Raw genomic sequence first — 57,108 nt, 5'->3', positions numbered from 1 at the left:
ATTGAAATGACCAGGCATCGGTGCCAACCCGCTGAATGGCGCAGGCACGAACGTGTCACCGACAATGATGGTGCCTGCCCCCGTGATGATTTGCCCGCCATGGTCCGTTGCGCTGCCCAGAAATGCGATTGGCTTTCCGTTGACGAATACGGTGGACATCCCCTCGGTAATGGATGCTCCGCAACTGCAGGTGTCGCCAACAGTGGCCACAGGCATGCCCTCGAAAATCACATTGGGTGAACCGCTTGAGATGGGGTTTGGCGCATGACTGGAAATGGGGCAAGAGTGCGTATCAGAAATGCGAGCCGCTGGTTTTGCGGACATGGGGAAGCTCCTTTTCGAAGATCGTCCTACCTTGGACGCTGGCGCAGCATTTTACAGTGAGTGCAGTCATTGATAAACCGGGCCACGCGCGGCCTGTTCATTGCCAAGCAGCCGTTGAGATGCAGCGCTGCTCGGTGGGTGCTGCACTGGCGTGGGCGGCGGGCGATCTGGGGAAGATGGCACAGGCGATCGTGCATGATTTGACGATACCAGTGGCACGCAACGGCGCAGTTTGATGGCTTTATATCGACGGAGTGTGGCTGGCCGATGCGGATTCGGGTATCGGCGCGCCGATCCCCGCAGAGTTAGCAGACGCACTAAGAGGGCAAAGCTTTAATGGGTTCGATACATTCAGATCGGCGTTCTGGAAAGCCGTATCGACTTCCAGGTTTGCGGACCAATTTGCCCCACAGAACACCGGGCGCATGCAAACAGGCAGGGCGCCTCGGGCACGCAAAGCAGACCGGGTGGGCGGAAGGCTATCGTACGAACTTCATCATGTCCGTAAGGTATCCGAAGACGGCGGTGTGTATGACATCGATAACCTACGAGTGAACACTCCTAAAAACCATATTGACCTTCACCGGAACCAGTAGGCCCGTCATGACTGACCCACTTCTGAAAGACAGCTTGTCTGATTACACCGAAGCTGAATTCACCCGACTCCTGGAAGCACTTGCCGCCGAAGATCTCAACGGAACCACTGATGACAAAGCAGACCGGTTGCTGCTGCACTTTGAGAAAGTCAGCCAACATCCTTCAGGTTCGGACCTTATCTATTATCCAGAGCCAGGCGCTGACAGCTCTCCTTTGGGTGTAGTACGCATCGTCAAACAATGGCGCGCGGCGAATGGATTACCCGGTTTCAAAGAAGATTGATATTCCCGGAAATTGCCAACAGCGCTACCTTCTTTTGGAAGGATCATAGGGTCTGATCCGCAGTCAAAAATGATTGTCCATCCGCCCCCTACACGCTACCCTTCCGCCGTCGCCAACCAGCGACACGGACTTGGCGGTCCGTTCAGAACGCGCAATACCCCCAATCCTCACCCAGGCGGCTTATCCCTGCCCGGATGCAGATCTATGGCGGGTTGCGCAGGGACTTGTTCGCAAGTGCCGGTTCGTTCTGTCCGGTCCGCCAACCTTGTGCAATCCGTCACCCAAACCTGCTTGGCGGCAGGCGGTGCCGGTCTAAACCTACAGAACGGATACTACTCAATGACCAATCCAACCCCGCACCAAACCCAAGGCCAAACCACTTTTGCCCCTTGCGGCCCCACCGCCACCCCACTGTTCACCGTCAACCCCGACATCCCGCTCGTGGATGCCCTGGCCCACAGCTCCAACCTGCAACTCGTCGCCAACCAACTGATGACAGACGCCGCCATGGGCGACGACGGTCCTCATCTGGCGTGGGCAGCGGCTTACCTGGGGGAGATGGCACAGGCGATCGTGCATGATTTGACGATACCGTTGGCACACAACAACGTAGCTTGATCGCGTTGTGACGCTGGGCTGGATTAGCGGCTGGTTCGGCGTTTTGAGCGTATGGCATGCACCTACCACAACGCCGCCATGCCGCTGACTGGAGACCACTCGCCGAACAATGCTTCCTTTCCCGGTATCAACACTCGATGAACCATGATGCCAACGAAGCGCCACCCAGCAACGCCCACACACAATGGCAAGGCGACCTATGGCTTGGGCCCGACTACTGCCTGATCGCCGGCACTGCGGGCACTACCCACACGCACGCCCACTACGCCCATCAAGTGCTCATCGCCCTTGAAGGTGACGTCCAGGCATTGATCGACGGCCAGCTGCACTGCGGTCAGGTGCTCGTCATCGAATCAGGCCAGGAACACGCCATTGCAAACGTCAAACCATCGGCAATCACGCTGTTCGCCGAGCCGCTGGCGTTCGACCTGCAGGCTTTGCGTGATTGCTGCGCGAGTGCGGGTGCGGACCTGAACCGCCTGGCTGAAGGCATGCAAAATCTGCCCCGCCGTGCCTTGGACCCTCGCCTGGCAAAAGCACTGGAACGGATTCGCGCTGTGGGGGATGACGCGTTGCCGGCTGAACGGTTGGCGTATGCCGCGTCGCTGTCGGTCAGCCAGTTGGAGAGGTTGTTTACCGGCACGCTGGGGATTTCGGTAAGGCGCCTGGTGCTGTGGCAGCGATTGCGGCAGGCGACAAAGCTGGCGTTGTTGGGCAGTAACCTTACAGCAGCGGCCATGGCGGCTGGTTTTGCGGATTCGGCGCATTTGTCGCGCAGTATGCGGCGGCAGTTTGGGGTTCGGGCGGATCAGACGTTGCGGCATCTTCGACTGAGGGTGCTGGACTGATGGCTGGAGCGCTTGGTAACCGTTAAGTATTCGAACGCCTGAATCTGGCTGTCGAGCAACGTACAAGCCGGAGCTCGGTTTTTATCCTGCATCGGTATGCACTGAAGGTCTGTGCGTATCCACTGGCCAGCCCAGCCTGGCGGCGGATGGCCGCCGCGCAGCTGCACATCCACCCTCCACAAGGCAGTTGCTGCTTCAGAGCGCAACGATTACTTGATCGCTTTGAACCAAGTCTCATCGCCATACCGCAGCAACTCCGCCACGTTGTCCGCACCCACCTGCCCCTGCGCCGCGCCGTCCTGCAACAGCGTCGACAGGGTCGCGAGCATCAGGTCATGGCTCATGATCCCCGTGGCCAACGCTGCAAACACCGTTTTGCCCACCGCCCCCTTGATCACTACTTTCTCGGACCATGCATTCAGGTCAACACCACGCAGGCTGACCATCGACACGGTGTGCCCTTCCACTTCCAACTGGTCACGCGTAACCGAAATGGGCTGGGTGGCAATGTCCAGGAAGTTGCCACCCATGCGCTTGCCCCATACCTGACCGGTGCTGATGTAGTTGAAAGTCACCGCCCCGCCCGCCTCCAGCGTGCGCAGGACCACGGGCAGCCGTTCGCGCAGGTAGAGTTCGCGCACCCATTGGACGAACGCCAGGAAGCCCTTCAGCTGCAAGGTGACGCGCTTGAACGGTTCGCTGGCGTCGCGGCGGTAGGCCAGGTTGGTGATCAGGCCCGTGAGGGCGGTTTGCCCGGAACTGAACAGGTACAGGTCCTGGATCTCGGTGAAGGGCGTGTAGTCACGCTGGCTGCCGATGACCTGGGTGATGCCGTGTTCGTGCACGTCGTAGCTGGCGCGGCGCAACGTGTACTGCCACAGGGTCAGGCCGAGCATGACTGCGGCCAAGGCCGCGAGCAGCGCGGCGGTGGCGTAGAGCAAGGTGGTCTGGCTGGCGAAGGTGATGGTCATGCCACCGCTGGTCTGGAGGCTGACGGGCCCGGTGTTGGTGATGATGTGGGCGGTTGGCAAGTACAGGACGAAGATAGCGAAGGCCAGTAGTACCGCGCCGAAGAGCCCGGTGAACAGGGGCAGCGCTTTGCCGTGTTTGAAGGTTTTGATGTGTTTGCCGGTGGGTGCAGGGGTTTGCATGAGCCTGTGTCCTTGGCTGTTGTGTCTGATGGGATGGCGCTGGGCAGTCCTTTCAGGTTAGCTCCACTGGGACTGGAAAGCCTGTAAGAGAAGATTTGCGGTGCCTGCTTCTCGAACTGGCGCCTGCCCGACAAGGGTTGGCAAACGATCAAAATCGGTTACTGCATCGCCAGGAAATGCTCACGTACCGTTGCACAAAGCGTGAAAATACAAAAACTCGAGACTGGGGTACAGCATCAGTGTACGGAGCAATGGTACTTTTCCATGACCCGGGCAGCCACTACCAGCGCCGCCAGGGAAGTCCTCGACGTTAAAAGATTGTGCGCTCCGGTTAGGCTTCGACTACCCAACACTCGCCTTCGAGTGCAGTCCTGCGACACCGGCTCCAAGCCCCCAAATAGATCGCGATACACGTCGCCACATATTGCTAATTCCTCTGACACTGACGAAAATGAGATTCATTTCCATATGAATCCCCGTCTCAGGTACAGGCAATGTCCTCCGTTGACCGCACGCAGCATCAGGCCATCCACACCCTTTACACCGATCACCACGGCTGGCTGTGCGGCTGGTTGCGGGCGCGCCTGGGATGTTTCGAGCATGCGGCGGACCTGGCCCAGGACACCTTCATCCGCGTGTTGCTGCTGCGCAAGGCGCCGGAGCTGCGCGAGCCGCGTGCGTATTTGAGCAGTATCGCTCGTAGCCTGATGATCGATATGTTTCGGCGCCGTGCGCTTGAACAGGCTTACCTGGAGACGTTGGCGGCGCTGCCCGAGGCGCTGGATATTTCCCCTGAAACGCGTTTGCAGGTCATTGAAACGCTGCTGGAAATCGACCAGTTGCTCGATGGACTGGGGGGCCGTACGCGGGAAATTTTCCTGCTGGCCCAGCTCGATGGGTTGAGCTATGTGCAGATCGGTCGCCAGCTGAACCTGTCGGTTAACACCGTGAAGAAGCACGCGGCGCGGGCGTTGATGCATTGCCTGCTGGCCACCGAGGAGTAGGCCATGGCACAGGATCACACCATTCTTGAGGCGGCCGCCCGCTGGTACGTTGAACTGCGCTGCGAGGACGCCAACGAAGTGACCCGCGAGGCCCATGGGCGCTGGCTGAATGCCGACCCTGGTCATCGAATGGCGTGGGACCGGCTTGCCCGGCTGCAGGAACGCTTTGAGCGAGTGGCGCCTGGCATTGCCCGGCCAACGTTGAGCGGTGCCCGTGCGAAACGGCGGGAATTCTTGAAGGTGCTTTCGCTGTTACTGGCGGCCAGTGGCACCGCGGCCCTGTCCTGGCGCGTGACGCCGCTGCCGTCGTTGATGGCTGACGAGCGAACCACCACCGGTGGCTACCGAAGCGTGAAACTGGCAGACGGCAGCCTGCTGCAGCTGAATACGGACACTGCGGTAAATATTCGCTATAGCCCTCAACTGCGGGAACTGCACCTGCTACGCGGGGAGATCCTGGTGCAGACCGCACGAGATACCCAGGGCCGGCCCTTCGTGGTACACACCCCAGAAGGTAGCATCCGCGCCCTGGGCACGCGTTTTGTGGTGCGCAGCGAGGACGATCAAACCCGGGTAGGCGTGCTGCAACATGCGGTGCAAGTGCGCACAGCGACAATGCTGCCGGCCGTGCGGGTGGACGCCGGTCAGCAACTGCTGTTTCGGCAAAACGCGACCGACGCCGTGCAACCGGCTACGCCCCAGGCCGACGCCTGGACCCACGGCATGCTGGTCGTCGACGACTGGCGCCTGGAACAGGTTGTCACTGAATTGCAGCGTTACCGCCCTGGGTATCTGGGCTGTGCGGCGGCCGTGGCCAAGCTGCGGATTTCCGGCGCCTTTCACCTGGGCGATATCAACGCGGTGCTGGAAAACCTGTCGTCCACGCTGCCCGTGCGCATCAGGCATTTCACCCCGTACTGGGCACGGGTGGAACCCGCTTGAGGCGTGCTCGCAAAAATATATTGCCGTGGGGTGTTGTCGATTCGAATTCTCGTTCGACTTGGATGTAGAGGCGCACATAACGCCATCACTACTGCCACGGGACGAAGGGAATACGCATGTCTGCACGCAAGTCAACCACCAATGGGCCGGACCTGTTCAAGCGCGCGGTGCGCCAGGGGGTCATGGGCATTACCTTGAGCGCGCCACTGGCGGCGTTGATCATTGCCCCTTCGGCATGGGCGCAGGCTGCGGCTGAAACCCGCTTCGACATTCCCGCAGGCTCGGTGAGCGCGGCGCTGGAGCAATTTTCAGCCACCACCGGCGTCAACATTTCCTACGACCCCCAGGCCGCCCAAGGGCAACGCTCGCCTGGCCTGCATGGCGCCTACGCGGTGGATGCCGGCCTGCGCCAGCTGCTGGCCGAGAGCAGGCTGCAAGCGGTGTTGCTGGCCAACGGCAGCTACTCGCTGATCCCGATGGTTGATGCCACCGTGCAACTGGCGCCCACCAGCATCTCGGGCAAAAGTAGCGATGATGGCGTAGACCCGGGGCAAGGCTATGTGGCCACCCGCAGCAGCGCGGGCACCAAGACCGACACCCCCATCATAGAGATACCGCAGTCGATTTCGGTCATCACGCGCCAGCAGATGCGGGCCCAGGGCGCACAGACGGTGACCGATGCGTTGCGCTATGTACCCGGGGTGAAAGTGGAAGCCTACGGCCTGGACCCAAAGGGTTTCGACTGGCTGTACATTCGCGGCTTCAATGGCCAGGCCACCAGCGACTACCTCAACGGCTTGCGCCAGCAGAACAACAGCTATGCGTTCTTCCGCAGCGAGCCGTACGCCTTTGACCGCGTGGAAGTGGTTCGGGGGCCAGCGTCCAGCCTGTTCGGGCAAGGGGATGCGGGAGGCATCGTCAACCGGGTCAGCAAGAAACCGGAAGCCGACCACGTGAACGAAGTGCAATTGACCGGCGGCAACCATGATCGCGCCCAGGGTCAGTTCGACATCGGTGGCGCGCTGAACGACGATCAAAGCCTGTTGTATCGCGTGGTTGGCCTGGCTCGCGACGCGGATACCCAGGTGGACTACGCCGATGGCCACCCAGTGCAGGACAACCGCCTGTATATCGCGCCCTCCTTCACTTGGGCGCCGGACGCCGATACTAGCCTGACGGTGCTCACCGACTTCACCCGCGACCATAACGGCGGCTCCCTGTTCGCCTACAGCACGCCCAGTGGTCATACCACCAACGTGCTGATGGGTGACCACAGCTTCAACCACTTCGACCAGGACCAGTACACCCTCGGCTACGAGTTCCGCCACCGCCTGAATGACACCTGGGAGTTTCGTCAGAACGCGCGCTACGGCCAGGTTGACCTGATTTTCCAGAACCTGCTGCCTACCGCCGTCAACCTCAGCAGCGGAACCACCACGCGCATTGCCGACCGTTTCGACCAGCACATGGACACCTTCAACCTGGACAACCAGTTGCAGGCCGACTTCACCACCGGGCCGCTCACCCACAAGCTGCTGATGGGCGTGGACTACGCCTGGCAGGACGCCGACATCACCCGCTGGCGCACCCTGGCGCCGACGCTGAACATCTATAACCCGCAGTACGGCATGAGCATCGCCCGCCCCACCGCGGCCAACAGCCTGAGCTCAATCGACTACGACCAGACCATCCAGCAGGTCGGCGGCTACCTGCAGGACCAGATAAAGTTCGACGACCACTGGATTCTGACGATGGGCGGTCGCTACGACTACGTGCGCAATGACCTGGACAATCACGTGGGCGCCTCCACCTACCAGAAGGACAACGCCTTTACTGGCCGGGCGGGGCTGACCTATGTCACCGACTTCGGCCTCGCGCCTTACGTCAGCTACGCCGAGTCGTTCAACCCCAACACCGGCACAGACCGCAATGGCAACGCGTTCGACCCGAGCATGGCGCATCAATGGGAAGTGGGCGTGAAATACCAGCCTACCGACGCGCTGTTGATGACCCTGGCCGCCTACGACCTGACCAAGACCAACGTGTTGACCAACGAGGTTGCAGGTGGTGTGACAACCGGTTATTCGGTGTCTTCAGGCGAGCAGCAGTCACGTGGTATCGAAGCGGAAATCAAGGCGCGGCTTAACCAGAACTGGGACCTGCTGGCGTCGTACACCTACACCCACGCCGAAATCACCAAGAGCAACAACGGCGACCAGGGCAACCGCCCTGCCAACGTACCGAAGCACATGGCCTCTGCGTGGCTGAACTACACCTTCCACGACACCGTGCTCGACGGCCTCAGCCTGGGCGCTGGCGCCCGCTACACCGGCGTGTTGTACGGCGACAATGCCAATACCTACCACATCGATAACTACACCCTGTTCGACGCCGGCGCCAGCTACCCGATCAACCAGCACGTGACCGTTTCGGTGAATGCCCAGAACCTTTTGGACACCCAGTATGTGGCAACCTGTGATGACAGCTACGAGTGCTATCCGGGCCTGCGCCGCACCTTGCTGACCAGCGTGAAATACACCTGGTAACGGGTGCGGATCTACGTAGCCTTGCGCAACTACACGGTGTCCTGTAGCCGCTACCCAAGGCAGCGGTGACAGGCGTTAGCGCTATAGAGGCCCTGGCAACTGGACTCAGCGCTGCCGCCCCGGACACGCTGTACGTGCTGGAACAATGGCAAGACGCTGAGAGGGTCAGCAAATCCCACACAACAAAAAACCCGCCGAAGCGGGTTTTTTGTGTGGCCCATTCAACTCCCTGTCGAAGTGAATCCTTTCGTGGCCTGTCATCCCTGACGCTGGGCAAATCCTTTGCCTCAGCTGTTGGGGGTAGATTACGACGGTGGACGGGTTTCCCATAGAGGAGATCGGGAGCAGTGCGTGTAAGACATTGGCTATAGTACGCTGCAACAAAATGCCAAGGACCGCCGAGCAGGATGCCCGCAGCGTGCTGGGGCTGGAGGTGTCGCAGCGCATGCTGGAGCGCGCCCGCACCACCACCCGCGACCCGCGCATCACCGACACTCAGGCCGACCTGGAACACCTGGCGCTGCCCGAGTGCAGCACCGACCTTGTCTACAGTTCGCTGACCTTGCACTACCTCAAGAACCTGCCTGGCTTGCTGACCGCGGCCTACAAGGCACTGGTCCCCGGCGGGCACCTGGTGTTTTCCATCGAGCATCCGATTTTCATGGCATCGAAACAAGCTGACTGGCTGACCGCCCCGGATGGCCGCAAGGTGTGGCCGATGAGGTGGAACGGCCGATGCTGTTATTGGTGGCGGCGCATCGGTAATTTCGGCATTAACATTTGCTCACCCTTTTTCAGGACGAGCCAGGCCCTGACGGGTTAATGTGCCGCCCCACTTTTCATGGAGGCCTTATGGCTGCTCGCCTGTTGTTGCTGACCACTCTGTTCATTGCCACCGGGGCCCTCGCCGCAGCCCACGCCAAACCCGACTGCGCCAACGCCTCCACCACCGTGCAAATGACCCAATGCGCCGCCCTGGACGCCGATGCAGCCGAGGCCAAGCTTAACTCGGCCTACCAGGCGCTGGTGAAACAACTCACCCAGCCAGACACCGCCACCGACAAGTACAGCGTGATGCGCCAGAAACTGCAGGTCGCCCAGCGCGCCTGGATCACCTTCCGGGACGCCGACTGCGCGACGGTGTACCAAGTGAACGCCTCGGGCAGCCTGCGCGGGCTGGCGGCACTGGGGTGCAAGCGCGCCCATGCCGAGCAGCGCACCAAGGAGTTGCAGGCCTACCTGGGCCCATGACGCCACGCGCGGGGCAAACCCGTTAAGATGGACGCTCTATTTTCCTTGCCGCAGGCTGCCCCGTGCCATTGACCCCCCCACCGCCAGGCGCTGCGCTTATCGTCGGCCTTGGCGCTTCCGCTGGCGGCCTGGAACCGCTGGAGCGGTTCCTGCGCTCAATGCCCGCCGACAGCGGCGCCAGCTTCGTGGTGGTTCAGCATCTGGACCCGGCCCACCCTAGCCTGCTGAGCGAAATTCTCGGCCGCGCCACCAGCATGCCGGTGATCGAAGCCAGCAACGGTGCACGCATGGCAGCCGACCGGGTGTACGTGATCCCTCCGAACCACGACCTGCGCCTGTCGGGCCACACACTGGTACTCAGCCCTCGCCAACACTCGGCCAGCCAGCATCTGCCCATCGACGCCTGTTTCATTTCCCTTGCCGAACAGCATGGGCGATACGCCGTGGGCATCGTGCTGTCGGGCACCGGCAGTGATGGTACCCGCGGTTGCCGTGCCATTCTCGACCACGGCGGCCGCACGCTGGTGCAATTCCCCGAGGAAGCGGCTTACTCCGGTATGCCTGACAGCGTGATAAAGGCGGGCAACGCCACCCAGGTACTGACGGTGCAGCACATGCCCGAAGCGCTGCTGGGCACCGAGCCCGCCAGCGCCAGCTATACGCTGCAACAGATTCTGCTGCACTTGCGCGAAGCCACCGGGCACGACTTCACCCAGTACAAGACCAGCACCATTGCGCGGCGCATCGAGCGGCGCATGCAGGTTCAACAGATAGCCAGCGAGGCGCAATACGTAAGCTTGCTGCAAGGCAGCCCCGCCGAAAGCCTGTTGCTGTTCAATGAACTGCTGATCAACGTGACCCAGTTCTTCCGCGACCCCGAGGCCTTTGAGGTGATGGAGGAACAGATCCTCCAACCCCTGCTGGCGGCCAAGGCGCGCGACGATGTATTACGCGTGTGGGTGGCGGGTTGTGCCAGCGGCGAAGAAGCCTATTCGGTAGCCATTGTGCTGCATGAGCTGTTGCAGGCCCATGCCCTGGCGTTGACGGTCCAATTTTTCGCCACCGACCTGGACGCCGACGCCATTGGCACCGCCCGGGCCGGCCTGTACCCGTTGAGCATTGCCAATGACATGACCGGCCAACGCTTGCAGCGTTATTTCATCGCTGAAGAAGGCGGTTACCGAGTGCGCAAGGAAATACGCGAGATGATCGTGTTCGCGGTGCAGAACGTCATCAAGGACCCACCCTTCACCCGTCTAGACCTGCTGTGCTGCCGCAACCTGATGATTTACCTGGGCCAGGCCCTGCAGAATCGCCTGGTGCCGACCTTTCACTACGCGCTCAAGCCTGGTGGTGTGCTGTTTCTGTCGCCATCGGAAAGCATCGGCGGGCATGCCACGCTGTTTTCGCCCATCCACCGCAAGTGGAAATTCTACCGGGCCATCAAGTCGCCCATGCCCCAATCCATACCGTTGGACAGCAGCCTGTCATGGGTGCCCGAACGGATCAGCAAACTACCGGACCACCCAGCCAAAATGACCAGGGAAACCAACATTGCCGAACTGACCCGCCGCGCACTGCTGCAAGACTTCGGCCCGGCGTCAGTGGTCACCGACCTGACGGGCAATATCCTTTATATCCATGGTGACACCGGCAACTACCTGCGCCCGGCGCCCGGCCAGGCCAGCCTGAATGTCATCGACATGGCCCGCGACGGCTTACAGTTGGAGCTGCGCAACGCCGTTCATCGCGCGGCGGTCAGCACCGAAGCCATGCAGGCCGGCCCGCTGAGCGTCGCAGGGGCAGATGCCACCCGCCAAGTCAACCTGAGCGTCAGGCGCATGGCCGATTCGGCCCAAGGCGAACGGCTACTGCTGATCACCTTTCAGGACCTGCTGGCGCCGGTAGCTGCTGCGCCTGCCAAGGCGGGCAAGCGCGGCACCGCCCCCCCAACCTCCGAGCACGTCACGCGCCTGGAGCGCGATTTGGCCTACACCCGCGAGAACCTGCAGGCCACTATCGACGAGTTGCAGGACGCCAACGAGGAACTCAGCTCGGCCAACGAGGAGATGCAGTCGACCAACGAAGAACTGCAATCCTCCAACGAAGAGCTGGAAACGTCGCGCGAAGAGCTGCAATCGGTCAATGAAGAGCTGGTAACCGTCAACGCCGAGCTACAGGCCAAGATCGAACAGCTGGGCGACATGCAGAACGACATGAAGAACCTGCTCGACAGCATCAATATCGGAACTATATTTCTCGATACCCATTTGACTATCCGGCGCTTCACCCGGGATGCGGCGAACATCTACCGCTTGATTCCCAAGGACGTCGGGCGGCCGTTGGCTGATATCACCTCATACCTGGACTCGCAGGACCTGCTGGCGGTGGCACAGGAAGTACTGGAAACACTGATACCCCGTGAAATCGAACTGCGCACCACGGCGGATAACTGGTTTCTGGCCAGGCTGCTGCCGTACCGCACGCTGGACAACGTGATTGATGGTGTGGTGATGACATTTCACGACATCAACACCCGTATTGCCAACGACCAGGCGGTACAGGCCGCACGAGAACTGGCCGAGGCCATTGTCGATACGGTCATCGAGCCGCTGCTGGTGCTCGACCACCAACTGTGCGTGGTGTCGGCCAGCCGCTCGTACTATCGGGATTTCCGCACGTCGGCGGGGCAAACCACCGGTCGGCCGCTCTATGAACTGGGCGACGGGCAGTGGGACATTGAAGCGCTACGTGAACAATTGGGGAGTATTCTGGGCAATAACTCCAGTTTTGACGGCTTCGTGGTGGAGCAAAACTTGCCCGGCACAGGCCCGCAGACCATTACCCTGAACGCCAGGCGAGTCACGGGCAACGGTGCGCGACCGCACCTCATATTACTGGCCATGCAGCACCATCCGTCGACAACCTAGAGGCCCCTACATGAAAATGCCGACGCCTGCCCCCGCCATTTGCCACGAGGTGCAGCCCGTCGGAAGTCCGCTTGCCAGCGCGCAACTGCTCTATGAACTACAAACCCACCAAGCCGAACTGCAAATGCAGAACGAGGAGCTGCGCAACGCCCACATCGCTCTGGAAATGTCGCGCGACCGGTACATGGACCTGTATGAAAACGCCCCCGTGGGTTACCTCACACTCAACACCCAGGGCCTGATCGAGGCCGTGAACCAGACTGGCGAGACCTTGCTGGGCTGTTCGCGCGACCACCTGCTCAACCGGCGATTTGCCAGCCGGGTGGCCAGCCAGGAGCGCGATCACTGGCAACAAGTGTTCGTGCGGGTATGCCGTGCCAGTACACCCGAAGAATGCGAACTGACCCTGCGGCGTGCCGACGGCAGCCTCTGGCAGGCGCGCCTGAACTGCGTGCGCCACGACAACAACCCGCCCATGGTGCGCGTGAGCCTGACCGACCTGACGGCGCGACGCAACCTGGAAAGCCGCCTGAACTTGGCCGCCAGCGTATTCACCCACGCCCGGGAAGGCATCATGATCACCGATGCCAGCGGCATCATCGTCGAGGTAAATGATGCCTTCAGCACCATCACCGGCTACTCCCGGCACGAGGCGGTGGGCCTGAACCCGCGGTTCCTGGCCTCGGGCATGACAGAACCGGCCTACTATGCAGAGCTATGGCGCTGCCTGCTGCTGGATCATCACTGGCAGGGCGACCTGTGGAACCGTCGCCACGACGGTGAAACCTTTGCCACGCGCCAAACCATCACCGCCATCCTCGACCCCCACGGGCGCGTGCAGAACTACGTCTCGTTGTTTACCGACGTCACCGAGCTGCACGAACACCAGCGCCAACTGGAATACATCGCCCATTACGATCCCCTGACTCACCTGCCCAACCGCGTGCTGCTGGCCTCGCGCATGCAGCAGGCCATGACCCGCGCGCTCGGCCTGGGCAGCAAACTGGCCTTGGCGTACCTGGACCTGGACGGTTTCAAGGCCATCAACGACCTGCACGGCCATGACGCCGGTGACCGCGTGCTGACCACCGTGGCCCGACGCATGAAGCACACCTTGCGCGACGCCTGCACCCTGGCGCGCCTGGGCGGCGATGAATTCGTCGCCTTGATCGTCGACCTTGATCAGGTATACGACAGCGCCCCCATGCTGGAGCGCCTGCTGGCCGCCGCCAGCGATGAGGTGCAGATCGGCGAATTGGCCATCAACCTATCAGCCAGCATCGGCGTCAGTTATTACCCCCAGGAAGGCGAGATCAGCGCCGATCAGTTGCTGCGCCAGGCCGACCAGGCGATGTACCAGGCCAAGCTGGCCGGCAAGAACCGCTTTCACGTATTCGATGCCCAGCACGACCTCGACCTGCGTGGCCACAACGCCCGCCTGGACCGCATCGACCGTGCCATTCGCGAGCAGGAATTGCGCCTGTATTACCAACCCAAGGTGAACTTGCGCACTGGCGAAGTGGTGGGCGCCGAAGCATTGTTGCGCTGGCAGCACCCGGAAAAGGGCCTGTTGATGCCCGACAGCTTCCTGCCTTTGATTGAAAGCAATTCGTTGTCCGAGGTGATCGGCGACTGGGTGCTGGAAAGTGCCCTGAGCCAGGTGCAGGCCTGGCAGCATGCAGGGGTGCGGATACCGGTCAGCGTCAACGTCGGCGCCCGGCAACTGCAACACCCGGACTTTGTCGCCAACCTGCTGGAACGCCTGGCGGCGCATCCGGACGTGGACCCACGCATGCTGATGATCGAGATTCTGGAAACCAGCGCCCTGGAAGACATCGAGGGGGTGTCGCATACCCTGCGCAGTTGCGCGGCCATGGGTGTGCGCTTTGCCCTGGATGACTTCGGCACCGGCTATTCATCGCTCAGTTACCTCAAGCGCCTGCCCGTGGCCCAGCTGAAGATCGACCAGACCTTTATTCAGGGCATGCTCGACGCGCCCGAGGACATATCCATCTTGCAGGCCATTCTGGGGCTGGCCAGCGCCTTCCGCCGGGAGATCATCGCCGAGGGCGTTGATAACGCCGTTCAGGCCAACCGCCTGCTGCAACTGGGCTGCGAGCTGGCCCAAGGCTTCGGCATTGCCCAGCCCATGCCACCTGAGGCACTGCCGGCGTGGATCGCACGCTGGCACGCAAACCCAACCTGGCAGAGCGCTCCTTCGCCCTGAGCCAGCGGTTCAGTAAAGCTGCGGCACGAACAGTTCGGCCGCCACCGGTGTGCGGGTGTAGTCCTGCTGACGCTCGCGTTGCGGCAACTCGATGACCGGGTGCGCCACTTCCTCGTAGGGCATTTGCGCCAGCAGGTGGTTGATGCAGTTCAGGCGCGCTTTCTTCTTGTCATCGGCCTGCACGATCCACCAGGGTGCCTCGGCAATATGAGTGCGCTTGAGCATGACTTCCTTGGCTTTGGTGTAGGCCTCCCAGCGCCGCCGCGACTCCAGGTCCATGGGGCTGAGCTTCCATTGCTTGAGCGGGTCGTGAATACGGCTGAGAAAACGCAGGTGCTGTTCCTGATCGGAGATCGAGAACCAGTACTTGATCAACTGAATGCCCGACCGCGCCAGCATGCGCTCGAACTCAGGCACAGTACGGAAGAACTCTTCGTACTGTTCGTCGTTGCAGAAGCCCATGACTTTTTCCACGCCGGCGCGGTTGTACCAGCTGCGATCAAACAGCACGATCTCGCCGGCCGCCGGCAGGTGCGACACGTAGCGCTGGAAATACCACTGGGTACGCTCGCGATCACTGGGCGCCGGCAAAGCCGCTACCCGGCACACACGCGGGTTGAGCCGTTGGGTGATGCGCTTGATCACCCCGCCCTTGCCCGCCGCGTCTCGCCCTTCGAACAGGATCACCACCTTGTGGCCGGTCTTCACCACCCAGCTCTGTAACTTCACCAACTCGCCCTGCAACCGAAACAATTCGGCGAAATATTGCCGCCGTGCCTGTTTTTCAGGGCTTTCCGGCACATTGTTGTCAAACAGCGCGTCGAAGTCGTGGTCGTCATCCATCAACTCCAGCTCAAGCTCTTCGTCACCGTGATCGGCCAGCTCACGGTGTATGCGGCGCATCAGCGTATCGGTACTGGCATGCATGACGGTGCTCACTTTGATGTCGGACGTTTCCGAAATCTTAGGGAGATTTTGTGACCGGGTGGTTAACGGCCTGGCAAACGCTCAGGCGTGGGCAGCACGCCCAAATACTGCATCGGCCCATTGGTTCAAGCGCCTACCTGCTGCCTGTTCGGCGATCGTGGCAGCGGCATGGTGGCGTCACGATCAGCGCAATCCTTCAGATAGTCATCCACCGCCAGAGCCTGCGCTTGGTCACGGCCGGGCGCATAAGGCCTCTAAAGGCACATCATGAAATATGTGACCACCTCGTCATTTTTAGCACTAAGCCATCAAAAGTAATCTTGACGCTACATTTTTGACACCAAAAAGCGTCAATTTAATGTTACTAATAATAAGGGCTTTGCGAAGGCAATCCCATTCTCACTTTCATGCGGCGGTGGCGCCAGCGCGATGCTGTCAGCCAGCCAGCCGACAAGACACGGAGGTCTTATGCGCCTATTTCGCATTTCAGGCAGCGTTGCGCTGCTCACTGTTTCCCTCACTTCCCTGGCCAATGCCGCGCAGCCGGCCGAAGAACGCCTGTGTGGCTGGTACGAAAATTCTGCGCCGCGGGTGATCAACCTGATTGATCACGAAGGCAGCTGGAAAATCGCCACCGCCGACGGCTATAACGCGCCGGGACAGAAACCGGTCTTTCGTTCCAGCCAATGGATACGCACCAACGGGGACTATGGCTATGGCTGCGCGTGCGTGTCCGGTGAACTGGACGAGCAGACCCACACCGTCAATGCCATCACCACGGCCACGGCGCGCACGCTGTCTGCCTGCCGCGCCGACACCACGCTGCGTGAGCCGTCCATGCTCAAGGGCAAGAACGTGGTCGGTGCCATCGTGATGTAGGCATTGGCGGCAAGTTGGCAGGATTTGTGGGGTTATTGTCATTCACGCCAAGGTTCGCCGGGCGATGATGACGCTCCCCTCACTGCCCGGAGCCGCATATGCCGCACGCCCTTGCCGACCTGGTGCGCCAGCGCACCCTGAACATCAGCCTGCTGATCTACCCGCAGGTTGAAATTCTCGATTTCGCCGGTCCCTACGAGGTGTTCAGCGTTGCCAGCCGTGTGGCCCTGCGCGACGGCGTGCTGCCCCATGCGGCCTTTCGCGTACAAACAGTGGCAGCCGAGCCCGGCCAAGTGTGCGCACGCTACAACCTGCACGTTGCAGCCGACGCCAGCCTGCAAGCGGCCGCGCCGTGTGATGTGTTGATTGTGCCAGGCGGCGTGGTCGACCAGCCCCTGGGCCACCCGCCTACCCTGGCATGGGTGGCCAGCACTGCCGCGCGTACGCCGTTGGTGACATCGGTGTGCACCGGCGCTTTCATCCTGGCCAAGGCCGGGGTGCTGACCGACCATACCGTGACCACCCATTGGGATGACATTGCGCAACTGCAACAGGACTTTCCCGCGCTGAAGGTCGTCGCCGACGTGCCTTACGTGGACCTGGGCGCGTTGGTTACGTCGGCGGGAATCTCCGCCGGCATCGACATGAGCCTGCATGTGGTGGCGCGGATTCTGGACGGCGCAGTGGCCAAGCGAACCGCGCGCCAGATGCAGTATGAGTGGACGGATCGTGCGTAGGTAGCGCCCTACATACCAACCAGACTGGTCCGAGATGCTCTCGGAAGCATCCGGTTACTCCTGGCTGGACGTAACCGGATAATGCCGCTCCGTTATCCATGGAAAGGCTTACCCACGATGCTGCGACCCATCACCCTGGCTCTGTTGTTGAACCCCGCACTGCTCGTTTCAGCAAGCGAAGGTGTTATCCGGCTCAATGGCGTGATAACCATGCCAACCTGCCCTATCGCGCCTGTAGCAGCGGGCAACGGCTTGGCGGCTTTGACCGGTTTGCAGCAGACAGGCCCCGGCTGCGAGGGCACTGGCAAGGTCGCTGTCGTCACGGTAGAAACGGCAGGCCAGCCCGAGGATGGGCTGGCCGTGGTCGTTGTGCAGGTATATTAAACCTTGCGCCCCTTGCCCTGCCCTTCAAAACCGTCGGCACGGAACATCTGGCGAATGCCCCGTACAGCCTGGCGAATCCGGTCCTGGTTCTCGATCAGGGCGAAGCGCACGTGATCATCACCGTACTCGCCAAAGCCGATGCCGGGCGACACACACACCTTGGCCTCGGCCAGCAGCTTCTTGGCAAACTCCAGGGAGCCCAGGTGGGCGTAGGCGTCGGGGATCTTGGCCCACACATACATCGAGGCCTTGGGGTTCTCGACCATCCAGCCCAGTTCATGCAGGCCCTTGACCAGCACATTGCGGCGTTGGCGGTACTGCTCGGCGATGTCCAGCACGCACTGCTGGTCGCCTTCCAGGGCGGCGATGGCCGCCACTTGCAGGGGCGTGAAGGTACCGTAGTCGTGGTAGCTCTTGATGCGCGCCAGGGCGTTGACCAGCTCAGGGTTGCCGACCATGAAACCAATGCGCCAGCCAGCCATGTTGTAGCTCTTGGACAGGGTGAAGAACTCTACCGCGATGTCCTTGGCGCCCGGCACCTGCATGATCGACGGGGCTTTCCAGCCGTCGTAGACGATGTCGGCGTAGGCCAGGTCATGCACCACCAGCACATCGTACTGCTTGGCCAGGGCGACTACGCGTTCGAAGAAGTCCAGCTCCACGCATTGGGCAGTGGGGTTGGACGGGAAGCCCAGGATCATCATCTTCGGTTTGGGGATGGAACCGCGAATGGCGCGCTCCAGCTCGTCGAAGAAATCCACGCCCGGCACCAGCGGCACCGAACGCACCTGGGCGCCGGCAATCACGGCACCGTAGATGTGAATCGGGTAGCTGGGGTTGGGCACCAGCACGGTGTCGCCCTGGTCCAGGGTGGCCAGCATCAGGTGCGCCAGGCCTTCCTTGGAGCCGATGGTGACGATGGCTTCGTCCTCCGGGTCAATCTCTACCTGATAGCGGTCGGCGTACCAGCGCGAGATGGCGCGACGTAAACGGGGGATGCCACGCGAAGTCGAGTAGCCGTGGGTGTCTTCCCGCTGGGCCACGCTAACCAGCTTTTCCACGATGTGCGGCGGAGTGGCGCCGTCGGGGTTGCCCATGCTCAGGTCGATGATGTCCTCGCCACGGCGGCGGGCGGCCATCTTGAGTTCGGCGGTGATATTGAAGACGTAAGGGGGGAGACGATCGATACGCGAAAAGCGGCGCGGCGAAGAACCGTTGTCAGCCATGTTGAAACCTCGAAACGTAAGCGCCCGGAACCGTCCGAGCGACGCGGCCAGTGCGCTGGCCAGAGGGCAACAATAAGCGTGGAGGAGAACGGCTGTCCAGCCCCCTTTCAGGGATATCTGAATTATTTACCTAAAAACCAGAAATATCACCTTAAAACACGATTATATTCAGTTAATAATCTCGCTAATTCCCCTATTACCGCAGCAGCAACTGCCTTTGTGGGAGCCGGCCCTACCCGCGAAATGAGCGCCGCGCAGTGGCAGATACACCAAGGGGTTCTTTTCGCGGGTAGGACCCAAGGGCGTGGTGCAGCAGCTCCAACGGTAGGGCTGCAAGCTGCAGAAGGCTGCGGCAGGGTAACGCGGTGGGGCAGGTAACGGTGAGGCGCCTGTGACGCGACCTGCGGCCGCTACTACAGGGGGTGGGACTGGAAATACAAAAACGCCCCGTACCTTTCGGTACGGGGCGTTTTCGGTGTAGCAGGACAGCGATCGAGTCAGCCTTCCTACACTCAGTGAGCGTAGGTCAGCAACAGCTCCGTCGGCGCCTTGAAGTCCAGGGACATCATCACGCTCAGGGCCGTGATGGTAAAGATGGAGAACACGAACAGCTTGCGTGCCCACACCTTGTCATCAACTGCCTTGTAACCGGTCCAGGCCATGTACAACCAGTACATGCCCATCGCCGCCGCCACTGCCAGGTAGCTCATGCCTGCGTAACCACCCAGGGTCAGCATGAGGGTCGCCAGCAGGAACGCCAGGATGTAGAGCAGGATGTGTTTCTTGGCTACAACGATGCCACGCTTGACTGGCAGCACCGGAATCGATGCAGCCAGATAGTCGTTGAAGCGGAAGATCGCGATGGCATAGGAATGCGGCATCTGCCAGAGGCTGAACATCACCAGCAGGGTCAACGCAGCCATATCGAAGTGACCGCTTACGGCCACGTACCCGATGACGGGCGGCATGGCTCCGGAGAGGCTGCCGACCAGAGTACCGTGTACCGATTTGCGCTTCAGATACAGGCTGTAGAAACCCACGTAGATGATGAAGCCGATCAGGCCGCCCAAGGCCGCCAGCGGGTTGGCCATCTTGTACAGCATGGCCAGGCCCGCCACACCCAACAGGGTGGCGTAGGCCAGGGCTGTCTTCAACGAGATCAGGCCCTGGACCAGTGCGCGGTTCTTGGTGCGCTCCATCTTCACGTCGATGTCGCGGTCGATGCAGTTGTTGAATGCACAACCGGACGCCACCACCAGCGAAGTACCAATCACCGTGGCCAGGAAAAGGGCGAAATCTACATGCCCTTGCGAGGCCAGGAAAAAGCCGCCTGCCACAGAAAGCACGTTACCGAAAATGATCCCCGGTTTGGTGATTTGGATAAAGTGCTTAACGGACATGCAGTTTTCCTCAGTGCGCCATCATGACGGTATGGATGCTGACCATGATCCACAGCGCCAGGCCAACCAGCAGCACAATGACGATGCCTGCGAACACAAAGGCAATCACGTTGTTGCGCTGCGCTTCGCTACGATCCAGGTGCAGGAAGTACACCAGGTGAACCAGTACCTGAATCACGGCGAACGCCAGGATCAGGACCAGTGTCGCCGATTTGGAGAACACTGGGTTCATGACCAGCGCGAACGGGATCGCGGTCAGGATGATCGACAGTACGAAACCGATCATGTACGACTTGAAGCTGCCGTGGCTGCCCGAGTCGTGAGCGTGAGCGTGAGCATTAGCCATTACAGGGTCCCCATCAGGTAGACAACGGTGAACACACAGATCCAGACCACGTCCAGGAAGTGCCAGAACAGGCTCAGGCAGCTCAGACGGGTGTTGTTGGTCGGGGTCAGGCCGTGTTTGGAAACCTGGTACATCATGACCGCCATCCAGATCAGACCGCTGGTCACGTGGGCACCGTGAGTACCGACCAGGGTGAAGAAGCCGGACAGGAAGCCACTGCGCTGCGGACCGAAGCCTTCGGAGATCAGGTGATGGAACTCGTTGATCTCCATGCCGATGAAGCCCAGGCCGAACAGGAAGGTGATGAACAGCCAACCCAGTACGCCGCCCTTGTTACCTTTGTGCAGCGCCAGCATGGCGAAGCCGTAGGTGATCGAGCTCAACAGCAGGCAGGCGGTTTCGCCCAGTACGTACGGCAGTTCGAAGATGTCATGACCCGACGGACCACCTGCAACGTTGCCCGACAGTACGGCGTAGGCAGCGAAGAGCGATGCGAACAGGATGCAGTCCGTCATCAGGTAGATCCAGAAACCAAATACGGTCATGGGACCCGCATCATGGTGTTCGTGGTCGTCGTGCCCATGGTCATGACCATGGGCAGTTCCAGCGTTCAATACTATGTTCGACATTGTTTAAGCCTGTTCAAGCGCGTTGACGGGGGTCTTGGAGACACCAGCCACGTTTGCTTTCGCCAAGATTTGTTGACGTTCGCCTTCGATGCGAGCCACTTCTGCTGCAGGGACCATGTAGCCTTGATCATCACGCGCGGCGTGGATGATGAAGTAGCCTACGCAGCCGATCAGGCCAACAGCGGCCAGCCAGAAGATGTGCCAGATCATCGCGAAACCGAACACCGTCAGGAAGGCGCTCATCACAAGGCCTGTGGCAGTGTTGTTAGGCATGTGGATATCCGTGTACTTCGTCGGGAACGTGTACGCGGTACCGTTGCGCTTGGCTTCGGTGAAAGCATCGATGTCGTTTGCGGTTGGCAGCACGGCAAAGTTGTAGAACGGCGGTGGCGAGGAAGTCATCCACTCCAGGGTGTGGCCGTTGTACGGGTCACCGGTCACGTCGCGGTTCTGCTCACGGTCACGAATCGACACGTACAGCTGGATGAACTGGCAAGCGATACCGGCCAGGATCAGCAGCGCACCACCCATGGCCACGTACAGGTACGGGGTCCAGTCAGGGTTGTCGGTGTGGTTCAGACGACGGGTCATGCCCATGAAGCCCAGTGCGTACAGCGGCATGAATGCCACGTAGAAGCCCGAGATCCAGAACCAGAACGCTGCCTTGCCCCACTTCTCGTTCAAGGTGAAGCCGAACGCTTTAGGGAACCAGTAGCCGAAGCCTGCGATGTAACCGAATACAGCACCACCGATGATCACGTTGTGGAAGTGAGCCACAACGAACAGGCTGTTGTGCAGAACGAAGTCAGCACCTGGAATGGCCAGCAGTACGCCAGTCATGCCGCCGATTGCGAAGGTGATCAGGAAGCCCAGGGTCCACATGACCGGCGCGGTGAAGCGCAGGCGACCTTGGTAGATAGTGAACAGCCAGTTGAACAGCTTCACACCCGTCGGGATCGCAATCAACATCGTTGCCAAACCGAAGAAGGAGTTGACGCTGGCGCCCGAACCCATGGTGAAGAAGTGGTGCAGCCAAACCATGAAGCCCAGTACCGCGATGCAACCCGACGCCAGAATCATCGACACGTGGCCGAACAGACGCTTGCCGGTGAAGGTAGACACCACTTCGGAGAACACGCCGAACGCTGGCAGGATCAGGATGTACACCTCAGGGTGACCCCATGCCCAGAACAGGTTGACGTACATCATCGGGTTGCCGCCCAGCTCGTTCGTGAAGATATGGAAGTCCATATAACGATCGAGGGTCAGCAGGGCCAGGGTGGCGGTCAGGATCGGGAACGAAGCCGCGATCAGGACGTTTGCCCAGGTGCAGGTCCAGGTGAAGATAGGCATGTCCATCAGTTTCATGCCTGGGGTACGCATTTTCAGCACGGTGACCAGGAAGTTCACGCCGGTCAGCGTCGTACCGATACCTGACAGCTGCAGTGCCCAGATGTAGTAGTCCACACCCACGCCCGGGCTATAGCCCAGTTCCGACAGCGGCGGATAGGCAACCCAACCGGTACGTGCGAATTCGCCGACGCCCAGCGACAGGTTGATCAGTACCACACCGGATACCAGCAGCCAGAAGCTCAGGGAGTTGAGGAACGGGAACGCAACGTCACGAGCGCCGATCTGCAGTGGAACTGCAAGGTTCATCAGGCCGGTGAAGAATGGCATCGCCATGAAGATGATCATGATCACACCGTGAGCGGTGAAGATCTGGTCATAGTGCTCAGGCGGCAGGTAGCCCTCGCCGCCGTTGGCGGACAAGGCAAGCTGCGAACGCATCATCAGGGCGTCGGCAAAACCACGCACCAACATCACCATGGCGACAACGATGTACATCACGCCAATTTTCTTGTGGTCGACCGAAGTCAGCCATTCGGTCCACAGGTAGGACCATTTCTTGAAGTAAGTGATCGCCCCGACCAGCGCCAGCCCGCCCAGAATGATCATACTGATTGTGATCATCACTATCGGGACATGGAAGGGGATCGCTTCCAAAGTTAATTTACCAAACATCGTTTACTCCTCTGCCCCAGCAGCTGAATGCGAACCCATGTCCATACCTTCCATACCGGCGACTTCTTTACCTTCGTGCGCCATGTGGCCTGGATTCATACCTTCATACTTGTTGATGATGGTCTGGAACAGGTTTGGCGTGAACGAGGAGTAGAGCGCGACAGGTGCTTTCTCGCTTGGTTTGGCCAGAGCAGCGTATTCAGCCGAATCAAGCTGTTTAGGTGAATTCTTCACTTCCGCGACCCATGCATCGAAGTCCGCCTGGGTGGTGGCGACTGCCTTGAACTTCATGCCGGTGAAACCTTCGCCACTGTAGTTGGCGGAGATACCATCGAATTCGTGTGGCTGACTGGCCAGCAGGTGCAGCTGGGTAGTCATGCCGGCCATCGAGTAGATCTGGCCGCCCAGGCCCGGAATGAAGAACGAATTCATCACCGAGTCAGAGGTAATGCGGAAGTTGATCGGCGTGTTGGCCGGGAACTCGATCTTGTTGACGGTAGCGATACCCAGGTCCGGGTAGATGAACAGCCACTTCCAGTCCAGCGAGACAACCTGGATGGTGATCGGCTTCACCTCCGACTCGATCGGGCGATACGGATCAAGCGCGTGAGTGGACTTGTAGGTGATCACGCCCAGCACGATCAGCAGGCACAGGGGAATACCCCAGATGGCGGCTTCGATCTTGGTGGAGTGGCTCCAGTCCGGCGTGTACTTGGCCGAGGTGTTGGTAGCGCGATATTTCCACGCGAACACGATGGTCATGATAATCACAGGTACCACCACCAGCAGCATCAGCAGGGTAGCGGTAATGATCAGGTTTCTCTCGTCGAGACCGATCGGCCCTTTCGGGTCAAGCAGGGTCCACTTGCATCCACCGAGAAAAAGCATGCCGAAAAAGGGCAATATGCCAAACAGTCTGGGGTAACGCTTTTTGCTCATCTCACGACCTCTAAGCAGCTTGCATCAGTGCAATTGTGTTTTGATCGCCAACACTTCGTCCTGCCAAGCGTCAGCATTTATCGAGTTGGATACGGGCATGCCTAGAGATCAGCTGCTGCTGTTTGGCAGACCTGTGTAGAACGGTAATTTCTTATTGTGCCTTTGCAGGCTAAGTCGTTTAGTCGGCAATAGCCTGCTTGCAGACCAGATCCCTTTGGCTGCACCAACACAAGGTGGGCTCTCAACCCCGCGCTCGACGTGGCCTTGATGCTGGTCAGAGGGCAGGTTGCACCTTCTGTCCAACGCCTGGAAAAGCCTGGCCGAGCGGATTTTGCGGGGATTGTAGATACCTCAGGAATCATTGACTATGGCTTATTTAGCAACAATAAGTTTCTGATTATGCAACAATGACCCCCACTTTCAAGGCCTTGCGACACGATGTCGCACCCCGTGCCGCAGCGCTAAAAGCCTATTTTTACTAGGGATAAAGCCCTCACAAAAGGTCTGCGCTCATCGGTCACGCCCTGTGTCGCATGCAAACCAGGCACGAATAATGATTTGTAACGGCGGGCCATTTCAGCCCTGGCGACGGTTTCGATAGATGCCCAGCGGCACCAGAACCGTGGTGAGCACGAATGCTACCAGTGCCCACTGGGCCAGCGACAGCCCCAGCACCGGAGGGTAAGGTGTTGTACAGAAACCGCTGACCTGAAACACCATGGGCAGGACGTTGGCCAGCGGCAGGCCATCGACAATCGGTTGCAGCACGTCGACGCCGCAGCTGACCGAAGGGTGGGCCAGCACATACACGTGGTTGCCGGCCGCGACCATGCCGCCGAGGGCGCTGACCACCACCAGCACTTCCAATACGGTGATGCTGCGCTTGCCGGGCATGGCGGCGCCGATGAAGGCGAACAGGGCGATGAACAGCAATGCATAACGCTGGAGGATGCACAGCGGGCAAGGTGCCTCTTCCAGCACCACCTGCATGTACAGCGCACCGCCGATCAGCGTCAGGCAGATGATGCCCAATAACACCAGGAAACGCTTCTCGCGGCTCAGCTGCATTTTCACATCGCTCATTGCTCGTCCCTTCATAGGTGTGGATCGGCTACCGAATCATTTCGCCTGCCAGTCTACACGCTCACCAAGACCTTGAAAAAACAGGAAGGTTCCGAAAACGGGGCAGGACGCTGGAGTAAACCCCAGCGAAATTAACCCAGCGTTAACGACCCTTGTTCGCACCCCACATAGTTTGTAGCCGTTACCGTCAGGCTGCGCTGGCCCTGCGGCCTCCTGAAGATTTCCAGCGTACCCACTGGCAAGCGCAGGCTGGCGGCAGCGGCTAGAGGTCACGACTACAGCGCGGCAGCGGGGCCGAAGAACTCGTAGTGGCTCTGCCGTTCGGGCACGCCCAATGCCTCCAGTTGGCCCTTGATGGCCTTCATGAAGCCCACGGGCCCCAGGAAGTAGGCGTCCACGTCGCGGTTGGCGGGCAACCATTGCTCCAGCAACCTCTGGTCCAGCAAGCCCACGGCGTCTGCATCACCGCCTGCCTCGGCATGGCAATAGAAGCGCTTGAGCTGCGGATGACGCGCCGCCAGGTTGTCCACCCAGTCGCGGAAGCCGTGAACCGCGGCATTGCGCGCGCTATGGATGAAGTAGATCGGGCGCGGGCTTAGCAGCGCGGCTTCCAGCATCGCCAAGGTCGGCGTAATACCTACACCACCGCTGATCAGCACCAGTGGCTTGCTGCCCGCGTGCAGCACGAACTCGCCCGCTGGCGGAAACAGCTGCACCTGGCCCCCCACCTGCACATGGTCATGCAGGTAGTTGGAGACCTTGCCACCCGCCTCGCGCTTGACGCTGATGCGGTATTGCCCGGCCTTGGCCAGCGCCGACAGCGAATAGTTGCGGCGGTGCTCCTCGCCGTCGATCAGCAGTTTGATGCCAATGTACTGGCCGGCGCTGAAGTCGAGAATCGCCTGGCCGTCGACGGGTTCGAAGTAAAAGGAAACGATTTCCGCGCTTTCCTGCACCCGGGCCGCCAGCCTGAAATCCCGTCCGCCACGCCAGCCGCCAGGCGCGTCGGCTTTTTGCTGGTAGACCTCGGCCTCGGCGGCAATAAGGATGTCGGCCAATTGCTGGTAGGCGTTGCCCCAGGCGGCCAGTACCGCCGGGGTGGCGATGTCGCTGCCCAGCACTTCTTCAATGGCGCGCAACAGGCAGGCACCGACGATAGGGTAGTGCTCGGCCTGAATCTGCAGGGCCACGTGCTTGTTGATGATGCGCGCCAGCAGGCCGCCAAGCTGGTCCAGTTCATCGATGTGGCGAGCGTACATCAGCACACCGTTGGCCAAGGCGCGAGGCTGGTCGCCACTGGCCTGGTTGGCCTGATTGAACAGCGGGCGCACCGAAGGGTTTTCGTCCAGCAGGGTCCGATAGAAGTGGGTGATAAGCGCTTCGCCGCCGCTCTCCAGCAGCGGGACCGTGGATTTGACGATGGCGCGATCCTGGGCACTGAGCATGACTGACTCCTTGGTACAATGGGGATAAGATTGCTCAAGGGATATCACGCTTCGTGCCAAGTATTTTTTACCTATAAATCAATAGCTTGAAAATATTGTAGTCAGTATGACACCTTGCGATTAAAGTCATAATGACTACACGAGGTCATTATGACTGCAAAACCCCTGCTGTCCGCCCTGCTCCCCCTGGTCTCGGACCTTTCCCGCGAATTGCCCGAACAGGAGCGTTATCGCCGCCTGTTGCAGGCCTTGCGAACCCTGCTGCCCTGCGACGCCACTGCGCTGTTGCGCCTGGAAGGCGAGTGGCTGGTGCCGCTGGCCGTGGATGGTTTGAGCACCGACACCCTGGGGCGACGCTTCAAGGTCAGCGAACACCCACGCTTCGCCATCCTGCTGGCCACCCCCGGCCCCACGCGCTTCGACAGCGACACTGCCCTGCCCGACCCCTATGACGGCCTGGTGGAGGGCCTGCATGAAGACTTGCACGTACATGATTGCCTGGGCTGCCCGCTGTTTGTGGATGAACGCCCCTGGGGCTTGCTGACCCTGGACGCGCTCGACCCGCAACGCTTTGACAGCCTGGACCTGGACGCCCTTGAGGCCTTCGCCAGCATGGCCGCGGCCACCGTCACCGTGGCCGAGCGCATGGCTCACTTGGCCATGCGCGCCGAGGATGAGCACCAGCGCGCCGAACTGTATCGCCAGGCCAGCGGCCAACAGCCCCGCGAAATGATTGGCCAAAGCCCGGCACTGCAACACCTGCGTGACGAAACTCGGCTGGTGGGCAGCAGCGACCTGACCGTGCTGATTACCGGCGAGACCGGCGTGGGCAAGGAATTGGTGGCCCAGGCCATTCACCAGGCATCGCCCCGCGCGAGGCAACCGCTGATCAGCCTGAACTGCGCCGCGCTGCCGGACACCCTGGTGGAGAGCGAGCTGTTCGGCCACGTGCGGGGCGCCTTCACCGGCGCCACCGCCGACCGCCGCGGCAAGTTCGAACTGGCCAATGGCGGTACGCTATTTCTGGATGAGGTGGGGGAATTGTCCCTGAGTGTGCAGGCCAAGCTGCTGCGGGTGTTGCAAAGTGGCCAGTTGCAGCGCCTGGGCTCGGACCGCGAGCACCACGTGGACGTACGCCTGATCGCCGCCACTAACCGTGACCTGGCCGAAGAGGTACGCGAGGGCCGTTACCGCGCCGACTTCTATCACCGCCTCAGTGTGTACCCGTTGCTGGTCCCGCCCCTGCGTGAGCGCGGCGCGGACATGCTGTTGCTCAGCGGTTTCTTCCTGGAGCAAAACCGCTCGCGCATGGGCCTCGACAGCCTGCGCCTGAGCAGCGACGCCCAGGAAGCGCTGCTGGCTTACCCATGGCCGGGAAATGTACGCGAACTGGAACACCTGATCGGCCGCGCATCGCTCAGGGCGCTGGGGCAACAGGGCCGGCGAGCGGCTATCCTGACCCTGACAGCGGCAGACCTTGATTTACGCGCCCCGCTGGGTGGCAACCCAGCCGCCATCGCCCATGAGAGCGACCTGCCCTTGGAGCTCGACCTGCGCCAGGCCACGGATGCGTTCCAGCGGCGCCTGGTGCAAGGTAGCCTGGAACGCAACCCGCACAACCGCGCCGCCGCCGCCCGCGAACTGGGCCTGGACCGCGCTAACCTGAGCCGCCTGGCCCGGCGTTTGGGGCTGTAGCCCTGGCGGCAGCGGCTACGTTTGTCCTGCGGCGCTAAAGCCTGCCCACTAAAGGTCGATAAACGTGGCAACGAATTGAATCCGGTCTGACAGAGAAGGTCCCCATGTCGTCCAAGAATGCCCGCGCAGACTCACTGTCACTTTTGCTGTTTACCTTGCGCAGCGGCAAGCTGATGGCCATCAACCTGCTCAAGGTCAGCGAAATCATTCCCTGCCCGCCCCTCACGCGCCTGCCTGAGTCGCACCCCCACGTCAAAGGCGTGGCCACGTTACGCGGCAATTCCCTGTCGGTGATAGACCTCAGCCGCGCCATCGGCGAAATGCCTTTGCTGGACCCCAGCGGTGGCTGCCTGATTGTGACCGACATCAGCCGCTCCAAGCAGGGCTTGCACGTGCAGGGCGTGAGCAAGATCGTGCACTGCCTGACCACCGATATCCGTCCGCCGCCTTACGGTGCAGGCATCAAGTCGTTCATTACCGGGGTGACACAGGTCGACGGTTCGCTGGTGCAGGTGCTGGACATCGAGAAAGTCATCCACGGCATTGCGCCCGCGCCCATCGAAGCCAGTCATGAGACCCTGGACGAGGATGACGCGCAACTGCTGGCCCAGGCCAACATCCTGGTGGTCGATGACAGCCAGGTGGCGCTGCAACAATCCATGCTGACCCTGCGCAACCTGGGTATTCATTGCCATACCGCACGCAGCGCCCGCGAAGCCATCGACCGTCTGCTGGAGCTGCAAGGCACCGCCGAGCAGATCAACGTGCTGGTGTCCGACATCGAAATGTCCGAGATGGATGGCTATGCCCTGACCCGCACCCTGCGCGAGACTCCGGACTTCAAGGACCTGTACGTGCTGTTGCACACGTCGCTGGACAGCAAGATGAACAGCGAAAAAGCCAAGGCCGCCGGCGCCAACGCCGTGCTCACCAAGTTTTCCTCGCCTGAACTCACTCAGTGCCTGATCCGCGCCGCCCGTGCGGTGGCCGGCCAGGCTTACTGAGAGAACCGCGATGGCCGAGTGCATTCTGATGCGCAAGGCCCTGCCTCTCGCCTACGCCCCCGTGCACTGGCCGCCAGGTATCGAGTTGCGCCCCTGGAACGCGGGTCGCGCCCAGGCGGTGCTGGCGCTGCTGCTCAGCGTGCAACAACTGGAGGCCGGCACCCAGGTGGTTTCCTGGCTGCAACAGCTGGCCCACGATGCCGAGTTCGACCCCCGCCTGTGCCGCCTGGCCTACGACCAGCATGGCCTGGTGGGATTTGCCATGGGCTGGACCAGCAGTTTCATTCGTCACCTGGTAGTGCGCACCGACGCGCGCCAGCAAGGGTTGGGCACCGCGCTGCTCCATGACTTGCTCAATGTCTACCGCTACCGCGACGAAGGTTTCGTGGACCTCACCCTGCTGGCCGACAACACCGACGCCCTGCGGCTGTATGCAAAGGCCGGCATGATCGAGGTTCGCCGATATACTCCGTAACAACACCGGGCTGCCAGGTGCCAACAGCGCTCGGGCATAATCGGACTTTTACCGCGCAGGCCTCCCATGATCAAGACTGCCCTATCCTGGCTGGCGCTGGCCGCCTCCATCGGCACGGCCCAGGCCTCCAGCGACCAGGCCTGGAACGAGCACGACGACACCGTGATCAATGCCTGCATCGCCGCCAGCCAACTCAAGGCCGCCCAGGCCGTGGGGCGCCCGGCGGAATTCGACGACAGCGTGGGCTATAGCGCCATCCTGCTGCAGGGGCATTACCCACAGCCGCACATGAAGAACGCCCTGGGCCGTGAGCTGTGCCTGTTCGACAAGCAACGGCAAAGCGCCCACGTCAGCGAGTGGGACTCGATCATGAACGTGCGCAAGCCCTGACGCTCACAACCACACGAACCGGTACAGCAACGCCAAAAACGGCAGCACCACGTCCCGATCATTGATCAATGCCAGCAGCAATACGTTGAGCAACAGCGCACTGAACATCGATGCCTTGAACCAGCGGCTGTCATGCACCAGCGCGGCCGCACAGCAACCCAGGCCGCCCAGGGTTGCCAGCCACGCCCGGGCACCCGGTGGAACCGGCAGGTAGTGCAAGGTCACGAGCAGCACGGGCATCAGCAACACCAGCGTCACCGGTTTCAGCCATCCGCCCACATTCCATTGAATCAAAGGGGCCACCTCTCGCAGGGAATGAATACGTAACCAAGTGTCTCGGGATCGAAAATCAGCCGCCATTGGTTGTTTCTGTTTTCTCTGTAGGAAACGGCTGTAAATACAGGGCGGCCCTTGACGCAGGCCACCTTCCTCATGTGGCTACGCAACGGCGGCGCCCCGCCTTTCCTGACAAAACTGACAGCAACCCGTCATGCTCATGACCGGATTGCCGCTATATAAAGAGCAGTACTACCCCTTCCCTGCTCACGACTCTGGCGTCTCACCCGAATGCGCACTCCGATAACAAGAAAACTGCTGTTGGTACTGGTCATCATTGCCCTGCTGGGCGCTGCACTGTGGTACTGGAAAAAGCCGACGCACAAGGTGCTGGCAACGGCGGCCATACCCGTACGGGTGGTGCAGGTTGCACGCGAAGACGTGCCCAAATACCTCACCGGCATCGGCACGGTGCAATCGCTGCAAAGCGTGACCGTTCGGCCACAGATCGATGGCGTACTCGCCAAGCTGGCGGTCAGCGAGGGGCAGTGGGTCAAGCAGGGCGACCTGCTGGCCAGTATCGACGACCGCGCCATACGCGCCAGCCTCGACCAGGCACGCGCGCAACTGGGCCAGAGCCAGGCGCAACTACAAGTGGCCGGGGTAAACCTCAAGCGCTACAAGGACCTGAGCACTGACAACGGCGTGTCGCGCCAGACCCTGGACCAGCAACAGGCCCTGGTGGATCAATTGAAGGCCACGATGCAGGGTGACCAGGCAGCGATTGCGGCCGCCCAGGTACAGCTTTCCTACACGCAGATTCGCTCCCCGGTGACTGGCCGCGTGGGCATTCGCACGGTGGATGAAGGCAACTTCCTGCGGGTAACCGACGCCCAAGGCCTGTTCACGGTGACTCAGATCGACCCCATCGCGGTGGAGTTCGCCCTGCCCCAGCAAAGCCTGCCTACCCTGCTGGCACTGGTGCATGGCAATCAACCGGCGCAGGTGAAGGCCTTTGTCGATGGCGACAGCGACAACGGCACCCTGCTGGGCGAGGGCCGCCTGAGCCTGATCGACAACCAGGTGTCGGCCACCACCGGCACCATCCGCGCCAAGGCGCAGTTTGCCAACGGCCAGCAGAAACTGTGGCCCGGCCAGTTGGTGAACATCAGCGTGCAGAGCGAACTGCTGCGCGGCGCCCTGGTGGTGCCACCGCAAGTGGTGCAGCGTGGGGTCGATAACCATTACGTGTATCGCGTCAAGGGCAACAGCGTGGAGTCGGTGCCCGTGAAGGTGGTGTATCAGGACAGCACCCTCACCGTGATCAGCGGCGTGACGGCCGGCGATACGCTGGTCAGTGACGGCCAGTCGCGACTCAAGCCGGGCAGCGAGGTCGACGTGGTCAAGCAAGAGCAGCCCGCCGTTGCCGATTCTGCCGTGGAGCCACAGCCATGAGCGTGCGCGGCGGTGTTTCAGGCTGGTGCATCAATCACCCGGTGGCCACCCTTCTGTTGACTTTCGCGCTGGTGCTGCTTGGCTGCATCGCCTTCCCGCGACTGCCCGTGGCGCCGCTGCCGGAGGCGGAGTTCCCCACCATCCAGGTCAGTGCCGCGCTGCCGGGCGCCAGTCCGCAAACCATGGCCTCCTCGGTGGCCACGCCCCTGGAAGTGCAGTTCAGTGCCATTCCCGGCATGACCCAGATGACCTCCACCAGCGCCCTGGGTACCAGCAACCTGATTCTGCAGTTCACCCTGGACAAGAGCATCGACACCGCCGCCCAGGAAGTGCAGGCGGCCATCAACACCGCCGCAGGCCTGCTGCCCAAGGACATGCCGACACTGCCCACCTGGAAAAAGGTCAACCCGGCTGACAGCCCGGTGCTGATCTACAGCATCAGCTCTTCGCAAATGCCCGGCACTGAACTGAGCGACTACGCCGAGTCGCTGCTGGCGCGGCAAATCAGCCAGATCGAAGGCGTGGGCCTGGTCAACATCACCGGCCAGCAGCGCCCGGCCATCCGCGTGCAGGCCTCGGCCGACAAGCTGGCCGCCATCGGCCTGACCCTGGCCGACGTGCGCGTGGCCTTGCAGAACACCAGCCTGAACCTGGCCAAGGGCGCACTGTACAGCGATTCGAGCATCTCGACCTTTTCATCCAATGACCAGTTGTTCGAACCGGCCGACTACTCCCAGGTGATCATTTCCTACAAGGACGGCGCGCCGGTGCACCTGACCGACGTGGCGAAGGTCATCAACGGTTCGGAAAACGCCTACGTGCAGGCCTGGTCTGGAGACCAGCCGGGCCTCAACCTGGTGATTACCCGCCAGCCCGGCGCGAACATCGTCGACACGGTGGAGCGCGTGCAGGCGGCCATGCCTGGGCTGCAAGCCATGATGCCGGCCTCGGTGCAGGTCACCACCCTGATCGACCGTACCCGCACCATTCGCGCCTCGCTGCATGAAGTGGAAACCACCCTGCTGATTGCCGTGCTGCTGGTGGTGGCGGTAATGGCGCTGTTCCTGCGCCAGTGGTCGGCCACGCTGATCGTCTCCAGCGTGCTGGGGGTGTCGCTGGTGGCCAGCTTCGCGTTGATGTACGCGCTGGGTTTCAGCCTGAACAACCTCACCCTGGTGGCCATCGTGGTGGCGGTAGGGTTCGTGGTGGACGACGCCATTGTGGTGGTGGAAAACATTCACCGCCACCTGGAGGCCGGGCAGAGCATGCGCGAGGCGGCCATCAAGGGCGCGGGTGAAATCGGCTTCACCGTGGTATCCATCAGCTTTTCGCTGGTGGCGGCGTTCATTCCCCTGCTGTTCATGGGCGGTGTGGTGGGGCGGCTGTTCAAGGAGTTTGCGCTGACCGCCACGTCCACCATCCTGATTTCGGTGGTGGTGTCGCTGACCCTGGCCCCTACCCTGGCGGCCATGTTCATGCGCGCGCCGGTGCATGACCCACAGGCCAAACCCGGTTTCGGCGAACGCCTGCTGGCCGGCTACGAGAAATACCTGCGCAAGGCGCTGGAGCACCAACGGCTGATGCTGGGCATCTTCACCCTGTCGGTAGGCCTGGCTATCTGTGGCTACGTCTTCATCCCCAAGGGCTTCTTTCCCATCCAGGACACTGGCTTCGTGCTCGGCACCACGGAAGCAGCGGCCGACGTGTCATACCCGGACATGATCAAGAAACACCTGGAACTGGCCAAAATCGTGGGTGCCGACCCGGCGGTGCAGGCCTTCTCGCATTCCGTGGGCGTGACCGGCAGCAACCAGACCATCGCCAACGGCCGCTTCTGGATATCCCTCAAGGACCGCGGCGATCGCGACGTATCGGCCAGCGAGTTCATCGACCGCCTGCGGCCAAAACTGGCCAAGGTACCGGGCATCGTCCTGTACCTGCGCGCCGGCCAGGACATCAACCTCAGCTCCGGCCCCAGCCGCGCCCAGTACCAGTATGTGCTCAAGAGCAACGACGGGCCCACGCTGAACCTCTGGGCCCAGCGCCTGACCGAGAAGCTGCGCACCCTGCCGGCCTTCCGCGACCTGTCCAACGACCTGCAACTGGGCGGCAGCATCACCCACATCAGCATCGACCGCAGCGACGCCGCGCGCTTCGGGCTCAGCGCCGCCGATGTCGACCAGGCCCTGTACGACGCCTTCGGGCAACGGCAGATCAATGAGTTCCAGACAGAAACCAACCAATACAAAGTGGTGCTGGAACTCGACGCGGCCCAGCGCGGCAAGGCCGAGAGCCTGAACTATTTCTACCTGCGCTCGCCGCTCACCCAGGAAATGGTGCCGCTGTCGGCCCTGGCGCGAGTGGATGCACCCACCATTGGCCCGTTGTCCATTGCCCACGACGGCATGTTCCCGGCCGCCAACCTGTCGTTCAACCTGGCACCCGGCGTGGCCCTGGGCGATGCGGTGCAGGTGCTCAACCGCGCGCAGAGTGAAATCGGCATGCCCGCCTCCATCAGCGGCAACTTCCAGGGCGCGGCCCAGGCCTTTCAGAGCTCGCTGGCCAGCCAGCCCTGGCTGATCCTGGCGGCGCTGGTGGCGGTGTATATCATTCTGGGCGTGCTGTACGAAAGCTTCGTGCACCCGCTGACCATCATCTCCACCTTGCCATCGGCTGGCCTGGGAGCGCTGATCATGTTGTGGATGTGTGGCCAGGACTTCTCGATCATGGCGTTGATCGGCCTGGTGTTGCTGATCGGCATCGTCAAGAAGAACGGCATCCTGATGGTCGACTTTGCCCTGGAAGCCCAGCGCCACGACGGGCTGTCGCCACGCGATGCCATCTTCAAGGCCTGCCTCACGCGCTTCCGCCCCATCATCATGACCACCCTGGCGGCATTGCTGGGCGCCCTGCCGCTGATGTTCGGCTTTGGCGCCGGCGCCGAGTTGCGCCAGCCGCTGGGCATGGCCGTGGTAGGCGGCCTGCTGGTAAGCCAGGCACTGACACTGTTCACCACCCCAGTCATATACTTGCAACTGGAGCGGCTGTTCCACCGGCGCCAGGCGGCACCCGCCCCGGCGCTGCCGGCCGGCCATTGAGAGCGGACCATGCGTATCCTGATTATCGAAGACGAAGAAAAGACCGCCGACTACCTGTACCGGGGGCTTACCGAACAGGGCTTTACCGTCGACCTGGCCCCTGATGGCATCGAGGGGCTGCACTTGGCACTGGAAAGCGACTACGCGGTGATCGTACTGGACGTGATGTTGCCCGGCCTGGATGGTTATGGCGTATTACGGGCGCTGCGCGCGCGCAAGCAGACACCGGTGATCATGCTCACCGCCCGCGAGCGCGTGGAAGACCGTATCCGCGGCCTGCGCGAAGGCGCCGACGACTACCTGGGCAAGCCCTTCTCGTTCCTGGAACTGGTGGCGCGGTTGCAGGCCCTGACCCGCCGCAGCGGTGGCCACGAGCCGGTGCAGATCAGCGTCGCCGACCTGTGGATCGACCTCATCAGCCGCAAGGCCAGCCGCGCCGGCCAGCGCTTGGACCTGACCGCCAAGGAGTTCTCGCTGCTCAGCGTACTGGCACGCCGCCAGGGCGAGATCCTGTCGAAGACCGCCATCGCCGAACTGGTGTGGGACATCAATTTCGACAGCGACGCCAATGTCGTCGAAGTGGCTATCAAGCGCCTGCGCGCCAAGCTGGACGGGCCGTTCGAGGAAAAACTACTGCACACCATCCGCGGCATGGGCTATGTGCTGGAGAGCCGGCGTGAGTACTAACTCCATCGCGGTGCGCCTGAGCGCGCTGTTCACCCTGGTGGCCATGCTGATTTTCCTGATCATGGGCTGGGCGCTCTACCGGCAGGTGGACAAGAGCCTGGGGCTGTTGCCTGAAGCAGAGCTGGACGCCCGCTACAGCGTGCTGGAATCGGTGCTGACGCGCGATGGTTCACCCGAACGCTGGGCCAAGATCGTCGCCAAGCTCAAGCTGTTGGAAGAAGAAGATCGCCGCCTGCACTTCTGGGTGGTCAGCGACAACCCAGCCTTTGAATACGGCGCCCCCGATGAACAGGTGCGCCAGTTCGCCCAGGGCAAGCCAGGCAAGCGCGACCTGCAACGGGCCGAACATACCTACCCGCTCAAGGTGCTGGTCAACGCGCTGCCGGCCATCGACCAGCGCCCGCCGCTGCGTTTTCTGGCCGCCATCGAGACCGACACCTTTTCGCAAACCCAGCACACCCTGCTCATTGCCTTGATCAGCTTCGCCGCCCTGGGCGTTCTGCTGGCCTCGGCGCTGGGCTATTGGGTAGCCCGCGTGGGCCTGCGGCCATTGGTCAGCCTGTCCCGCGAGGCGCAGAAACTGGCGCCGCCACGGCTGTCCGGCCGCCTGCAACTGTCACCACTGCCGCCGGAACTAAGCGAATTCGTGATGGCCTTCAACTCGTCACTGGAGCGCGTGGACCAGGCCTACGGGCGCCTGGAAGCCTTCAACGCCGACGTGGCCCATGAGCTGCGTTCGCCCTTGACCAACCTGATTGGTCAGACCCAGGTGGCGCTGACCCGCGGCCGATCGGCCGAGCATTACTTCGAAGTATTGCAGTCAAACCTGGAGGAGCTGGAACGCCTGCGCAGCATCATCAACGATATGCTGTTCCTGGCCAGCGCCGACCAGGGCAGCAAGGCCACGCAACTCACCGTCAGTTCCATGGCCGAGGAAGTAGCCACCACCGTGGAGTACCTGGACTTCATTCTTGAAGACGCGCATATCAGCGTGCGGGTGAACGGGGACGCCCAGGTGCATATCGAACGGGCCCATTTGCGCCGCGCCCTGATCAACCTGCTCAGCAACGCCGTGCAGCACACCGCCGCCGGCCAGCAGATCGAGGTGAACATCACTCCCCACGGGCAACAGGTAGACATCGAAGTCAGCAACCCCGGCCCACGCATTGCCGATGAACACCTGCCCATGCTGTTCGAACGGTTCTACCGCGTGGACGCCTCGCGCAGCAACAGCGGCGCCAACCATGGCCTGGGCCTGGCCATCGTCAAAGCCATCGCGCTGATGCACGGTGGCAGCGTTTTCGTGCGCAGCCAGGGCGGCGCAAACACCTTTGGCATCAGCCTTCCCGCCTGATCGCGCGCCACTGTTACGAGTTTTGTAAAGGCTCTTATCTTTATTTTCACTTGTTCAGTGGCCGTTCGCTTTATATATTTGCGTCACACCAACGAACTTGCAGACGCAAGAAGGTTTTCCAAAATGTCCAAATCATTGGGTATTGCCGGCGCTATTATTCTGTCTTCCTTTATGTTGTCCCCACTGGCCATGGCGGAAGAATCGCCTGCATTTGTGGCGCGGAACGAAGCCATTCAGGCTAACTTCGAACAGCATCAGGAGGCCGTGGCGCTCAAGGCCCAGCAGCACCAGAACACTCAGCAGGCGCAGGCTGCCAAGGCGCAGACCAACGAAGCCAAGGATAGCTGAGAGTGGAAATGAACCCCTTTCCCTCGACGTTGCTTAGATGATGGTTGTCCGAGCGATTGATCTTAAAGCCGCTGCTATCAGCGGCTTTTTTTTGTCTGTCGGAAACGCAGAGCTACACACGATTGTACCCATTATAAAAAACTGAGCTGATGAAAATAATAACTGCCAAAGTTAAAAAACATTTACCAAGGAGTTTATAAACTGTGAAATCGACTTTCCGATTCAGCCCGCTTTTCGTTGCATTGGCTGCAACGATGTCCGCCGGCGCCTACGCCGATGACAGCACCACCGCAGCCGCCAGCAAGGATGGCTTCATCGACGGTTCCACCCTGACCCTGGACCTGAAGAACTACTACCTCAGCCATCGCCGTCACAATGGCGAGAACAACAGTGTCGAATGGGGCCAGGGTTTCACCGGTATCTTCGAGTCGGGTTTCACCCAGGGCACGGTAGGCTTTGGTATCGACGTAAACGCCATGTTGGGCCTGAAACTGGACGGCGGTGGCGGCACCGGCGGCTCCAGCATTCTGCCGACCACCCGCGCCACCAAGGCGGGCAACCTGTATGGCGATGCACCAGACTCGTTCTCCTCGGCCGGTGGTGCGGTGAAAATGCGCGCCTTTGGCACCGTGATCAAAGCCGGTGACCTGTTCCTGAACAACCCGGTAATCGCCGGTGGCGCCTCGCGGATGCTGCCGATGACCTTCCGCGGCGTCGAAGCCACGAACACCAGCTTCGATCACCTGACCCTGGACGCAGGCCAGGTCAGCTTCGACAAGCTGTTCAACCAGAGCGGCAACGGCCGCATCGGCACCTACTATGGCACCTTGCCCGACGGCAAGGAAAGCAAGCACATGGATTGGGCCGGCGCGACCTACACCGGCCTGCCAGGGGTGACCACCAACCTGTTTGCCTCGCAGCTCAAGGACATCTGGGACCAGTACTACTACGACCTGGACTATACCTACGCGATCAACGACCTGATCAGCGTGAACCCGGGCTTCCACTATTACCGCACCCAGAGCAGTGGGCAGGCGTTGCTGGGCAAGATCGACAACAACACCTTCAGCGTGCACCTGGGCACCACCATCGGCCACCAGACCATCACCGCCTCGCTGCAGAAGGTCAACGGCAATACGCCGTTCGACTACATCGAAGACGGCGACAGCATCTTCCTCGACAACTCCCAGCAGTGGTCGGACTTCAACTCCCCTGGCGAGAAGTCCTGGAAGCTTGCGTACTTGTATGACTTTGTTGGCTGGGGCCTGCCTGGCCTGACCTCGGGCATCTCGTACACCCGCGGTACCGCAGACCTGACCAAGGCCACCCAGGCCGCAGATTCGGGCTACGACTACTACAACCCCGATGGCAAAGACGCCATGCACTGGGAACGCGACGTGGACATCAAGTACGTGGTGCAACAGGGCCCTGCGAAAAACCTGGGTTTGCGCTTGCGCTGGTCCACCAACCGCAGCAACGATGGCTACAAGACCGTGGACGACAACTCGGATGAATACCGTGTAATCGTCGATTACCCGATCAACATCTTCTAATCAAACGTTTGTTTGCAAAAAAGCCGGCACTTGATGCCGGCTTTTCATTTGCGCCGTAACTTTCGGAATTACTTGAGAAATAAGGAAATTCAGCAGGTTGGGGGCAGATTCCGTTTATCTGGCAAATGGCCATTATCGCGGAAAGTGGGTTGTCCACGTTGATACACTCCCCCTAGAATACCGCCGCCTCGCGCGCCCCACGTCTCGCCCCGCCAGCCCTGCCCATGAGCACCGCGAACCCGTGGCGACCATAATGACCAGAGTTCGCCAACTTGCGCCTTTTACACTTGCATTTACGGCCGCCACCCCGCGCACCGCAACGGTACCTGGTAACCGGCTGCGGGCTGACTATTCTGGCCATTATCGCGATCGTCACCTTTCTGCTGGCCCGTGAACGCACCAGCGCCGAGCGCGACGCCGCACGCGCTGCCAACAATATCGTGCAATTGATCAGTATCGACGTGCAGCGCAACGTGGACCTGTACGACCGCTCGCTGGTGGGGCTGATAGAAGCATCCCAGCATCCGGACTTTCTGAGCATGCCACCCAGCCTGCGCCAACGCATGCTGTTTGATGGCGCCGTGACCGGGCCGTTTCGCGGCGACATCCTGTGGCTGGGCCCTGGCGGCGACATCCTCGCCGATTCGCGGGCGTTACCACCGCGCAAGGCCAATTTCAGTGACCGTCCCAACTTTCAGTATTTGCGCAGCCACCCCCAGGCAGGGCTGGAAATCAGTGAACCGTTCCGTGACCGCATCGGCGACCTGGGCTGGTGCATCAGCTTCAGCCGCCGCATCTCGTCGCCCTCCGGCGAGTTCCTGGGCGTGGCCTCCGGAGCGCTGCAACTGGGCTATTTCTCCGAGCTCTTCAAAAGCCTGACCATTGGCAAGGATAGCAGCGTCAACCTCATCAGCGAGCAAGGCATCTTCCTGGCGCGCGAACCGGAACTGCCGGGCCAGGACCTCACGGGTCAGGACTTCAGCCAACACCCCAATTTCAAACGCGTGGTGCACGAAACCAACGGCAGTTTCGTGTCGATTTCCAGCGTTGATCGCAAACAGCGTCTCTACACGTTCGCCAAGGTCGGCCCGCTGCCGATGATCGTGATCATTGCGCTGTCCACCGATGAGGTTTATGCCTCGTGGCGTCGAACGGCGGTGTTTGTCGGCACCGCCACGGCGCTGCTGTGCATGGCACTGCTATGGCTGTGCCTGATGATGAGTCGCGAGTTGCACCGACGCGTGAGCACCGAACGGGAACTGACTACCCTGGCCTCCACCGACAGCCTCACCGGGCTTGCCAACCGGCGCAGCCTGGACCGCACACTGCGCACCGAATGGGCGCGTTCGCAGCGTAACGGCAAGCCGCTGTCATTGCTGATGATCGACGTCGACCACTTCAAGGCATTCAACGAACGCCACGGCCATCCCGGGGGCGACGAGGCACTGCGCTGTGTGGCCAAAGTGATCAATGCCTGCATTCATCGCCCCGCCGACCTGGCGGCACGTTATGGGGGTGAAGAATTCATGGTGGTGCTGGCGGAGACCGACCTCAACGGCGCGTTGATTATTGCCGAGACCATCCGCAACGCCATCGAAGGCCTGCCACCCTTCGGCGACGACCGCCACCCCGTCACCGTCAGCATTGGTGTAGGAACATCCACGACACGCTCAGGCCTCAAGCTCGACGACCTGCTGGCGGCTGCGGACGTGGCCTTGTATCAGGCCAAGGACAGCGGTCGCAACCAGGTTGGCTTCCACGATAAGCCAGCGGTATCGGCGGCCCAATAAAAAACGCCGGCAAAAGCCGGCGTTTGTACGCAATGCTTCAGGCTTAGCTGGCGCGTGCGATGTTGCGCAACGCTTTTACCTGGTCATGATTGCGTTGCACGCCGTGATACTGGCGCTCCACGATAGCGTGCACGTTGGCAGGCAATGGTTTGGCCAAGGCTTCCCTGTAGGCCTTCAGGGCATGGTCTTCGCCGCGCTCTGCCTCGTTGAGAACCGCCTCTTCACCTTTGCCGGTGAACAGCGATTTCACGTCAACCCAACGGCGGTGCAGGTCACCGGCAACGCTGGTGGAATCTTCGGGGTCACCACCCAAGGCGCGAACTTCCTGTTGCAGTTCGGCAGCGGCCTGGCCACATTCCTGGGAATGCTTGAAGAACAGTGCCTTCAATTCCGGATTTTTGATATCTTCGGCGCAGGTTTTGAAACCTTTCTGGCCGTCCATGCTGGTTTCGATCAGGTCATTAAGTACCGAGATAACTTCTTTGGTTGGATTGGACATTTTCGATTCCCTCTGGGTTGAAAGGTTACACCGATATATCGCAGTCTTCGTGCCAACTTCTAATATTGAATTTTACGTTACAAATCATACACTTATAGATATGTAAAAATTAGCGCCTCCGGCGTTATGCATGAATAGCCCTTTACCCTCATGCAGAATGCACGCCGGTTCAAAGTCCTTTTGCACGCCAGTATTTGATACCCATGAATCCGGAAAAACTTGAATTACTCATTACCCGCGAAATGCCATATGGCAAATACAAGGGGCGTATCATCGCCGACCTGCCAGGGCCGTATTTGAATTGGTTCGCCCGCGAAGGGTTTCCCAAGGGTGAATTGGGCGGGCTACTCGCGTTGATGCAGGAGATCGACCACAACGGCCTGGCCGACCTGCTCGAACCGCTGCGCAAGAAACACAACAAGCCTGCCCCCAAGTACTGATGTAACTGTCGTAGGCGCTGCCGAAAGGCCGCGAAAAGGTCCGCAGAGGTTTATCGCTGGCAAAAAAAGGGGGCGCCGACCAAGCGCCCCCAAAAGCCGTAAAACAATCAACAGCAAGCAACAAATTCAGTCGAACAAGGCCAGCGCCTCGGCGGTGCACTCCTGGATGCGCGCCCAGTCGCGGTTCTTGATCCAGGCGCTTTCCAGCATCCACGACCCCCCCACGCACATCACGTTAGGCTGGGCCATGTAGTTTTTAAGGTTGGCCGGGCCTACACCACCCGTGGGGCAGAAACGCACCGACGGGAATGGGCCGCCAAAGGCCTTGATTGCCGCCACGCCGCCGCTGACTTCAGCAGGGAACAGCTTGAAGCGGCGGTAGCCCAGGGCGTAACCCATCATCAGCTCGGATGGGCTGCTGATACCTGGCAGCAGGGGCAACGGGCTTTCAATGCCCGCTTCCAGCATGTCTTGGGTAACACCCGGGGTCACGGTGAACTGCGAGCCAGCCGCTTCGGTGGCCGCCAGCATGTGGCGGTCCAGCACCGTGCCGGCGCCAACGATCAACTCGGGGCGTTCCTGGCGCAGGATCTGGATGGCCTTCAGGCCCAATTCCGAACGCAGGGTCACTTCCAGTGCAGTCAGGCCGCCAGCGGCCAGTGCATCGGCCAGCGGCAGGATGTCCTCTTCACGGGCAATGGTGATGACCGGGAGAATTTTCGCCTTGGCGGCCAGCTTGTCGATCAGGGCGACTTTGTCCGCCATGCGGTTTTGCACCAGCTGTTGTTTTTCGAGTGTCGTCATAGCGGCTGATCCTTGGCTCAGGGGCACCAGTAGATATCCAGTGGGGAATGTAGAAACGCGCGCACCGGCATCTGGGCAACGTCGTCGCCCGCCAGCGCATCGCGCAACGTGTTCAATTTGCCCGCGCCCTGTAGCGACAGCGCGGTGTAGCCGGCGCTGGCCAACAAGGCCCGGGTCATGGTCAGGCGCTGGTGCGGCACGGTCGGTGCCAGCATTGGCAGGCAGCGGCGGCTGCCCGCAGGCTCCAGGGCCTGGGCCAGGTTGGGGCTGTTGGGGAACAGCGAGGCCGTGTGCCCGTCATCGCCCATGCCCAGGATCAGCACGTCGATGGCTGGCAACTCGGCCAGCACCGCGTCTGCGTCCTCGGCGGCCAGCTCCAGGTTCTGCGCCGGGCTGTACAGGCTGACAAAACGCGCCTTGGCCACGGCACCCACCAGCAGGTAGCGCTTGAGCAGGCCGGCGTTGCTGTCGGCATGCTCAACCGGCACCCAGCGTTCGTCAGCCAGGCTGATGACCACACTCGACCAGTCCAATGCCTGGCGCGCCAGGCACTGGAAAAACATCACCGGGCTGCGACCACCGGACACTACCAGAGTGGCAACACCCTTGGCGTCGATGGCTGCGCGCAGTTTATCGGCCACCGCCACCGCCAGCCCTTCGGCCAGCAGCGGTGGGCTGACGAAGTCACGAGGCACAACTTCGCTTGGCAGTTTAAGTTCAGATATCGCCATACCAGGACCTCCCATCGCGGGTAATCAGTGCGATGGAGCTCATTGGCCCCCACGACCCGGCCGCGTACGGCTTGGGTGCATCACCGGACTTTTTCCAGCCGGCGATCAACTGGTCGCACCATTTCCACGCGTATTCGATTTCATCTTCACGGACAAACAGGTTCTGATTGCCCTGCATAACCTCCAGCAACAACCGCTCGTAGGCATCAGGGATGCGCGCGCTGCGGTAGGTGTCGGAGAAGTTGAGTTGCAACGGACCACTGCGCAGTTGCATGCCCTTGTCCAGGCCCTGCTCCTTGGTCATCACGCGCAAGGAAATGCCTTCGTCCGGTTGCAGGCGGATAATCAGCTTGTTGCTGATTTGCAGGCGCTGCTCGGGGGCGAAGATGTAATGCTGCGGTTCCTTGAAGTGGATGACGATCTGCGACAGCTTCTGGGGCATGCGCTTGCCGGTACGCAGGTAGAACGGCACGCCGGCCCAACGCCAGTTGCGGATATCGGCACGCAGGGCAACGAAGGTCTCGGTGTCGCTCTGGGTGTTGGAATTCTCTTCTTCCAGGTAACCGGGTACCGGCTTGCCCTGGCTGTAGCCTGCAATGTACTGGCCGCGCACGACCTGTGTGGTCAGGCCTTCGGCGCTGATCGGCGCCAGGGCCTTGAGCACCTTGACCTTCTCGTCACGGATGCTGTCGGCCGACAGGTCGGCGGGCGGGTCCATGGCAATCAGGCACAGCAACTGCAACAGATGGTTCTGGATCATGTCGCGCAGCTGGCCGGCCTGGTCAAAATAGCCCCAGCGCCCCTCGATGCCGACTTCCTCGGCCACGGTGATTTCCACGTGGGAAATGTAGTTCTGGTTCCACTGGGTTTCGAACAGGCTGTTGGCGAAACGCAGGGCAATCAGGTTCTGCACCGTTTCCTTGCCCAAGTAGTGGTCGATGCGATAGGTGCGGTTTTCCGGGAAGTATTGCGCCACGGCGTCGTTTACGCGGCGCGACGATGCCAGGTCGTGACCGATCGGCTTTTCCAGCACCACCCGGGCCCGGTCGGCCAGGCCCACCTTGTGCAGGTTCTCGCAAATGGCGCCATACACGGCGGCAGGGGTGGCGAAGTAGGCGATCAGTTGCTCGTTCGGGCCGATCTGTTCGGCCAGGTTGAGGTAGTCCGCCTCGTTCATGAAATCGACATGCACGTAGGTCACCCGCGCCAGGAAGCGGCGCAGCGTCTCTTCGTCAATCTGAGCCTTGGCCACGAAGAGCCGCAGGTGCTCCTCGATGTTGGCCAAGTGCTGCTGTGGCGTGCCGGCCTCGCGGGCCAGCGCCATGATACGGGTATCGTCGTGCAGCAACGTGGCTCGATCAAGCTGGTAGAGCGCCGGGAACAGCTTGCGCAATGCCAGGTCGCCCAGGGCGCCGAACAAGGCAAAGGTGCAGGGTTCTACGGATGTCGAAGGCATGATGTTTGTTCTTTTATCAAGTTAGACTAGAAATACCTTTTTTCAAGGCACCATTCAAGGGAAAATGTAGTAATAAACACAACATTTTCCCGGAAAAACAGATTCGAGTGGTGATCGCACTAAGCCCTCAGTACGATAGGCCACCCGTGAATACAGCCGCGCCAGACAGCTGTACTGGCTGCATCCTCGACCCAAGGACATAACATGGACCGCGTGCGCAATCTCCTGGAACAGATCCAGGGCCGCCTGGAAGAGCTGAACAAGGCCGAACGAAAAGTCGCCGAAGTCATTTTGCTCAACCCCCAACAAGCCACTCGCTTCAGCATTGCCGCGCTGGCCCAGGCCGCCTCGGTCAGCGAGCCGACGGTCAACCGCTTCTGCCGCTCGTTCGGCGTCAGTGGCTACCCCGAGCTGAAACTGCAATTGGCCCAGAGCCTGGCCAGTGGCGCCGCCTACGTGAGCCGCGCGGTGGAAGCCGACGACGATCCGGCCGCCTACACCCAGAAGATCTTTGGCAGTGCCATTGCATCATTGGACAGCGCCTGTCAGCAACTGGATCCGCAACTGGTGAGCCGCGCCGTGGACATGTTGATCCAGGCCCGGCAAATCCACTTCTTCGGCCTGGGGGCTTCGGCGCCCGTGGCCCTGGACGCCCAGCACAAGTTTTTCCGCTTCAACCTGGCGGTGTCGGCCCACGCCGATGTATTGATGCAGCGCATGCTGGCGTCGGTGGCGCACACCGGCGAACTGTTCGTGATCATTTCCTACACCGGCCGCACCCGCGAACTGGTGGAGGTCGCCCGCGTGGCGCGGGAAAACGGTGCCTCGGTGCTGGGCCTGACTGCCAAGGACTCACCGCTGGCCAAGGCCAGCAGCATGAGCCTGAACATCCCGCTGCCCGAAGACACCGACATCTATATGCCCATGACGTCGCGCATCATTCAGTTAACCGTACTCGATGTTTTGGCAACCGGCATGACCCTTCGTCGAGGCGCCGATTTCCAGCCGCACTTGCGCAAGATCAAGGAAAGCCTGAACGCCAGCCGGTACCCCATCGATGATGAGTTGAACTGAAGTGGTTGCTGCCTCCGTTGTAGCCTGGCGGCAGCGGCTAAACGCTAGTTCAGGAGGCGCGCCTGAAGGCTCAGGTGGGCTTTTTCACCCGGCGCCAGGCTGAGGTTCTCCTGGCTGCCGCTGGTGGCTTCCACGCATAGAAAGCCTTGGCTCTCGTTACCCATCACGCCCATCAACGGCCGTGAACCGGGGTGCCACACCACGGTGTCATCGCTGTCCGCGGTGTCAATGGCCAGCTTGCGCGCCCAAGCGTTGTCTTGCAGGCGTACTTGGTTGGCGCCACTGAACACCCGCTGGCAGGCGCCGGTCACTTCCAGTTCGCCCTTGTGGGTGGTGGTCTTGCGGCTGAGCTTGTCATAGCTCTGCACGCCTTCCAGGCCCGCCAGGGTCACCTCGTTCACATCGCCGATGCGCCAGTACGCGAGCAGCGCATGGCTCAGTTGGCAAGGCTCGCTGTCCTGGTGCTCAGTGCTCAGGCGCAACTCCATCTGGTCCCCCAGACGCGCGTGCAGGTCTACCTGCCAGTCGCACAGCAGCAGGCGCCAGTGCAGGGTCACGCCCTCTTCGTCCTCGCTGCTGTCGTGCAGCTTCCAGTCCACCAGGCGTCCCCAGCCATGGGCTGGCCACATGCCTTCACTGGGGTGACGGCCATACCACGGCCAGCACACCGGCACGCCGCCACGAATGGCACCGGCCTGGGGCCAATGCGCGGAACACCACAGCCACGGTTTCTGGCCTTGGGGGCGGAAGTGTAGCAATTGCGCGCCCTGGCGGCTGAATACCGCCTGGCACTTGGGATGGTCAATGACCAGCACGTCACGTTGCTGAAAACGTTCCCACTCGAAGGTAGGCCGGGGCCGCTGCGATTTGAAGAAGCGCTGAAGCGGGTGGTCGTGCATGGCAGTAGAAATCCTGGACACGGTAGGAAAAACTCACCGAATACGGCTGATATTGTTAGAGGTAGCGCTATCTTACCGATATAAGCCAATTTTTCGCCGAGCTTTTTGCCGCATGGTTCCTTGGAGCAGCATGCACGTAATCGCGGGAGCTGCCGAAACGCTGCGAAAAAGGTCGCAGAACCTTCGGCGGTGTCATGCCGATCGCGGGGCCGCTACGCGAGCCTTCGCAGCCAGGCGGCGGATGGCCGCCCCGCGGATGGCCGCCCCGCAGCGCCTACAGGGATAAAGGCGGGCAGCAGGGCTGCCCGCGTTACACATTAGAACTTGGTTTGCAGCTTCAGGCCTGCAACCACTGCGTTCGGCACCTCATCCACACCACCAGGGTGTTTGATGTATTGCAGGTTGGGGCGCACGGTCAGCCAGTTGGTCACGTGGAAGCCATAGTAGATCTCGGCGTCGTACTCGGTGTCTTGCACAGGCAGGTAACCCGGGTTGTCGTAGTCGTCGATACCACTGAGGTCGTTGACCAGCTTGGCGCGGTCCTGAGCGTCATTGTTGACGTGGATACGGCCGATACCTACACCAATGTCATCCTTGGGACGCGCGTCGAACGGGCCTTTGTAGACCAGACCGACCTGCTGGAAGTTGTCGATGTAGTTGGTAGCCTTGTCATGCACGGTGAAGTTGCCGAACACGCTCAGGCCACGGCTGGCGTCGCCGTTGTGGGTGGTCAGTTGTTGCTGTGCCACAACCCACCAGCCATGCTTGCCGTTGTGCTCCTTGTAGGTGCCCGACACTGGTTCAGGCTGGCCATCGGCACCTTCGTACACGTCGTCGGCGTTGGCGCTGCTGTAGTAGTAACCCAGACGGTATTCGCCCGGCAGGCCATTGACCTGAGGCGACCACACCACTTCAACAGGCAACAGGGTGCCCTTGGTGCCACTGCCGTTCAGCTTGAAGCCGTTGTTGCGGTCCAGGTTGGACGGGTTCTGGTTGAACGCACCGACCTGAGCGTAGAACTCAGGCGTGATGTTCCACTTCACGCGGGTAGCCCACTGGCTCACTGGCCAGTTGTACCAGATGCCGCCCACCCAGTTACCCACTTGCGAGCCGCAGAACGTCAAGTTCTGAAAGTCGCACGGGAAGCTGTTGAAGTCTTCGCCCGGCCCGAAGCGGCCGAGTTTGACGTCCAGCGCGCCGTCGAAGAATTTCTGCTTGTACCACATCTGGGTCAGACGCCAGGTCTGGCCACGGCCCCACACTTCCTGCGAAGAACTCAGGGTGCCTGCGCGCGGGTCGCCAATGCGGTCATTGGAGATGTTGCGGCCGCTACGCTCGGTGACCGTCAGTTTGAACTCGGCATCCTTCCAGCCCAGAATCTTGTTCAGGTCCATGTCCACGCCCAGCGCAAACTGGTCGCTGTAGCGAGCAGTGACGTGCTGGTCATAGCCGCCACCCAGGTTGCTGCCGGCCTCCCCTACGTACTCCAGGGTGAAGTCGTAGCCCTTCTTCAACAGCTCGGTACGTTCGCCACCCCAGTCGCCGAGCATCCATGGCGATTCGGGGTCGAAGGCGTCGTACGCGTGAGCGCTGCTCGCAAGGCCCAGTGCACTGAGCACCGAGACTTGCAACAAACGATTGCGTGCTGACTTGTTCATGCGCTTTTTCATCCCTTGCTTCCTCGTCTTATTGTTATTGGCTGTTGATTAAACGCGGTGTACTCCTGTGGCACCGGGCGACAGGCCGCCCGGCACGAATTCAGCGGCCCTTGAACTGGGCGACGTTGTCGCCCGTCACGGCTGCCTGTGCTCGCCCCACCGCCCCCAGGCGTTCGCCGGTCGCGGCGTCGAACAGCAACACTTTGGCCGGGTCGAATTGCAGGTTCAGGGTTTCACCCACCTGCGGCGCCACGTCCGGCGCCAGACGCGCGCAAACCTTGGTACCGTTGAGGGTGACAAAAACCAGGGTGTCCGGGCCGGTCGGCTCGGTGACGTGCACTTCGGCACGAATCATTGGCAGCCCGTTGGCCTCGGGGCCCGCCAACACGATCTGCTCCGGGCGCATGCCCAGGATCACTTCGCGGTCCTCAAGGCCGGCGTCGCTCATGGCCAGTGGCAGTTCGCAGCGGGCCTGGCCGCTGTCCAGCAGCGCCACCAGGCGGCCATCCTTGCGCTGCAGGCGCAGGGGAATGAAGTTCATCGGCGGCGAACCGATGAAGCTGGCCACGAACAGGTTGGCCGGGTCGTTGTAGATCTCTTTCGGCGTACCGAACTGCTGGATGATGCCGTCCTTCATCACCGCCACCTTGTCACCCAGGGTCATAGCCTCGATCTGGTCGTGGGTCACGTACACCGTGGTGGTTTTCAGGCGCTGGTGCATCAGTTTGATTTCGGTGCGCATCTCCACGCGCAACTTGGCGTCGAGGTTGGACAGCGGTTCGTCGAACAGGTAGATCTTGGGCCTGCGCGCCAGTGCCCGGCCCATGGCCACGCGTTGCTGCTGGCCGCCTGACAGTTGGCCGGGCTTGCGGTTGAGCAAGTGTTCAATCTGCAACAGCTTGGACACCCGCGCCACTTCTTCCTCGATGGCGGCCGCCGACATCTTGCGGATCTTAAGGCCAAAAGCGATGTTCTCGCGCACGGTCATGGTCGGGTACAGCGCGTAGGACTGGAACACCATGGCGATGTCACGGTCCTTGGGGCTCATGCCGCTGATGTCGGCATTGTCTACCAGGATCGCGCCGCCGGTGATGTTCTCCAGGCCCGCGATGCAGTTCATCAGGGTGGACTTACCGCAACCCGACGGCCCGACCAGAATCAGGAACTCGCCGGAGTCGATTTTCAGCTGGATATCTTTCAAGGTGTCCGGCAGGCCGCTGCCATAAGTCTTGATTACATTGCGCAGTTCGAGCGTTGCCATGTTTCTACCCCTTGACCGCGCCGGCTGTAAGCCCACGCAGGAAATACTTGCCGGCCATGATGTACACCAGCAGCGTCGGAAGGCCGGCGATCATTGCCGCGGCCATGTCTACGTTATATTCCTTGGCACCGGTGCTGGTATTGACCAGGTTGTTCAGTGCCACGGTGATCGGCTGCGCGTCGCCACTGGCGAACACCACGCCGAACAGGAAATCGTTCCAGATCTGGGTGAACTGCCAGATCAGGCACACCATGACGATCGGGATCGACATGGGCAGCAAGATCTTGTTGAAGATGGTGAAGAACCCCGCCCCGTCCAGCCGCGCTGCCTTCACCAGTGCGTCCGGCACACTCACGTAGTAGTTACGGAAGAACAGCGTAGTAAAGGCTAGGCCATACACAATGTGAACCAGCACAAGACCGGTAGTGGTGTTGGCCAGGCCGATCTTGCCGAGGGTGAACGAGGCCGGCAGCAAAACGGTCTGAAACGGCAGGAAACACCCGAACAGCAGGAGCCCGAAGAACAGTTGCGAGCCGCGAAAGCGCCACATCGATAGCACGTAACCGTTCATCGCACCGATGAAGGTGGAGATCAGCACGGCCGGCACGGTGATCTTCACCGAGTTCCAGAAATAACCGCCCACGGTGGCCCAGGCCTTGGCCCAGCCGATGACGGTGAAAGCGTCCGGCAGGCTCAGCAGGTTTCCGGTGCGGATGTCGTCCGGGGTCTTGAAGCTGGTCAGCAGCATCACCACCAGGGGCACCAGGTAAATGGCGGCCGCCAGGATCAGGGTGGCGTAGATTGCCACCCGGCTGAAGGTCAGCGCAGGTTTGCCATAGGCATTAGTCATGGCGCTTGGCCCTCAATTCCGAATACAGGTACGGCACCAGAATGGCAAGGATCGCGCCGAGCATCAGCATGGCACTGGCCGAACCCACGCCCATCTGCCCGCGGCTGAAGGTGAACGAGTACATGAACATCGCAGGCAGGTCCGAGGAGTAACCAGGGCCGCCGGCCGTCATTGCCGCCACCAGGTCGAAACTCTTGATGGCAATGTGCGCAAGGATCATGAACGCACTGAAGAACACCGGGCGCAGGCTCGGCAGCACAATCTTCAGGTAGATGGTGGGCAGGCTCGCGCCGTCAACCTGGGCGGCGCGGATGATCGATTGATCAACACCACGCAGGCCGGCCAGGAACAGCGCCATGACGAAGCCCGAGGCCTGCCACACGGCGGCAATCACCAGGCAGTACACCACACGGTCCTGATCGATCAGCCAATCCAGGCGGAAGCCTTCCCAGCCCCAGTCACGCAGCATCTTGTCCAGGCCCAGGCCCGGGTTGAGGAGCCATTTCCAGGCGGTGCCGGTGACGATCATGGACAGTGCCATGGGGTACAGGTAGATGGTGCGCAGGAAGCCTTCGCGACGAATGCGCTGGTCCAGCAGCACCGCCAGGAACACACCCAGCAGCAGGCTGATGGCAATGAACATGCCGCCGAACACGGCGAGATTCTTGCTCGCTACCCACCAGCGATCGTTATTGAGCAAACGCGTGTATTGCGCCAGGCCGGCGAAGGTATACGTCGGCATGAACGTGGAAGTCGTGAACGAAAGAATGAACGTCCAGAAAATATAACCATAGAAACCGACCAGCACGATCAGCATGCTTGGCGCCAGCACCAGTTTAGGGAGCCAGCGTTGCAGCGCATCGAACGGCGAGGCCTTGCTGAATACAGCCACAGAGCTCATCGGAGAAATCCAGTGTAAAGACCAATCGGTACCGAATCCCTGCGCCGGGGGATGGGGAGAAACCCCGGCGCAGGTATCGGACGCACTACGAACGCAGCGTTATTTGGCGGCGGAGATAGCGCTGCCAAGTTTTTTCGCGGTATCGGCAGCGTCGGCGTTCTTGTCACTCATGAAGTTGGTGACAACGTCGAAGATCGCGCCCTGCACAGCCAGGCTGGTGGCCATGTTGTGCGCCATGCTTGGTTCAAGCTTGCCGGCCTTGTCGGCTTCGGCGAAGTCTTTGGCCGAGGCTTGGGCACAGCTGTCGAACTTGCTCATGTCCATGTCGTTGCGAACTGGAATGGAGCCCTTGGCCATGTTGAAGATTTGCTGGAAGTCCTTGCCCATGGCGATTTTCGCCAGGTCCTGGGCGGCAGCGACACTACCGGCGTCCTTGACCTTGAACACGGCCAGGGAGTCGATGTTATAGGTGAAGCTGCCCGCGGTACCCGGGAACGGCACGCACTCGTAGTCGGTGCCGGCTTTCTTGCCCGCCTGGGTCCACTCGCTCTTGGCCCAGTCACCCATGAACTGCATGCCGGCCTTGCCCTGAATCACCTTGCCGGCTTCCAAGTTCCAGTCCTGGCCAGCGCCGTCCGGGTCCATGTAGCCCTTGATTTTCTTCAGGTCGGTGAAGACCTGAGCCATCTTGGCGCCGGTCAGCGTGGCCTCGTCCAGGTCGACGAAGGCTTTCTTGAAGCCATCGGCGCCCATGACGCTGAGCACCACGTCTTCGAACACGGTAGCGTCCTGCCATGGCTGACCACCATGGGCGATCGGGATGATGCCGGCGGCCTTCAGCTTGTCGGCGGCGGCGTAGAGTTCTTCCAGCGAGGCAGGTGCCTTGGCGATACCGGCCTTCTTGAAGGCTTCCGGGTTGATCCACAGCCAGTTCACCCGGTGAATGTCCACCGGCACGGCCACGTAGTCACCCTTGTACTTCATGGTGTCGGCAACGGTCTTGCTCAGCAGCTTGTCCCAACCCTCGGCCTTGGCGACGCTTTTGAGGGTGTCGGAGTCCAACAGGCCGGTAGAGGCCCACTCCTGGATATCCGGGCCCTTGATCTGGGCCACGCCCGGCGGGTTGCCGGCCACGGAACGCGACTTGAGCACGGTCATGGCAGTGGCGCCACCGCCACCGGCCACGGCACCATCCTTCCAGGTGTAACCGTCCTTCTCGACCTGCTGTTGCAGCACCTTGACTGCGGCGTTTTCGCCACCGGATGTCCACCAGTGCACGACCTCGACAGTGCCTTTGGAATCGGCGGCGTGCGCGGTGAGCGGGAACAGGGTAGCGAGCGAAATGACAGCGGCGAGGCGATTGATCGAGTTCATCAAAGTACCTTTTTTTGTTGTTATGCATTGCAAGTCTGATGCTTGCGCTGCGTGGAGTGTAAACAGGGTATTTAGCGCGCCAGGTAACGAAGCGATGCACAATTGTCACCAGCCGGTGACAATACTTTCACCTCCCAAACGCGCCAAGCCGCTGGCCAGGCTAGGCGCCAGCGGCAAGCGTGGCAACAATACCGCCTGCCAAGCGTGATACAGATCGGGCTTGCCGCCCCACACGGCCGCACTGGGGCGGTTTTGCTCATCGAGTTCGTGGTGCCAGCTGCCGTGCTCGTGGTCCAGCAAGTGCCCGGCGGCAAACTCCCAGAAACAGCGGTACCAGTGTTCGAAGGCGTGTTCACCAGTACGGCGCAACAACGCGGCCGACGCCGCGATGGCCTCGGTCACCACCCAATGCATGCGCTGGCGCACCACTGGCGTATCGTTCCAGTCCAGCGTATAGACCAACCCCGGTGCGCCATCGACGTTCCAGGCCGTGCGGCAAGCCTGGTCAAACAACCCGCGAGCGGCCGCCACCAGCCAGGTCGGCGCCGGATGCACGGCGTCGATCAGTGCGGCTTCGAGGTGCAACAGCAGTCGCGCCCATTCGAAGGCGTGGCCAGGTGTGCTGCCGTAGGGGCGGAACGGGTCGGCCGGGCGGCCGTGGTTGTATTCCAGGTCCACAGCCCAGTCGGCATGAAAATGCTCGATCACCCGATGGTGATTGGGCACCGCGTGCCGATGAATGACCCGCTCGGCGATGCGCAGGGCGCGCGCAAGCCAGCGCGGGTCATGGGTGACATTGGCCAGGGCAAGAAACGCCTCTACGCTGTGCATGTTGCTGTTGGCCCCGCGGTAGGCTTCCTCGCGGCTCCAGATACGGTCGAAGGACTCGCGCATGGCGCCCTCCTCCTCGCTCCAGAAGCGCGTCTCGATCACCTCGACCACCTGCTCCAGCAACGCCTGCGCGCCGGGCCGGCCGGCGACGACTGCGCTACTGGCCGCCAGGGCCACGAAGGCGTGCAGGTAAGCGGCCTTGCCGGTGTCGCCACAGGCCGCATGGGCCACGGCGTACCAGCCGCCTTGCTCGCCATCGCGCAGGCAGCCCGCCAGCGCGGCCAGGCCATGGTCCACCAACGCAGCATGGCCAGGCAGCCCCTGAATCGTGGCCAGGGCAAAGCTGTGGGTCATGCGCGCAGTGATCAGCGTCTGCGCCGGCGCGTCGGGCAGCCAGCCGCGCTCATCCAGATAACCGAAGCCCTCGGCCAGCTTCGAAGCACGGGCAAAGTCCAGCAAGCGCCGGCCCTCGGCGGCCAGCCAGTGGTGATGGGCGGGGGTGTTGAGCCAACTGTTGAAGTCGAGGGGGAGCCTGTCCATGGGGGGCCTTGAGTTTTTATTGTTCGTGGGGGGAGTCTAAACAATGGGGAGTGGGAGGGTGGGGAATGAAATGTCACTGGGGTGTGACGATGGGGATTGCGGTGGGGGCTGGAGGTGCATGTCTTGGTTTTTTTGGCGTTCTTGCCTTGTCCGCGTCCGCCGCGCCGGGAAGCCCCGGCGCCGGCAACGCAATCCGCTTTGACCAGTGGGACTTCACTTTAAGCTACTTCTGAAGCGCTCTGATTGCTGGGGGGCGATACCCTTGATCGATCGCTATTCCAATAGCCTCCGCTTTATTTTCGAGCAGCGATCTATCCTCCTCAAAACGCTGGATCGTTTTGGGTAGTAAGTTAATCCAGTTTTCTTTGTCTTTTTGCTTGAAGGACTTTCTCCAGAAGCTCTCCTCAGAATCAAACTCGAGTGTTATTAGGTATGTACCTCTCGTCTTTGGCGAGCGTTCATCGTTTGACTTCCACACCTTTAAAAGTAGATGGTTATCATTGTTGTCGACGAAATACCACTCGTATGTGTTAGTTATGCTTAGCCATTGCTCCAAGGTCATGTTTTCACTGGGATCAAACCATGGGTGACTCATCACGGTACTCCCCAGTACATCCTCGCCGCTTGGAAGTCTTCGCCCCTCTTGGCCAGAAATTCTAGGGTCCGATGGATAAAGGTAACGGCGCCAGCCGCCTTTTAGTAGTTCACTAATTATACTATATAGGAAGTCCTTCTGTTCGGAGTGCAAACTGTTATCGGGTAGACCGCGGAGTGTTACTGTGAGATTTTGAATTAGCCCGTTGAAGGTTGGGGGAGAGTAAATACTGATGCCGGAAACGTAGGGTGAAGAAAAATCGGAACTTTCCGATATTATACGTGCGGTAGGCAAGGATTCGCTGTTGGCAGATTTTGAGAATTTGTACCAGCACGTGCCGATTTCTTGTAGGCAATCATTCTTGAAATTGATGGGGGTTGCATCAAGTAGCTGGGAAACTGAGGTATTAAGTTTGATGGTAGTAGTAGGGGAGTGCATAGTGGGATTTTCCGAATTATTGCACGCGGCAAGCAGGGCCATGATCAATAATAATGATTTTTTCAACGTTAAGCCCAGCTTGAAATTATGCTGATTTTGTTTTCCATGTATTCGAGCTCGTCATCCATGAGCGTGTGGTATTGTTGTGCAATTTCAGTAATAAATTTCATGCGATCGGATTCGCGGTACAATGCGCCTTCATGCATCTCAATTTTAAACTTCGAATCGTCGATATCGCAGGCATCGCTAAAAGATGCAAGTCGCTTTGGTGTCCCTGGAATGGCCTCCATTACTTTTTGCGTGTCCAGCAGAAGCTCGAATGATAGGTCGTTGTATATTAGCGGCTGGAGTATTTTGCGTTGCTCGTGATCTGCAATGTTCATTAGGGATGAAAGCTGGAGCTTTCGAATTGTATTATGGTTGCTAGTAGTTTCTAGAGTGTAAATTTGGGAAAAGCCTTGTTGAATGAATTCTGTTTTTTGTAAGTTTTTAATTGCCGGCAGGGCCTCTGCGGCCCAAGGCAAAGAGTTTAGGGTTGCCTTTATTTCGTTAGGATAACTTTCAGTATTTCGGTCTGCAATGCACGATTTAAACAGGTCTTTGTGGTTGGCATAAAACCAGTGCCACACATAGATATCCTGAAATAGCCAGAAATTCCCTTTTCCGAGTGAATTTTTTCCAATTTTTAGCGGTGTCTTCGCCGTTTCAACCATGGCTGTTGCTGAAGGGTTGTTGTAGTCTACAAAAATTTGCGAGGCCACCTTTATGAAGTCTAATCCGCACTTAACCTGCTTGCTGGCAAATGCAGCAAGACCCATCCAGTAAAAGCGACCCTTTGACTTAGGGTCGCATCCCGGCTCAAGCTCTAGATAGAAACGCGCATAAGCTGCTGCGATTCTTCCTGCACGAGTGCCGAAGTCAGATATTAACTCTGTGCTCTTTCCTTTTATCGGGCACTCCTTCTCGTCGCTCAGCAGCTTGATCGCACGCTGTTGCCCTATTGCCCACAGGGCTTCACAGGTAATTGTTTGCTCCGCCAATGAATTCTTTTGAGTATTGGTTGTAAATGTTCCAATAGGTTCAGTACTCACTTTTTGCGACTCCTTTCATAATCATCCGATCCTGGCGGCACTTGTATGTTTCCCAGAGAAGATCGCTTTCTACTCTCTCAGGGTGATTGGTTTCGATGGCAGGGAGAATGCCCTCGCTGTTTGTGGTCATGGCAGTCGGCAGTGATGTGCTTCCGATAAACGCCGCCACCTTAGTATCCCGTAACGGGGATTTGCCGTGTGCGGTGAGTTTAATGGTGAGCCCGTAACGTTTACTTTCAGGCTCAGAACCGAGCAAGCCGGCTTTCCACTGATTGATGGTCACGCCGGTAAACAAGGGCTGCTCATCAATACAGAAGCCGGTGTGTTCTTCTCTGTTTGCCGGATGAATTGACCCGGAACGTTCGGCGAAGCAGCGCGTGGTCCCGACGCCAGCCGAAAAATGAGCTCCGGCTGTGGTCATTCCCCACGCGGTCAAGCTTGCCAACACTGCGCAGCGGGTGGGGGGCCGATCTTGTTCATTTCTTACGGCCTCTCTCGTAGTCATCAGCGCCAGCAGCGACTGTAACTTTGTCCCAGACCAGGTGGATTTGCGCTGTTTCAGCGCCATCGGTTGTAACCCGTGGTAATCGACCCTCTTCGTCAGTGGTCATGAGCTGCGGGCTCGTTGAATTGGGCATGTACACTGCGACTGTTGTTGAGCGAATGGGTGCGCCACTGTGGCTTAGCAATCTGAGTTGTTCGTCGTAATGGGCATGCATAGGCGTAACCGACTCAATGACGTTGCCTGCCATCGCGGTGTCAGCGACTGCAGGTAGGGTTGGCTCGAGCAGCGCAATCTCA

General features: G+C 60.5%; 53 protein-coding genes and 1 pseudogene (1 of these 54 only partly in view). 27 read left to right on the top strand and 27 right to left on the bottom strand.

Annotated features, from left to right (window positions below; all coding sequences use genetic code 11):
- On the bottom strand, positions 1-324 hold the 5' portion of the coding sequence (locus tag PMM47T1_RS04150; RefSeq protein WP_043300715.1) for a PAAR domain-containing protein. Its footprint begins 189 nt before the window's first position; the window shows 324 of its 513 coding nt (coding positions 1-324); its start codon is at positions 322-324; its stop codon lies off the left edge, out of view.
- A gap of 254 nt (positions 325-578) precedes the next feature.
- On the opposite strand from PMM47T1_RS04150, the gene PMM47T1_RS30660 reads away from it, so the two are divergent.
- The 4 genes from PMM47T1_RS30660 (at position 579) to PMM47T1_RS04135 (ending at position 2,669) form a co-directional block, all read left to right on the top strand.
- Positions 579-920 carry an HNH endonuclease signature motif containing protein gene (locus PMM47T1_RS30660; RefSeq protein ID WP_008366092.1) on the top strand — a complete coding sequence of 114 codons (342 nt, stop codon included), beginning with the start codon at positions 579-581 and terminating at the stop codon, positions 918-920.
- A gap of 7 nt (positions 921-927) precedes the next feature.
- A complete protein-coding gene (locus tag PMM47T1_RS28845; protein WP_008366090.1) occupies positions 928-1,203 on the top strand; it encodes a bacteriocin immunity protein in 276 nt (91 codons plus the stop codon).
- 339 nt (positions 1,204-1,542) lie between these two features.
- Positions 1,543-1,821 carry a DUF3077 domain-containing protein gene (locus PMM47T1_RS04140; RefSeq protein WP_008366089.1) on the top strand — a complete coding sequence of 93 codons (279 nt, stop codon included), beginning with the start codon at positions 1,543-1,545 and terminating at the stop codon, positions 1,819-1,821.
- 137 nt (positions 1,822-1,958) lie between these two features.
- Positions 1,959-2,669 (top strand): helix-turn-helix domain-containing protein, encoded by a 711-nt coding sequence (locus PMM47T1_RS04135; RefSeq protein WP_008366087.1) that lies wholly within the window; start codon positions 1,959-1,961, stop codon positions 2,667-2,669.
- A gap of 209 nt (positions 2,670-2,878) precedes the next feature.
- Here PMM47T1_RS04135 and PMM47T1_RS04130 read toward each other — a convergent pair whose 3' ends face one another.
- A complete protein-coding gene (locus tag PMM47T1_RS04130; protein WP_008366086.1) occupies positions 2,879-3,820 on the bottom strand; it encodes a hypothetical protein in 942 nt (313 codons plus the stop codon).
- Positions 3,821-4,314: 494 nt separating this feature from the next.
- Here PMM47T1_RS04130 and PMM47T1_RS04125 point away from each other — a divergent pair, with 494 nt between their 5' ends.
- The 7 genes from PMM47T1_RS04125 (at position 4,315) to PMM47T1_RS04095 (ending at position 14,720) form a co-directional block, all read left to right on the top strand.
- Positions 4,315-4,824, top strand: coding sequence for a sigma-70 family RNA polymerase sigma factor (locus tag PMM47T1_RS04125; RefSeq protein WP_008366085.1), 510 nt, complete (start codon positions 4,315-4,317; stop codon positions 4,822-4,824).
- 3 nt (positions 4,825-4,827) lie between these two features.
- Positions 4,828-5,766 (top strand): FecR domain-containing protein, encoded by a 939-nt coding sequence (locus tag PMM47T1_RS04120; RefSeq protein WP_008366083.1) that lies wholly within the window; start codon positions 4,828-4,830, stop codon positions 5,764-5,766.
- Between the two features lie 116 nt (positions 5,767-5,882).
- Entirely contained in the window at positions 5,883-8,312 is a 2,430-nt protein-coding gene (locus PMM47T1_RS04115; RefSeq protein WP_008366081.1) for a TonB-dependent siderophore receptor, read from the top strand.
- A 385-nt stretch (positions 8,313-8,697) separates the two neighbouring features.
- On the top strand, positions 8,698-9,135 hold the full coding sequence (locus PMM47T1_RS04110; RefSeq protein ID WP_081492613.1) for a class I SAM-dependent methyltransferase: 438 nt from the start codon (positions 8,698-8,700) through the stop codon (positions 9,133-9,135).
- A gap of 29 nt (positions 9,136-9,164) precedes the next feature.
- Positions 9,165-9,563, top strand: a complete 399-nt coding sequence (locus PMM47T1_RS04105; protein ID WP_008366077.1) for a lysozyme inhibitor LprI family protein — start codon at positions 9,165-9,167, stop codon at positions 9,561-9,563.
- A 62-nt stretch (positions 9,564-9,625) separates the two neighbouring features.
- Positions 9,626-12,493, top strand: coding sequence for a chemotaxis protein CheB (locus PMM47T1_RS04100; protein WP_050990381.1), 2,868 nt, complete (start codon positions 9,626-9,628; stop codon positions 12,491-12,493).
- 10 nt (positions 12,494-12,503) lie between these two features.
- Positions 12,504-14,720 (top strand): sensor domain-containing protein, encoded by a 2,217-nt coding sequence (locus PMM47T1_RS04095; RefSeq protein ID WP_008366074.1) that lies wholly within the window; start codon positions 12,504-12,506, stop codon positions 14,718-14,720.
- A 9-nt stretch (positions 14,721-14,729) separates the two neighbouring features.
- On the opposite strand, the gene ppk2 is transcribed toward PMM47T1_RS04095, so the two are convergent.
- The gene (gene ppk2, locus PMM47T1_RS04090) at positions 14,730-15,647 is read right to left on the bottom strand and encodes a polyphosphate kinase 2 (RefSeq protein ID WP_008366072.1); all 918 of its coding nucleotides are present in this window, start codon (positions 15,645-15,647) and stop codon (positions 14,730-14,732) included.
- Positions 15,648-16,115: 468 nt separating this feature from the next.
- On the opposite strand from ppk2, the gene PMM47T1_RS04085 reads away from it, so the two are divergent.
- The 3 genes from PMM47T1_RS04085 to PMM47T1_RS04075 all read left to right on the top strand — a co-directional run bounded on the left by PMM47T1_RS04085 (position 16,116) and on the right by PMM47T1_RS04075 (position 17,647).
- Entirely contained in the window at positions 16,116-16,526 is a 411-nt protein-coding gene (locus PMM47T1_RS04085; RefSeq protein ID WP_008366069.1) for a DUF4087 domain-containing protein, read from the top strand.
- Between the two features lie 98 nt (positions 16,527-16,624).
- Positions 16,625-17,263, top strand: a complete 639-nt coding sequence (locus PMM47T1_RS04080; RefSeq protein WP_008366067.1) for a DJ-1/PfpI family protein — start codon at positions 16,625-16,627, stop codon at positions 17,261-17,263.
- Positions 17,264-17,380: 117 nt separating this feature from the next.
- A complete protein-coding gene (locus PMM47T1_RS04075; RefSeq protein WP_008366065.1) occupies positions 17,381-17,647 on the top strand; it encodes a hypothetical protein in 267 nt (88 codons plus the stop codon).
- Here the strand turns inward: PMM47T1_RS04075 and alaC are convergent.
- From alaC to hmpA, 8 genes are all read right to left on the bottom strand, one after another.
- Positions 17,644-18,873, bottom strand: a complete 1,230-nt coding sequence (alaC, locus tag PMM47T1_RS04070; protein WP_008366063.1) for an alanine transaminase — start codon at positions 18,871-18,873, stop codon at positions 17,644-17,646. The genes PMM47T1_RS04075 and alaC overlap by 4 nt on opposite strands.
- A 512-nt stretch (positions 18,874-19,385) precedes the next feature.
- Positions 19,386-20,273: a heme o synthase gene (gene cyoE / locus PMM47T1_RS04065; RefSeq protein WP_008366060.1), complete on the bottom strand. Its 888-nt coding sequence runs from the start codon at positions 20,271-20,273 to the stop codon at positions 19,386-19,388.
- Between the two features lie 10 nt (positions 20,274-20,283).
- Positions 20,284-20,619 carry a cytochrome o ubiquinol oxidase subunit IV gene (gene cyoD, locus PMM47T1_RS04060; protein ID WP_008366058.1) on the bottom strand — a complete coding sequence of 112 codons (336 nt, stop codon included), beginning with the start codon at positions 20,617-20,619 and terminating at the stop codon, positions 20,284-20,286.
- The gene (gene cyoC / locus PMM47T1_RS04055) at positions 20,619-21,248 is read right to left on the bottom strand and encodes a cytochrome o ubiquinol oxidase subunit III (protein ID WP_043300712.1); all 630 of its coding nucleotides are present in this window, start codon (positions 21,246-21,248) and stop codon (positions 20,619-20,621) included. The genes cyoD and cyoC overlap by 1 nt, the downstream gene beginning before the upstream one ends.
- A 3-nt stretch (positions 21,249-21,251) precedes the next feature.
- Entirely contained in the window at positions 21,252-23,273 is a 2,022-nt protein-coding gene (gene cyoB, locus PMM47T1_RS04050) for a cytochrome o ubiquinol oxidase subunit I (protein ID WP_008366054.1), read from the bottom strand.
- A gap of 3 nt (positions 23,274-23,276) precedes the next feature.
- Positions 23,277-24,212 (bottom strand): ubiquinol oxidase subunit II, encoded by a 936-nt coding sequence (gene cyoA, locus PMM47T1_RS04045; RefSeq protein ID WP_008366052.1) that lies wholly within the window; start codon positions 24,210-24,212, stop codon positions 23,277-23,279.
- 576 nt (positions 24,213-24,788) lie between these two features.
- The gene (locus tag PMM47T1_RS04040; protein WP_008366050.1) at positions 24,789-25,295 is read right to left on the bottom strand and encodes a disulfide bond formation protein B; all 507 of its coding nucleotides are present in this window, start codon (positions 25,293-25,295) and stop codon (positions 24,789-24,791) included.
- A 275-nt stretch (positions 25,296-25,570) separates the two neighbouring features.
- Positions 25,571-26,740 (bottom strand): NO-inducible flavohemoprotein, encoded by a 1,170-nt coding sequence (hmpA, locus tag PMM47T1_RS04035; RefSeq protein ID WP_008366048.1) that lies wholly within the window; start codon positions 26,738-26,740, stop codon positions 25,571-25,573.
- A gap of 150 nt (positions 26,741-26,890) precedes the next feature.
- Between hmpA and norR the strand changes: the two genes are divergently transcribed.
- The 4 genes from norR to PMM47T1_RS04015 all read left to right on the top strand — a co-directional run bounded on the left by norR (position 26,891) and on the right by PMM47T1_RS04015 (position 30,304).
- Positions 26,891-28,435 carry a nitric oxide reductase transcriptional regulator NorR gene (norR, locus tag PMM47T1_RS04030; protein WP_008366045.1) on the top strand — a complete coding sequence of 515 codons (1,545 nt, stop codon included), beginning with the start codon at positions 26,891-26,893 and terminating at the stop codon, positions 28,433-28,435.
- A 104-nt stretch (positions 28,436-28,539) separates the two neighbouring features.
- Positions 28,540-29,439, top strand: coding sequence for a chemotaxis protein (locus PMM47T1_RS04025; RefSeq protein WP_008366044.1), 900 nt, complete (start codon positions 28,540-28,542; stop codon positions 29,437-29,439).
- 10 nt (positions 29,440-29,449) lie between these two features.
- Positions 29,450-29,914, top strand: a complete 465-nt coding sequence (locus PMM47T1_RS04020) for a GNAT family N-acetyltransferase (protein WP_008366041.1) — start codon at positions 29,450-29,452, stop codon at positions 29,912-29,914.
- Between the two features lie 66 nt (positions 29,915-29,980).
- Positions 29,981-30,304 (top strand): hypothetical protein, encoded by a 324-nt coding sequence (locus tag PMM47T1_RS04015; protein WP_008366039.1) that lies wholly within the window; start codon positions 29,981-29,983, stop codon positions 30,302-30,304.
- 3 nt (positions 30,305-30,307) lie between these two features.
- Here PMM47T1_RS04015 and PMM47T1_RS04010 read toward each other — a convergent pair whose 3' ends face one another.
- Positions 30,308-30,598 (bottom strand): hypothetical protein, encoded by a 291-nt coding sequence (locus PMM47T1_RS04010; protein WP_008366036.1) that lies wholly within the window; start codon positions 30,596-30,598, stop codon positions 30,308-30,310.
- Positions 30,599-30,871: 273 nt separating this feature from the next.
- Between PMM47T1_RS04010 and PMM47T1_RS04005 the strand changes: the two genes are divergently transcribed.
- From PMM47T1_RS04005 to PMM47T1_RS03975, 7 genes are all read left to right on the top strand, one after another.
- On the top strand, positions 30,872-32,035 hold the full coding sequence (locus PMM47T1_RS04005) for an efflux RND transporter periplasmic adaptor subunit (RefSeq protein WP_043300711.1): 1,164 nt from the start codon (positions 30,872-30,874) through the stop codon (positions 32,033-32,035).
- Positions 32,032-35,133, top strand: coding sequence for a multidrug efflux RND transporter permease subunit (locus PMM47T1_RS04000; protein WP_008366032.1), 3,102 nt, complete (start codon positions 32,032-32,034; stop codon positions 35,131-35,133). Before PMM47T1_RS04005 ends, PMM47T1_RS04000 begins: the two co-directional genes overlap by 4 nt.
- Before the next feature lie 9 nt (positions 35,134-35,142).
- On the top strand, positions 35,143-35,820 hold the full coding sequence (locus tag PMM47T1_RS03995) for a heavy metal response regulator transcription factor (RefSeq protein ID WP_008366030.1): 678 nt from the start codon (positions 35,143-35,145) through the stop codon (positions 35,818-35,820).
- A complete protein-coding gene (locus tag PMM47T1_RS03990) occupies positions 35,810-37,174 on the top strand; it encodes a heavy metal sensor histidine kinase (RefSeq protein ID WP_008366029.1) in 1,365 nt (454 codons plus the stop codon). Before PMM47T1_RS03995 ends, PMM47T1_RS03990 begins: the two co-directional genes overlap by 11 nt.
- 123 nt (positions 37,175-37,297) lie before the next feature.
- Positions 37,298-37,522 (top strand): hypothetical protein, encoded by a 225-nt coding sequence (locus PMM47T1_RS03985; protein WP_008366026.1) that lies wholly within the window; start codon positions 37,298-37,300, stop codon positions 37,520-37,522.
- 203 nt (positions 37,523-37,725) lie between these two features.
- On the top strand, positions 37,726-39,075 hold the full coding sequence (locus tag PMM47T1_RS03980; protein ID WP_043300710.1) for an OprD family porin: 1,350 nt from the start codon (positions 37,726-37,728) through the stop codon (positions 39,073-39,075).
- A gap of 272 nt (positions 39,076-39,347) precedes the next feature.
- Positions 39,348-40,865 (top strand): sensor domain-containing diguanylate cyclase, encoded by a 1,518-nt coding sequence (locus PMM47T1_RS03975; protein WP_157212951.1) that lies wholly within the window; start codon positions 39,348-39,350, stop codon positions 40,863-40,865.
- 43 nt (positions 40,866-40,908) lie between these two features.
- Here the strand turns inward: PMM47T1_RS03975 and PMM47T1_RS03970 are convergent, their stop codons facing one another.
- The gene (locus PMM47T1_RS03970; protein WP_008366021.1) at positions 40,909-41,364 is read right to left on the bottom strand and encodes a PA2169 family four-helix-bundle protein; all 456 of its coding nucleotides are present in this window, start codon (positions 41,362-41,364) and stop codon (positions 40,909-40,911) included.
- A 203-nt stretch (positions 41,365-41,567) separates the two neighbouring features.
- Between PMM47T1_RS03970 and PMM47T1_RS03965 the strand changes: the two genes are divergently transcribed.
- Complete coding sequence (locus PMM47T1_RS03965; protein WP_008366020.1) at positions 41,568-41,804, top strand: DUF3820 family protein; 237 nt, start codon at positions 41,568-41,570, stop codon at positions 41,802-41,804.
- 126 nt (positions 41,805-41,930) lie between these two features.
- Here PMM47T1_RS03965 and PMM47T1_RS03960 read toward each other — a convergent pair whose 3' ends face one another.
- Genes PMM47T1_RS03960 through zwf form a run of 3 tightly spaced genes read right to left on the bottom strand, consistent with a single transcriptional unit; the run spans position 41,931 to position 44,795 of the window.
- Positions 41,931-42,608 carry a bifunctional 4-hydroxy-2-oxoglutarate aldolase/2-dehydro-3-deoxy-phosphogluconate aldolase gene (locus PMM47T1_RS03960; RefSeq protein ID WP_008366019.1) on the bottom strand — a complete coding sequence of 226 codons (678 nt, stop codon included), beginning with the start codon at positions 42,606-42,608 and terminating at the stop codon, positions 41,931-41,933.
- Between the two features lie 17 nt (positions 42,609-42,625).
- Positions 42,626-43,339 (bottom strand): 6-phosphogluconolactonase, encoded by a 714-nt coding sequence (gene pgl / locus PMM47T1_RS03955; RefSeq protein WP_008366017.1) that lies wholly within the window; start codon positions 43,337-43,339, stop codon positions 42,626-42,628.
- Positions 43,326-44,795 (bottom strand): glucose-6-phosphate dehydrogenase, encoded by a 1,470-nt coding sequence (gene zwf, locus PMM47T1_RS03950; protein ID WP_008366015.1) that lies wholly within the window; start codon positions 44,793-44,795, stop codon positions 43,326-43,328. Before zwf ends, pgl begins: the two co-directional genes overlap by 14 nt.
- Positions 44,796-45,008: 213 nt before the next feature.
- Between zwf and hexR the strand changes: the two genes are divergently transcribed.
- On the top strand, positions 45,009-45,869 hold the full coding sequence (gene hexR, locus PMM47T1_RS03945; protein ID WP_177323364.1) for a DNA-binding transcriptional regulator HexR: 861 nt from the start codon (positions 45,009-45,011) through the stop codon (positions 45,867-45,869).
- A gap of 44 nt (positions 45,870-45,913) precedes the next feature.
- Here the strand turns inward: hexR and PMM47T1_RS03940 are convergent, their stop codons facing one another.
- The 11 genes and pseudogenes from PMM47T1_RS03940 to PMM47T1_RS30260 all read right to left on the bottom strand — a co-directional run.
- Positions 45,914-46,768, bottom strand: coding sequence for a D-hexose-6-phosphate mutarotase (locus PMM47T1_RS03940; protein ID WP_008366012.1), 855 nt, complete (start codon positions 46,766-46,768; stop codon positions 45,914-45,916).
- A gap of 317 nt (positions 46,769-47,085) precedes the next feature.
- Positions 47,086-48,438, bottom strand: a complete 1,353-nt coding sequence (locus PMM47T1_RS03935; protein ID WP_008366011.1) for a carbohydrate porin — start codon at positions 48,436-48,438, stop codon at positions 47,086-47,088.
- A gap of 88 nt (positions 48,439-48,526) precedes the next feature.
- Positions 48,527-49,687 (bottom strand): ABC transporter ATP-binding protein, encoded by a 1,161-nt coding sequence (locus PMM47T1_RS03930; RefSeq protein ID WP_008366009.1) that lies wholly within the window; start codon positions 49,685-49,687, stop codon positions 48,527-48,529.
- Positions 49,688-49,691: 4 nt separating this feature from the next.
- Positions 49,692-50,537 (bottom strand): carbohydrate ABC transporter permease, encoded by an 846-nt coding sequence (locus tag PMM47T1_RS03925; RefSeq protein WP_008366006.1) that lies wholly within the window; start codon positions 50,535-50,537, stop codon positions 49,692-49,694.
- Positions 50,530-51,438, bottom strand: a complete 909-nt coding sequence (locus PMM47T1_RS03920; RefSeq protein WP_008366003.1) for a carbohydrate ABC transporter permease — start codon at positions 51,436-51,438, stop codon at positions 50,530-50,532. Before PMM47T1_RS03920 ends, PMM47T1_RS03925 begins: the two co-directional genes overlap by 8 nt.
- 99 nt (positions 51,439-51,537) lie before the next feature.
- Positions 51,538-52,812, bottom strand: coding sequence for an ABC transporter substrate-binding protein (locus tag PMM47T1_RS03915; RefSeq protein ID WP_008366001.1), 1,275 nt, complete (start codon positions 52,810-52,812; stop codon positions 51,538-51,540).
- A 105-nt stretch (positions 52,813-52,917) separates the two neighbouring features.
- The gene (locus PMM47T1_RS03910) at positions 52,918-54,183 is read right to left on the bottom strand and encodes a D-mannose isomerase (protein WP_008365998.1); all 1,266 of its coding nucleotides are present in this window, start codon (positions 54,181-54,183) and stop codon (positions 52,918-52,920) included.
- 223 nt (positions 54,184-54,406) lie between these two features.
- Complete coding sequence (locus PMM47T1_RS03905; RefSeq protein ID WP_008365996.1) at positions 54,407-54,778, bottom strand: hypothetical protein; 372 nt, start codon at positions 54,776-54,778, stop codon at positions 54,407-54,409.
- Positions 54,779-55,284: 506 nt separating this feature from the next.
- Positions 55,285-56,307 (bottom strand): DUF2515 family protein, encoded by a 1,023-nt coding sequence (locus PMM47T1_RS03900; protein ID WP_238536598.1) that lies wholly within the window; start codon positions 56,305-56,307, stop codon positions 55,285-55,287.
- Entirely contained in the window at positions 56,297-56,728 is a 432-nt protein-coding gene (locus PMM47T1_RS29675) for a hypothetical protein (RefSeq protein ID WP_238536597.1), read from the bottom strand. Before PMM47T1_RS29675 ends, PMM47T1_RS03900 begins: the two co-directional genes overlap by 11 nt.
- 55 nt (positions 56,729-56,783) lie before the next feature.
- Positions 56,784-57,108, bottom strand: a pseudogene (locus tag PMM47T1_RS30260) (type VI secretion system tip protein VgrG); the annotation flags it as partial.

The organism is Pseudomonas sp. M47T1 (assembly GCF_000263855.1).
In the GTDB taxonomy this organism is placed as follows: domain Bacteria; phylum Pseudomonadota; class Gammaproteobacteria; order Pseudomonadales; family Pseudomonadaceae; genus Aquipseudomonas.
The sequence above is the reverse complement of the archived record's forward strand: the minus strand, read 5'-3'. Positions and strand labels throughout refer to the sequence as shown.

Bases quoted from the DNA above. Each gene is read 5' to 3' on its own strand.
- PMM47T1_RS04040 (WP_008366050.1), bottom strand. From the start codon at position 25,295: ATGAGCGATGTGAAAATGCAGCTGAGCCGCGAGAAGCGTTTCCTGGTG.
- zwf (WP_008366015.1), bottom strand. From the start codon at position 44,795: ATGCCTTCGACATCCGTAGAACCCTGCACCTTTGCCTTGTTCGGCGCC.
- PMM47T1_RS04000 (WP_008366032.1), top strand. From the start codon at position 32,032: ATGAGCGTGCGCGGCGGTGTTTCAGGCTGGTGCATCAATCACCCGGTG.
- PMM47T1_RS03925 (WP_008366006.1), bottom strand. From the start codon at position 50,537: ATGACTAATGCCTATGGCAAACCTGCGCTGACCTTCAGCCGGGTGGCA.
- PMM47T1_RS03905 (WP_008365996.1), bottom strand. From the start codon at position 54,778: ATGAGTCACCCATGGTTTGATCCCAGTGAAAACATGACCTTGGAGCAA.
- PMM47T1_RS04135 (WP_008366087.1), top strand. From the start codon at position 1,959: ATGAACCATGATGCCAACGAAGCGCCACCCAGCAACGCCCACACACAA.
- PMM47T1_RS04095 (WP_008366074.1), top strand. From the start codon at position 12,504: ATGAAAATGCCGACGCCTGCCCCCGCCATTTGCCACGAGGTGCAGCCC.
- PMM47T1_RS04120 (WP_008366083.1), top strand. From the start codon at position 4,828: ATGGCACAGGATCACACCATTCTTGAGGCGGCCGCCCGCTGGTACGTT.
- PMM47T1_RS04005 (WP_043300711.1), top strand. From the start codon at position 30,872: ATGCGCACTCCGATAACAAGAAAACTGCTGTTGGTACTGGTCATCATT.
- PMM47T1_RS03940 (WP_008366012.1), bottom strand. From the start codon at position 46,768: ATGCACGACCACCCGCTTCAGCGCTTCTTCAAATCGCAGCGGCCCCGG.
- PMM47T1_RS28845 (WP_008366090.1), top strand. From the start codon at position 928: ATGACTGACCCACTTCTGAAAGACAGCTTGTCTGATTACACCGAAGCT.
- PMM47T1_RS04075 (WP_008366065.1), top strand. From the start codon at position 17,381: ATGCTGCGACCCATCACCCTGGCTCTGTTGTTGAACCCCGCACTGCTC.
- PMM47T1_RS04130 (WP_008366086.1), bottom strand. From the start codon at position 3,820: ATGCAAACCCCTGCACCCACCGGCAAACACATCAAAACCTTCAAACAC.
- ppk2 (WP_008366072.1), bottom strand. From the start codon at position 15,647: ATGCATGCCAGTACCGATACGCTGATGCGCCGCATACACCGTGAGCTG.
- norR (WP_008366045.1), top strand. From the start codon at position 26,891: ATGACTGCAAAACCCCTGCTGTCCGCCCTGCTCCCCCTGGTCTCGGAC.
- PMM47T1_RS04125 (WP_008366085.1), top strand. From the start codon at position 4,315: ATGTCCTCCGTTGACCGCACGCAGCATCAGGCCATCCACACCCTTTAC.
- alaC (WP_008366063.1), bottom strand. From the start codon at position 18,873: ATGGCTGACAACGGTTCTTCGCCGCGCCGCTTTTCGCGTATCGATCGT.
- PMM47T1_RS04105 (WP_008366077.1), top strand. From the start codon at position 9,165: ATGGCTGCTCGCCTGTTGTTGCTGACCACTCTGTTCATTGCCACCGGG.
- PMM47T1_RS03960 (WP_008366019.1), bottom strand. From the start codon at position 42,608: ATGACGACACTCGAAAAACAACAGCTGGTGCAAAACCGCATGGCGGAC.
- PMM47T1_RS03970 (WP_008366021.1), bottom strand. From the start codon at position 41,364: ATGTCCAATCCAACCAAAGAAGTTATCTCGGTACTTAATGACCTGATC.
- PMM47T1_RS03915 (WP_008366001.1), bottom strand. From the start codon at position 52,812: ATGAACTCGATCAATCGCCTCGCCGCTGTCATTTCGCTCGCTACCCTG.
- PMM47T1_RS04115 (WP_008366081.1), top strand. From the start codon at position 5,883: ATGTCTGCACGCAAGTCAACCACCAATGGGCCGGACCTGTTCAAGCGC.
- PMM47T1_RS04080 (WP_008366067.1), top strand. From the start codon at position 16,625: ATGCCGCACGCCCTTGCCGACCTGGTGCGCCAGCGCACCCTGAACATC.
- PMM47T1_RS03920 (WP_008366003.1), bottom strand. From the start codon at position 51,438: ATGAGCTCTGTGGCTGTATTCAGCAAGGCCTCGCCGTTCGATGCGCTG.
- PMM47T1_RS03935 (WP_008366011.1), bottom strand. From the start codon at position 48,438: ATGAAAAAGCGCATGAACAAGTCAGCACGCAATCGTTTGTTGCAAGTC.
- PMM47T1_RS29675 (WP_238536597.1), bottom strand. From the start codon at position 56,728: ATGACCACAGCCGGAGCTCATTTTTCGGCTGGCGTCGGGACCACGCGC.
- PMM47T1_RS04025 (WP_008366044.1), top strand. From the start codon at position 28,540: ATGTCGTCCAAGAATGCCCGCGCAGACTCACTGTCACTTTTGCTGTTT.
- hmpA (WP_008366048.1), bottom strand. From the start codon at position 26,740: ATGCTCAGTGCCCAGGATCGCGCCATCGTCAAATCCACGGTCCCGCTG.
- PMM47T1_RS04085 (WP_008366069.1), top strand. From the start codon at position 16,116: ATGCGCCTATTTCGCATTTCAGGCAGCGTTGCGCTGCTCACTGTTTCC.
- PMM47T1_RS03930 (WP_008366009.1), bottom strand. From the start codon at position 49,687: ATGGCAACGCTCGAACTGCGCAATGTAATCAAGACTTATGGCAGCGGC.
- cyoB (WP_008366054.1), bottom strand. From the start codon at position 23,273: ATGTTTGGTAAATTAACTTTGGAAGCGATCCCCTTCCATGTCCCGATA.
- cyoD (WP_008366058.1), bottom strand. From the start codon at position 20,619: ATGGCTAATGCTCACGCTCACGCTCACGACTCGGGCAGCCACGGCAGC.
- cyoA (WP_008366052.1), bottom strand. From the start codon at position 24,212: ATGAGCAAAAAGCGTTACCCCAGACTGTTTGGCATATTGCCCTTTTTC.
- PMM47T1_RS03910 (WP_008365998.1), bottom strand. From the start codon at position 54,183: ATGGACAGGCTCCCCCTCGACTTCAACAGTTGGCTCAACACCCCCGCC.
- PMM47T1_RS04140 (WP_008366089.1), top strand. From the start codon at position 1,543: ATGACCAATCCAACCCCGCACCAAACCCAAGGCCAAACCACTTTTGCC.
- PMM47T1_RS04110 (WP_081492613.1), top strand. From the start codon at position 8,698: ATGCCAAGGACCGCCGAGCAGGATGCCCGCAGCGTGCTGGGGCTGGAG.
- PMM47T1_RS04015 (WP_008366039.1), top strand. From the start codon at position 29,981: ATGATCAAGACTGCCCTATCCTGGCTGGCGCTGGCCGCCTCCATCGGC.
- PMM47T1_RS03965 (WP_008366020.1), top strand. From the start codon at position 41,568: ATGAATCCGGAAAAACTTGAATTACTCATTACCCGCGAAATGCCATAT.
- PMM47T1_RS03995 (WP_008366030.1), top strand. From the start codon at position 35,143: ATGCGTATCCTGATTATCGAAGACGAAGAAAAGACCGCCGACTACCTG.
- cyoC (WP_043300712.1), bottom strand. From the start codon at position 21,248: ATGTCGAACATAGTATTGAACGCTGGAACTGCCCATGGTCATGACCAT.
- PMM47T1_RS03985 (WP_008366026.1), top strand. From the start codon at position 37,298: ATGTCCAAATCATTGGGTATTGCCGGCGCTATTATTCTGTCTTCCTTT.
- pgl (WP_008366017.1), bottom strand. From the start codon at position 43,339: ATGGCGATATCTGAACTTAAACTGCCAAGCGAAGTTGTGCCTCGTGAC.
- cyoE (WP_008366060.1), bottom strand. From the start codon at position 20,273: ATGTCCGTTAAGCACTTTATCCAAATCACCAAACCGGGGATCATTTTC.
- PMM47T1_RS04020 (WP_008366041.1), top strand. From the start codon at position 29,450: ATGGCCGAGTGCATTCTGATGCGCAAGGCCCTGCCTCTCGCCTACGCC.